We start from the raw sequence: 55,872 nt of genomic DNA on the forward strand, positions 1-55,872 counted from the left end.
GGCGAGGCCGGTCCGCAGGGCAAGCCGGGAGCGCAGGGCCCCGCCGGTCCGCAGGGCCCGCGCGGCGAGCCAGGGCCTCCGGGCCAACTGCCCTCGATCGAACAGGTGATGCCGTGGCTGGAACAGCTCTTCGACGCCTGGGACGAGCGCCGCCGCCAGCGCGAGCGGGAGGCAGCCGAGCGCGAGGCCCTCGAAGCCGCCGTGCAGGAGACCGACGACGCATTCGCCGATGACGACAGCGACGAGGCCGAGGACGGCGATCACAAGAGGAAGAAAAAGAAGAAGAAGCACGGCCACAAGGACTAGCGGCCGGCAATTGCCCGTTCGTTGCACCGCGTCAGGAGGCGCGGCGTGATCACGAAACGCGAGGTGAATCGTCCTTGCGCGGCACTATGCCCATGCGCTCGAACTGCCAGCGCATGGCGCGATACCAGAGATAGCCGACGGCGGCCCCGCACAGCGCCAGGATCGCGACACCAGCGCCGCTGAACGAGCCGCTCCACCACATCATCCACGCGGTCCATAGCAGCGTGAAAACGATGGCACCCGCTTTCAGCGGAAGAAGGGGGCGGCTCATGGTCGTGCTCCCGGTTATCAAAACCCCGGCAAACATCATCGCACGTTGAAGCCGCTCCGAGCGTGAGCCAGATCACGCAGCGGTCGTTTGCGATCGTCAGCCGAAGCGAAGTCGGGAACGCTCCTTGGCCTTCTCGGCCTCGACCTCGCGATCGCGCGCGGGCGCGTGGGTGTGCAAGGAGGTCAGGAGGCGGCGCGCGGCCTCCGACACCTCCGCGACCGCACGCTCGAACGCCGCTTCATTGGCCTGCGACGGCTTGTTGAAGCCGGACAGCTTCCGCACGAACTGCAGCGCGCTGGCGTGGATCTCGTCTTCCGTCGCCGGCGGCTCGAAGTTGAACAGCGTCTTGATGTTGCGGCACATGCAGCCTCTCCCGTTGTTTCCCTGAAGACGATCGGCGGAGCCGAAATCCTACATCCTCCCGGAGGCTTCTGCTAAGCTTCGCGGCAACGCGGCCGCCGTCGAGAGCCGCATGGAGAGAAACATGAGGGCGTCCCGCGCGGCACTGTCGGCCATTCTGCTGTCCATCGCGATGCCGGCCATGGCCGCCGATTATCCGGTTCCCAAACAGGGCGACTGGATCGCGAGGGATTTCAAGTTCCACACCGGCGAGGTCATGCCGGAGTTGCGGCTCCACTACACCACCGTCGGCGAGCCGAGCGGCCAGCCCGTACTGGTGCTGCACGGATCGGGCGCATCGGCCGCGAACATGCTGACGCCCGCGTTCGCCGGCGAGCTGTTCGGCGCCGACCAGCCGCTCGATGCATCCAGATATTACATCATCATTCCCGATGGCATCGGCCATGGCCAATCGTCGAAACCCTCCGACGGAATGAAGACGAGCTTTCCGAAATACGACTACGACGACATGGTGGAGGCGCAGCATCTGCTGGTGACGCAAGGCCTCGGCATCAAGCATTTGCGTCTCGTCATCGGCAATTCGATGGGCGGCATGCACACCTGGCTGTGGGGTGAGAAATATCCGAAGGCGATGGACGCCCTGATCCCGATGGCATCGCAGCCGACCGAGATGGCGTCGCGCAACTGGATGCTGCGGCGGATCATGCTGGACACCATCCGCAACGACCCCGACTACAACGGCGGCAATTACACCAGCCAGCCGCGCATGATGAAATACGCCATCACCGCCTACGGGATCGCGAGCATCGGCGGAACGCGCGTATCAATCACAGGCGCCGACGGCGGCGAAAGCGGACAGGATCGTCGACGAGCGGCTCGCCTCGCCCGTGACCGCCGATGCGAACGACTTCGTCTATCAATGGGAAGCCTCGCACGATTACAACGCCGCCGCCGGCCTCGAGCAGATCGAAGCGCCGTTGCTGCTGATCAACTCGGCCGACGACGAACGCAACCCGCCCGAGACCGGCATCACGGAGGCCGCGATGAAGCGGGTCGGCAACGGGCGCCTGTACCTGATCCCCGCCAGCACGGAGACGCGCGGTCACGGCACCACGGGCAGTGCGAAATTTTACAGCGAGCAGATCCGCCAATTACTGCAGACCGCACCGCAGCGAACCATGTAGGGTCGCAGGCGCTCGCATATATCGCGGCGCATCATCGGCGACGCATATTATTTGAGCATGCAATGACCTGACGGCTCGGGCTTAATCGCGTCAACGATCCGAATCGACATGCGATGGAGGAGCGCATGCACAAGCTCGCGCTGTGTGTCTGGCTGGCCGCGATGACCGGTGCCGCCTTCGCATTCGACAACGGGCAATACGACAATGTCCCGCCCGACATCCGCGCTTGGTTCAAGAGCGTGATGGCGCCGAACGGCGTTCCCTGCTGCGATATATCGGATGGCCATCGCACCGAATACGACGTGCGCGACGGCACCTATTGGGTCCCGATCGAGGGACAATGGATGGCTGTGCCCGAGCGCGCGATCATTCGCGACCGAGGCAATCCGGTCGGCGAAGCCGTCGTGTGGTACGTCCATCACCGCGGCGCGATCATCATCAGCTGTTTCGTTCCGGCAGATGCGGTTTAGCCAAAATCGCGCGACGACGGCTGCCTATGAGCCGCGCGGGGAGCGCGCCACAAAACGGGGATAGCAGTCAGGCGGCGGAGTGGTATTCTTGGGCATCCAATCAGGGAGACTTTCGTGACCGATCTTTGCGCCGAAGATCTCGCCGCCATCTATCCGAAACCGACTCCCCGCGTGATCGCGAAAGCCCGCCCCGCGATCGATGTGCATGCGAAGAAATTCATCGAGATGTCGCCGTTCTGCGTGCTTGCGACATCGGGCGCGGACGGCAGCGTCGACGCCTCGCCGCGCGGCGGAAGCATCGGCTTCGTCCACGTCGCCGGCCCCAACCGGCTATTGATGCCCGACCGTTCGGGCAACAACCGGATCGACAGCTTCAGGAACGTCGTCGAGGGCTCGGGCTTCGTGCATCTGTTGTTTTTCGTGCCCGGTATCGACGAGACGCTGCGCGTCGGCGGACGAGGCACGTTGTCGGTCGATCCCGAACTGCTTGCGTCCATGGTGGAGTTCGGCAAGCCTCCACGCGCGGTGCTGAACGTCGCCGTCAGCGAAGTCTATTTCCATTGCGGCAAGGCGCTGATGCGCTCGAAGCTTTGGTCGCCGGAGAAAGTGCAGCGCTCGGTGATGCCGAGCATCAGCGAGGTGATCCACGACCAGACCAGTCTCGGCGAACCGGAAAGCCAGGACATCGTGGAAGCGCGCTACCAAACGCAGCTTTAGGCAGGCTTTCGTTATTGATGAGACCGTCATGCCCGGGCTTGCCCCGGGCATGCGCGTCTTCCTTGCCGTCGCGCTTGTGGCCGGGACAAGCCCGGCCACGACGAGTGGAGAGCGGAGGCGTCTTAGTGACCTTCGCCCTCGAGGCCGCCGACGTGCTTCTGGGTGTAGAGTTCGAGGCCGATGCGGCCGATCAGGTCGAGCTGGGTTTCGAGGAAGTCGATGTGGTGCTCCTCGTCGCTCATCAGCTTCTCGAACAGGTCACGCGTGACGTAGTCCTTCACGCTGTGGCAGTAGGTCGCCGCTTCCTGGTAGAGCGCCCGGGCGCTCATCTCGGCCGCGAGATCGCATTCGATGATCTCCTTGACGTTCTGGCCGATGCGCAGGGGATCGAGCACCTGCATGTTCGGGAAGCCGTCGAAGAACAGGATGCGGGCGGTGAGCTTGTCGGCGTGCTCCATCTCCTCGATGGATTCCTTGCGCCAGACCTTGGCCATCTCCAGTAGGCCCCAATTGTCGAGGAAGCGGTAGTGCAGCCAGTACTGATTGATCGCAGTCAGTTCGTGACGCAGTGACTTGTTGAGATAATCGATGACTTTTGCGTCGCCCTGCATGATTCACTCCAGCTCTAGCAGTCCAAATCGGCCTAAAGCCGAATTTAGAACGCTTCTAAAACAGTTTGGGAACGAGGGCAACCGGCTACGGAGGCGCAACCGGGGATAATCTCAAACCGGGGTGTGGTGAGGTTTCAGCAGGCCGCGAGCGCGAAGTCGGCAGGCTCAGCCGCCTCGTCGTTGGCCGCAACCGTGTGGGTGTGCGGGCAACCTGCGCAGCAGGACTTGGCACAGGGGCCGAGCGCTTCGTCGATGATGGTCTTGATCGTCCGTGCACAGCGGCCGCATTCGGCACTGCAACCGAGGCACCCATAGACCTGCTTCGCGTGACGCACGGCGTCGTCGGACTCGGCGACGGCAGCGCGGACGTCGTCATCGCTCAGCACGTTACAGGAACAGACGATCATGGAAAGCGGCAAGCCCTTCGGTGATGCGTCATCATCGATATTTAACGGGCCGTCCGGATGCAAAAGGAAAAACCCATGTTTGAAGCTATTCCAAACTGGGCGGAACCAGCTTGGAACGGCTCTAAAATAGAGGTTTTTGCTCAATCGGGATTGCGGCGTAGCTAGTCGCCACCCCCGCCTCCTCCACCGTCGCCGCCTCCGCAATCCGCCCCACCACCGCTATCGCTCGCGGAGCAGTTGCTGTCGGAAGAGCTTCCGGAACTGTCGCTGGAAAACCAGCTCCCGAGCGAAAGGCCGTCAGCCGTCCCGGTATAGCCGTCACCGCCGCCGCCATCGCCGCCGGCCGCCGCACGCGGGCGCCGGCCGCGGGTCTGGAGACGGGCGAACCAGCCGTAGCCAAGCGCGAGGGCGATCGTGGCCGCAATCAGCGCACCGGTCATTGGGCTGCCCATTGTCGTCTTCCTCTTGGACTTGAGACACCTACCAATTGGTCGCACCCCTCCTGGGTGTCGTTCATTGATCGTTCAAGTGAAGTATGGAACCTTGATCCCCAAAGAGTTCCTCTGTGTCCGTGTGAAAGGTTGAGGCAAATGAAGAAATCGCTCCTGGCAGCTGCGGCTGCCGCCGTTCTGGCCCTCTCGGCCGCGGGGCCCGCCCAGGCGCAGCGCGGCGTCGCTGCAGGCGTGGCCGCCGGGATCATCGGCGGCGCCATCGTCGGCGGCGCACTGGCATCTCCGTATTACTACGGACCAGGCCCCGGCCCGGGCTACTATTATGGCGGCGGCCCCGGCTACTACCCGCCCCACTACTACGCGCCGGGTCCGGGCTATGTCGCCGACGGCTACTACGGCGGCGGCTGTGTCTGGCAGCGGCAGCGCTTCTGGGACGGCTACGCCTGGCGTGTGCGCCGCGTTCGGGTCTGTGGATAAGGCGCCGAAAGCCGGTTCACTCCGTACGCGCCGTTCATCTTGGGGCCTGAAAAAGACCGCTTTTTCTCGTCACAGCTCCGTGTGCGTTTACCGTGGATTGACCAATTGCGCGCTTCCTAGCTGCACGGTCAATTCCAACACAGTGTGCGTGAACCTTTGAAACCCGGGCGTATCTGACAAGGTGCGTCCATCTCTCAGGAGAGCCAAGAGCATGAAGAAGACTATTGTTGCCGCCCTCACGGTTGCGACGATCGCCGGTTCGCTGGTGACCGCCACTCCGCCCGCCAAAGCCGGTGACGGCGTCGGCGCCGGCATCGCGGCTGGCCTGATCGGCGGCGCGATCGTCGGCGGCGCTATCGCGTCGAGCCGTCCGGCCTATGGTGGCCCGGTCTACGTGGCCGAACCCGCCCCGCCGCCCCCGCCCTGCTACTGGCAGCGCCAGCGCTATTGGGACGGTTACGGCTGGGTCGTCCGCCCGGTTCGCGTCTGCTACTGATCTGATCGCACGGCGCATGCGCGCCGCGATCGAGGCCCGGCCGAGACCATCGGCCGGGCTTTTTGTTTGCCGGTCATTCGAGGGGCCGCCTAGGAGCCCTGCTCCCTGGCCTTCGCCAAGGCGTCCCTGACGAACAAGGGTTCGGCGATCTCCAGCGGAGGCATCGGCTTTCCTGACGCGAGAGCGGCTCGATCTAGCGCGCCGCCTGGATCGAACGCAGCACCTCTTCGCTCGGCCAGCAATCGACCTTCAGGCCTGCCGATTTCTGGTAGGCGCCGAGCGCCGCGCGCGTCTGCATGCCGGCCTTGCCGTCGATCTTGTCCTTGTAGAGCCCGACGCGCGTGAGGCCGCGCTGCATGGTTTCCACGTCCTTCGTGCGCAATTGCTTGGAGGCGGACCAGGGCGTCGCGAACGGCAGCGGGCTCGTCATGCGGTCGCTGAGATGACCGACGAACAGCACGTAGAGGTCGGAGAAATTGTACTCCTTGATGACGAAGTAGTTCTTCGTGGTCAGGAACGACGGGCCGTAGATGCCTTCCGGCTGCAGCAGCGAAGCGGGCTGGGCCTGTTCGGCCGCGCTGAGTTTCTGTCCACGCACCGGCACGAAACCATCACGCAGCCACTGGCCGATCGGCTTGGTGACCTCGGGCACGCCGCTGGTGCAATCGACCTTGGCGGGCGCCTGCACCTCGTAAGCCCAGCGCACGCCGCTCTGCCAGCCCTTGTTGACGAGCTGCTGCGCGGCCGATGCCAGCGCATCCGGCACCGAATGCCAGATGTCGATCCGGCCATCGCCGTCGAAATCGACTCCATGCTTGTAGTATTCGGACGGCAGGAATTGCGTGAGCCCGGTGGCGCCCGCCCAGGACGAACGCATGTCCTTGCGCGTCACTACGCCCTCTCCGAGAATCTTGAGCGAGAGGATGAACTCGTTGCGATAGGTGTCCTTGCGCCGACCCACATAGGCCTGCGTCGCCAGCACACGCACCAGGTCGTAAGGCAGCGTGTAGCGGCCATAGTCGGTCTCGCGGCCCCAGATCGCGAGCATGACGGTCGCCGGCACGCCCGACCGCTTCTCGATCTCGCTGAGCGCAGGGCGATATTTTTGCAGCAGGCGCTGCCCCTCGCCCGCGAGCCGCGCGATCGAGGCTTCCTTGACGTAGTCGGCGGGCACCTGCACGAACTCGGCCTGCGACGGCGCGCCGGTCGCGGGCCGCCCGGGCAGGATGAGGTCGGGCAGCTTGTAGTCGGGCTCGAGCCCGCGGGTCTGTTCATCGAACGTCGCGCGCGACACGCCGGCGGCCTGTGCCTCCGGCCAGAGCGAAGCGATGAACTGCGTGAACGCCGCGTCGGCAGCGCGGGCGGACGACCAGCCGCAGGTGACCGCGATCACCGCAGCGATGAGCGCCCGCCGCATCATGCCGGGATCACCGCGTCAGCTTCTTGTACTTGACGCGATGCGGAATGATGCTGTCCTGGCCGAGGCGGCGCATCTTGTCCTTTTCGTAGTCCTGGAAGTTGCCTTCGAACCATTCGACATGGCTGTCGCCTTCGAAGGCGAGGATGTGGGTCGCGATGCGGTCGAGGAACCAGCGATCATGGCTGATGATGACGGCGCAGCCCGCGAAGTCCTCCAGCGCCTCTTCGAGCGCGCGCAGCGTGTCGACATCGAGGTCGTTGGTCGGTTCGTCGAGCAACAGCACGTTGGCGCCGGACTTCAGCATCTTGGCGAGATGAACGCGGTTGCGTTCACCGCCCGAGAGCGCCCCGACCTTCTTCTGCTGGTCGGCGCCCTTGAAGTTGAACGACGAGCAATAGCCGCGCGAGTTCACTTCCTTCTTGCCGAGCAGGATCAGCTCGTTGCCGCCGGAGATCTCCTCCCACACCGTCTTCTTGCCGTCGAGCGCGTCACGCGACTGGTCGACGTAGCCGAGATGCACGGTCTCGCCGACCGTGATGGTGCCCTTGTCCGGCGTTTCCTGCTTGGTGATCATCTTGAACAGCGTGGTCTTGCCGGCGCCGTTGGCACCGATCACGCCGACGATGCCGCCGGGCGGCAGCTTGAAGGTGAGGTCGTCGATCAGCAGGCGATCGCCATAGCCTTTGCTGAGGGTCTCGAAATCGACCACGTTTGCGCCGAGCCGCTCGGCGACGGGAATGATGATCTGCGCGGTCTGGGTCTGCTTCTCGCTCGCCTGCTTGAGCAGTTCCTCGTAGCGCTGGTAGCGCGCCTTGGACTTGGCCTGCCGCGCCTTCGGCGAGGAGGCGACCCATTCCTGCTCGCGGGCCAGCGTCTTCTGGTGCGCAGCGTCCTCGCGGCCTTCCTGCTCCAGCCGCTTCTGCTTCTGCATCAGCCAGGACGAGTAGTTGCCTTCGTAGGGAATGCCGCGGCCGCGATCGAGCTCGAGAATCCAGCTCGTGACGTTGTCGAGGAAGTAGCGGTCGTGGGTGACGATCAGGATCGCGCCGGGGTAGTTGCGCAAATGGCCTTCCAGCCACGACACCGACTCGGCATCGAGATGGTTGGTCGGTTCGTCCAGCAGCAGCAGTTCCGGCTGGTCGAGCAGGAGGCGGCACAGCGCGACGCGGCGGCGCTCACCACCAGACAGCTTCGTCACGTCGGCGTCGTCGGACGGGCAGCGCAGCGCGTCCATGGCCTGGTCGACCTTGCTGTCGAGATCCCAGAGGCCCTGGGCCTCGATCTCGTCCTGCAGCTTGGTCATCTCGTCGGCGGTCTCGTCCGAATAATTGACCGCGAGTTCGTTGTAGCGGTCGAGGATCGCCTTCTGCTTGGCGACGCCCTGCATCACGTTCTCGCGGACGCTGAGCTTCGGATCTAGATGCGGTTCCTGCTCGAGATAGCCGACGCGGGCCCCCTCGGCGACCCAGGCCTCGCCCGAATATTCCTTGTCGAGCCCGGCCATGATCTTGAGCAGGGTCGACTTGCCCGAGCCGTTGACGCCGAGAACGCCGATCTTGGCGTCCGGATAGAACGACAAGTGAATGTTATCGAGCACCTTGCGGGTCGGGTAGCTCTTGGTCAGGCCCTGCATGAAATAGATGAACTGGCGCGCCATCGGTCCCGTGAAACCTTCGATTTGAGGACATTTGCTTGCCGCCGATGTAGCGATCCCGCCCCAAAAGGGCAATGTTTTCTGTCCGTTCACCACGGTTGGATACGGGTCGGACACCATGTGGCCGCCAATCCGTACAATTGAAACCATCTTTTAATAAATCCGGCCAAAGCTCGCTGATGCGCTGAAAAAAGCGCCGCCCGCACAGAACGGACGGGAGAACAGCGAGGCCGCATCATGGCTCTGATCGAGACCACTTCCATCGCCGTTCCGGCGGAAGCCGGACACGCCTCAGGGTTGGGCACGGACATCAAGCGCTTCTGGAAGCGCTTCTTCGCGACCGCCTTCAGCCCCTACAGGCCCGAGCTGCACTACATGCGCGGCCCCGGCCCGGCCTGGCGCGCCAAGCACGGCATGAACACGCCGCTCCGGCTGAAGCGCCAAGACATCTGAAGACGTCTGAAGGACATCTGAAAGGCGTCTGAAAGACATTCGAGCCCTGCCGCAGTTTTGAGGATCCAAGCCGCTTGCGCACGGCCCTGATTGCGCGCAACCATGGCCCGGTTCCGTCGACGGCGCGCCTCGCACGGCGCCGTCACCTCTCGCCATGGATGAACGCTGATGACGCGGCTGCGCTGTGCAATCCTCGACGACTATTTCAACCTCGCCCTCGACGTCGCCGACTGGCAGAAACTGTTCGACCGGGTCGACGTCACCGTGTTCAGCCAACCCTTCGCCTCGGAGCAGGCCGCGGCGAGCGCGCTTGCCGATGTCGACATCATCTGCGCGATGCGCGAGCGTACCGCCTTTCCGAAAAGCCTGTTCGAAGCCTTGCCCAAGCTCAAGCTGCTGCTGACCTCGGGCATGCGCAACGCCGCGATCGACATGGAGGCCGCGAAGGCACGCGGGGTGATCGTCGGCGGCACGCAATATTCCCGCGATCCGACCGCCCCGCTCGCCATGGGCCTGATCCTGGAACTGACCCGCGGCATCGGCCGCGAGAACGCGCGGATGCATGCGGGCGAGCCCTGGCAGACCTTCGCCGGTGTGGAGATCGAGGGCCGGACGCTCGGCATCGTCGGGCTCGGCAAGCTCGGCAGCAAGATGGCAGACATCGCGAAGGCGTTCGGCATGAACGTGATCGCCTGGAGCCCGAACCTGACGCCGGAGAAGTGCAGGGAGGTCGGCGTCGGCTATGCCAGCAAGGAAGAGCTGTTCGCCAAGGCCGACATCGTCACCATCCATGTGGTGCTGAGCGACCGCTCGCGCGGCCTGGTCGGCGCGGCTGATCTCGCCCGGATGAAGCCGACGGCCTTCCTGGTCAACACCGCGCGCGGACCGATCATCGACGAGGCCGCGCTGCTGGAGACGTTGCGGGCGAAGAAGATCGCGGGTGCCGGCCTCGACGTGTTCTCGGTCGAGCCGCTGCCGACGGACCACCCCTTCCGCAAGCTCGACAATCTCGTTCTGACGCCGCATCTCGGCTACGCGACCGAGGACGGGCTGCGCATCCACTACGGCCAGATGGTCGATGCCATCGACGCCTGGACCAAGGGCCACGAGATACCGCGAAAGCTGGCCTGAAACGAAAAAGGGCGTGCCGACGGCACGCCCTTCGATCCGAATTGTCTCGCAGCGCCTAGCGCACGGTGACCGGAGCCGGCAGCGGCGGAACGACCGTCGGCTGCGTGCCGGGGACCGGACCGGCCTGGGCCGCCATCGGAGCCTGCGCGGCACCGGGGGCCGGCGCGGCAGAGGCGGTCGCCGTTCCCGCCGGCGGGCTGCCACCGGGCATCACCACCACGCGGGTGCCGACCTTGACGCGGTCGAACAGGTCGGAGACGTCGTCGTTCAGCATGCCGATGCAGCCGGAGGAGACGAACTTGCCGATCGTCGAAGGCTGGTTCGTGCCGTGGATACGATAGACGGTCGAACCGAGATACATCGCGCGGGCGCCGAGCGGATTGCCCTCACCGCCGGCCATGAAGCGGGGCAGATAGGGCTGACGCTCGATCATCTCGGCCGGCGGATGCCAATCCGGCCATTCGGCCTTGCGGGTGATCTTCTGCACGCCGGTCCAGGTGAAGCCGTCGCGGCCGACGCGGACGCCGTAGCGGATCGCACGGCCGTTGCCGAGGACGTAATAGAGATAGGTGTTCGGCGTATCGACCACGATGGTGCCGGCGGGCTCCTTGGTCTGGAAGGAGACTTCCTGGCGGCGCAGGTTCTGCGGCAACTGCGCGGGAGCGGCATCGGGCTGCTCCTCGGGCGGCAGCGAAGCGACCGTCATCGGCCGGCCGTTGGCACCGACAGGCGCCTGAGCCGTTCCGGGCGCGGCAGCGCCACCGACGGCCTCCGGCGGGCGCAGACCATCACCGGTGGCCTGCTGCGCCGGACGGTCGCCATAGATCACCGCGGGCGGACCGGCGGGGCGGCCATAGCGGGGATCGTCGGGCGACATCACGGGACCCTGCGGCTGCGCGGCGGAGTACGCCGGCGTGCCGGCAGGACGGCCGTAGCGCGGATCATCCGGCGACATCACCGGTCCCTGCGACGGGGCAGCCGTGTAGACCGGCGCACCGGCCGGGCGGCCATAGCGCGGATCGTCCGGCGACATGATCGGACCGCCGGGGCCGGGCGGCGGCAGCGCGGCGGAATTCTGCGGCGCGTCGTCCTCGTCATCCAGCGAGTCGAAATTCGGCGTGCGGTCACCCGCGCGATATTCGGTAGGCGCGCCGTAGACCGGCGCCTGCTGGACCTGGTAGCTCTGCTGGGCCTGTGCGATCGAGGTTCCCGCCGCAGCGACTGTCGCGGCAGCGCATATCGTCAGAAAGTGTTTGATCATCATCGCTCTTGTAGTGTCCCCGGGCCCGATCCGGCCGTTAAGGGCACATGACCGAAGATAGCGGCACATTCAAGACATAACCGGTTCATCGGCGCCTGATTTGGCGATTTGTGATCCAGCGGTGCCACCGTTGCCCCGTTGCATCACGGGACCAAAATCGCATCACCCCGCAATTTACCGGAGTCGCCCGCTCTCTTTTAGGGGAACGGCACGGAATCGTTGCGGTATGTTCGAATCAGCCTGATTCGCCTCTGCTTTGCCCTTTCATCCCGCGTGGCGAACGCGGCATTCAGTACCGTCACCGCGTTCAGATGGCTCAAGGGCCCTGGCTCCACCGCCGGGGCGGAAATTCGTCAGCTTCCGATGCTTCCCGGCCTCCGCTTCGTGCTTGCCGCGATCCTGCTCTCGACCTCCATCCTGGTGTTCGGCCTGGGAGCGGCAGCGCTCCTGCGGGCGACCCACGAGCAGTACGTCAACAATCCCTCCTGGCGGACCGGCCCCCAGGAGCGCGTGTTCGCGCAGGCGTCCGAACCGGCCCAGCCTGTGCTGGCCGCGCTGCAGGTCGAGCCGGCGGTGACGGCCCCCGAGCCGTCGTTGCGGGATCAGGTGCCGACGGTCGGACTGCCGGTGAACGAGCCTGAACAGAGCGCCGCGCCGGCCGCCGAGGCCGACGTGCAGCCGGAACCGAAGGTCGCCGACGCCGCGTCGACGACCGAAACCCCCGCTGCCGAACCGGCCCGCATGGAGTCTGCCCAGCCGACTCCGACCGACACGCTCACGCCCGCCGATACGACGGCAGCAATTCCCGCGGATAAGCCCACCGCGACGGCGAGCGAGCCAGCGCCCGCCGGGACGACCGCCGTTGCGGCGCAGCCGGCAGCCGAAACGACCGGGACCAAAACCGCCGCGCTGAACGATCCCGCGACGACGGGCTCGAAGGACCAGCCTGCGAAAACCAAAGCCGACAGCAGCGCGTCTGACGGCAAGGCGGCCAAGCAACGTGCGCAGCGCGCGAAGAAACGGCACCGCGTCGTGCGCCATGCGCCGCCGCCACAGATGCAGCAGAGCTACAATTACAACCCGTTCCTTCAGCCGCAGCCCTCGGCCGCAACGACCGCGCGGCGATAGGCTCAGGCCGGCCCGGTCGCGATCGCCGGGCCGCCGGCCTGGCCCCATTCCGACCACGAGCCGTCATAGAGCGCGGTGTCGGTGACACCGAGCCGATAGAGCGCGAGCGTGAGCACGCCGGCAGAGACGCCGGAGCCGCAACTCGTCACGATCGGCGCATCCAGCTTGACGCCGGCGCCGGTGAAGGCGGCACGCAGGTCATCGAGCGGCTTCATCGTGCCGGTCGCGGCGTCGAACAGCAGATTGTAGGGCACGTTGCGGGCGCCGGGGATGTGACCCGAGCGGATGCCGGGCCGCGGCTCCGGCGCACGGCCCTCGAAACGCTCGGCCGCGCGCGCGTCGATCACCTGCTCGGCGCGGCTTTCGACGTTGGCGATCAGCTGCTGCATGCTGCGCACGCGCCTGGGATCGTAGCTCGCCTTGAAGGTCGCCGGCTTCGGCTTCGCTTCGCCGCTCTCGGTCGCACGGCCCTCGGCGCGCCACTTCTTCAGGCCGCCGTTGAGGATGCGCACATTGCCGTGGCCGTAGGACAGGAACATCCACCACGCGCGCGGCGCGGCGACCCAGCCGCCGGCATCGTAGATCACGACGGTGTCGGCATTGGAGATGCCGAGGGCGCCGACGTCGCGGCCGAACTGCTCGGCGCTCGGAAACATGTGCGGCAGCGGGTCGGAATGATCCGACACCGCGTCGACGTCGAAGAACACGGCCCCCGGCAGATGCGCGGCGAGATAGTCGTCCTTCGGCAGCGGCAGCACGCCCGGCAGCTTGAAGCTGGCGTCGAGAATCCTGACGTTGGCGTCGTTGATATGGGCGGCGAGCCATTCGGTCGAGACGAGGGGATCGGTGGGGGCTTCAGTCATTGCTGTACTCTCCGGCGGCATCCGCGGTCGTCATGCCCGGACTTGTCCCGGGCATCCACGTCTTTCGACGCGCGGATGAGAACGTGGATGGCCGGGACACGCCCGGCCATGACGGAATGTGTGGCGCAAGCGTCGCTCACCTCATCCCTTCTTCTTCGGCTCCCACTGCTCCGTCGGGCCACCGGCATCGCGCCAGGCGGCGTAGCCGCCGGCGATGTGGGCGACGGGCTTGAGGCCCATGTCCTTCGCAGTCTTGGCCGCGAGCGCGGAGCGCAGGCCGCCGGCGCAATGGAAGACGAACTTCTTGTCCTCCTGGAAGATCGGCTTGGCGTAGGGGCTCTGCGGATCGATCCAGAATTCGAGCATGCCGCGCGTACAGGAGAAGGCGCCGGGAATGCGTCCGTCACGCTCGATCTCGCGGGGATCGCGGATGTCGACGATGACGACGTCGCCGTTCCTGGAGATCTCGATGGCGTCCTTGGCCGACAGCGTCTCGATCTCGGCATTGGCCTCGTCGATCAGCGCCTTGATGCCGCGGGTGATGGTCTGGGGCATGGTGCGTCTCCCTCAATTCATTCGTAGCCGTCGTTGCGGCATCTGCCGGCCGCACACTCGATCCAACCTCTCCCGCTTGCGGGGGAAGTTAAGGCGCGAAGCGACACGGCTGGGGCTCTCTCCTCCCGGGGAGCGCCGCCCGTCGCGATACCCCCTCCTCCGCAAGCGACAGAGGGAAAGTGAGCACACCGACGCTGCCGATAGTGCCCGGCCTCGTCGCGTCAGTGCGCCAATTCCTTCATCGCACCCTCGAGCCCCTCGATGGTGATCGGGAACATGCGGTTGGCGAAGATGCGGCGGATGATGGTGGTCGATTCCGAGTAGTCCCAGTGCTTCTGCTGGACCGGATTCAGCCACACCGAATGCGGATAGGTGCGAATGATGCGGTCGAGCCAGACCGAGCCGGGCTCCTCGTTGACGTGCTCGACCGAGCCGCCCGGCACCATGATCTCGTAGGGCGACATCGAGGCATCGCCGACGAACACGACCTTGTAGTCGTGCGGGTATTTGTGCAGCACGTCCCAGGTCGGCGTGCGGTCGGTGAAGCGGCGCTTGTTCTGCTTCCACACGCCTTCATAGAGGCAGTTGTGGAAGTAGAAATACTCCATGTGCTTGAATTCGCTCTTCGCCGCCGAGAACAGCTCCTCGACCTGCTCGATATGCGCGTCCATCGAGCCGCCGATGTCGAAGAACACCAGGAGCTTCACCGCATTGCGCCGCTCGGGACGCATGTGAACGTCGAGATAGCCGTGATTGGCGGTCTCGCGGATCGTGGTGTCGAGATCGAGCTCGTCCGGCGCGCCGGTGCGCGCGAATTTGCGCAGGCGGCGCAGCGCCACCTTGATGTTGCGGATGCCGAGCTCGACATTGCCGTCGAGGTCCTTGAACTCGCGCTTGTCCCACACCTTCACGGCGCGGTTGTTGCGGTTCTTCTCCTGGCCGATGCGGACACCTTCGGGATTGTAGCCGTAGGCGCCGAACGGCGAGGTGCCGGCGGTGCCGATCCACTTCGAGCCACCCTGATGTCGCCCCTTCTGCTCTTCCAGGCGCTTCTTCAGGGTCTCCATGAGCTTGTCCCAGCCCATGGCCTCGATCTGCTTCTTCTCCTCCTCGGTGAGGTATTTCTCGGCCAGCTTCTTCAGCCACTCCTCGGGGATCTCCGCCTTCTCCATGGCCTCCAGCAGGCTCTCGAGCCCCTTGAACACCGTGCCGAAGACGCGGTCGAACTTGTCGAGATTGCGCTCGTCCTTCACCAGCGAGGCGCGGGACAAATAGTAGAAATTCTCGACCGTGTAGTCCGCGAGGTCGGCGTCGAGCGCCTCCATCAGCGTGAGGTATTCGCGCAGCGTCACAGGGACCTGCGCATCGCGCAGAGAGGTGAAAAATTGCAGGAACATGGGTGACAGATTGCCCGTCGGATGGCCGGCGTCAAGGGGCGGAGGCCTCCGCTCCGCGCTGGACCGGCAGGCTTTTTGGTCTAGAATTGACGGGATCAAGGGGTCGTCTTGGGGGCGTTTGTCATGGGAATTCTCGCAGCACTCATCATCGGTGCGATTGCCGGCTGGCTCGCGGGCAAGATTGTCCACGGGGCGGGATTTGGGCTGATCGGCAATATCGTCGTCGGCATCATCGGCGCGCTCGTCGCCAGCTGGGTGCTGCCCCAGCTGCACATCGAGCTGGCCACCGGCACCGTCGGCGCCATCGTGGACGCCACGATCGGCGCGGTGATTGTGCTCGTCATCCTTTCGCTGATAAGACGGGTCTGAAGGCCTGACCGAACCAGGAACAGCCGCCCGGGCGACCGTTCCCATGTCGTGACCGGAGCGATGCCTCGGCCAGCGACCAACAAGGACGTGCAATGAAATTTACCGGCACCAAGGACTATGTTGCGACCGACGATCTCAAGGTCGCCGTCAACGCCTCGATCGTGCTGGAGCGCCCGCTCCTGGTTAAGGGTGAGCCCGGCACCGGCAAGACGGTGCTCGCCGAGGAAGTGGCGAAGGCGCTGAACGCACCGCTTCTGACCTGGCACATCAAGTCCACCACCAAGGCGCAGCAGGGCCTCTACGAATACGACGCGGTGTCGCGCCTGCGCGACAGCCAGCTCGGCGATGCACGGGTCTCCGACATCAAGAACTACATCAAGCGCGGCAAGCTGTGGGAAGCCTTCGCCGCCGAACAGCGCCCGGTGCTGCTGATCGACGAGATCGACAAGGCCGACATCGAGTTTCCGAACGACCTGCTGCTCGAGCTCGACCGCATGGAATTCCATGTCTACGAGACCGGCGAGACCATCAAGGCGAAGCAGCGCCCGATCATGATGATCACGTCCAACAACGAGAAGGAGCTGCCGGACGCGTTCCTGCGTCGCTGCTTCTTCCACTACATCAAGTTCCCCGACGCCGACACGATGGAGCGGATCGTCGACGTCCACTTCCCCGGCATCAAGAAGCGCCTGGTGGAAGAGGCCCTGCGCATCTTCTTCGAAGTGCGCGAGGTGCCCGGCCTGAAGAAGAAACCCTCGACGTCGGAGCTGCTCGACTGGCTCAAGCTGCTGCTCAACGAGGACATGAGCGCCGAGCAACTCCGCGAACGCGACCCGCGCAAGCTGATCCCGCCGCTGCACGGCGCGCTGCTCAAGAACGAGCAGGACGTGCACCTGTTCGAGCGGCTGGCGTTCCTGAGCCGGCGGGAAGTGTGAGGCGATAGCCGCGCCCCTCGGTGCCGTCCTTGCGAACACCGGGACGCACACCGCGTGAACGAGCGACAGGACTTCGCCGCTCCTGCCGTCCGCCAAACGTCTCGTCGGAGTAATGCGTCCTGGCGGTCGCCAGGGCCGCAAGGTGGGCAAAGGCGCAATGCGCCGTGCCCACCATGCCAATCGCGGACGACGCAAGAGATGGTGGGCCTTCGCTTTGCCCACCCTGCGATGACGAGCGTGCTGCAAACAGCCTCATTGCGAAGCAAAAAGCGGCGGCGCCGCTCTTCGACACGCATCATCGCAGAGACAGCCACGTATCCTCGCGACGCGAGAAACTGACGGGCGGCGCTCCCCCCGTGGTTTCGCAGCTACAGGACGCCCCTCACGCCACCGCGGCGTCCGGAATCCTTGCGGCTTCCATCGGCGCCTTGCCGCGGATGAGATCCGAGGCGCGGTCCGCGATCATCATCGTCGACGCATTGAGGTTCGCCGAAATCATGCGCGGCATCACCGAGGCATCGATCACGCGCAGGCCTTCCAGCCCATGGACGCGGAGTTGGTCGTCGACCACCGCCCAGGTCGAGTCCGCCGGACCCATGCGGCAGGTGCAGCCGGGGTGGAAGGTAGTGGTGCCGCGCTCGGTCGCGGCGTGCAGGAATTCGTCGTCGGTGTTGACGTTGGGGCCCGGGAAATCCTCGTAGGCGTAGTAGGGCGACAGCGGCGCGGATTTCAGAAGGTTGCGCGCGAGCTTCATGCCGCCGACGATGACGCGGCGGTCGAGTTCGGCGTCGAGGTAATTGGTCTGGATGATCGGCGGCGCGAACGGATCGGACGAGCGGATGCGGACATAGCCGCGGCTCTCGGGGCGCTGCTGCCAGGAGGCCACCGTCATGCCGGGCTCGTCCTCGAGCTGGCCCTGCACGCCCTCCTTGTAGGAAGCCGGCGTGAAGGTGAGCTGGAGATCCGAGGAATCGGCGCTCTCGCCGGAATGCCAGAAGCAATAGACCATGGTCGGCGACAGCGAGAGCAGGCCGCGGCGCGCGGTCGCCCATTTCAGCGCCTCGATCCACAGCGAGAGGCCGCGGCGCAGCTCGTTGATGGTCCTGATGTCCTTGACGCGCGCCACCGTTCGCGGGGCGTAATGGTCCTGCAGGCCTTCGCCGACCGGCAGGGCATGACGCACCTGGATGCCGTGAGCACTCAGCAGATCGGGCGAGCCCACACCAGAGAGCTGGAGCAGCTGCGGCGAATTATAGGTGCCGCCGGAGAGGATCACTTCCTTGTTGGCGCGCACTTCGACCGGCGTGCCGCCACGGCCGCCCTTGGTGTAGCGCACGCCGACGGCGCGCTTGCCGTCGAAGATGATCTCGGTGGCGTGCGCATGCGTGTGCACATGCACGTTGGGCCGCTTCATCGCGGGCTTGAGGAATGCGGTCGAGCCGGAGACGCGCAGGCCCTTGTCGATCGTGCGCTGGCAGTAGGACACGCCCTCCTGCGTCTTGCCGTTGTAATCGGGATTGCGGGGAATGCCGAGCGAGACCGCGCCTTCCATGAAGGCTTCGCAAAGCGGATCGCGCCAGTCCATGGTGGTGACGGTGAGGTTGCCGTCACGGCCGCGGAACGTGTTGTCGCCCTCGCCGACCCGCTTCTCCAGCCGCTTGAAGTAAGGCAGCACGTCGGCATAGCCCCAGCCGCGATTGCCCATCTGCGCCCAGGTGTCGAAGTCCATCCGCTGGCCACGGTTGTAGATGTGGCCGTTGATCGAGGACGAGCCGCCGAGCGTCTTGCCGCGCGGCGCATAGATGCTCCGGCCGCCGGTGAAGGGCCCCGGCTCCTGCTGGTAGCCCCAGTTGATGCTCTTCATGTGGAAGGTCTTGATGAAGCCCGCCGGCAAATGGATGTAGGGATGCCAGTCGTTCGGACCGGCTTCCAGCACGCAGACGCTGACGTTCGGATCTTCGCTCAGCCGGCTGGTGAGAACGCAACCCGCCGAGCCCGCGCCGACGATCACATAATCGAATCTGTCCATGGTGCCCGCCAGAAGCCGCTCAGCGCGGCTTGTCGTTGAGTTGGTAGTTCAAATGCGTCTTCACCGTCGGCCATTCGGCGGCGGTGATGCTGTAGACCACGGTGTCGCGCAACGTGCCGTTCGGCGCGACCTGATGGCTGCGCAGGATGCCGTCCTGCTTGGCGCCCAGGCGCTCGATGGCGCGGCGGCTCTGGTGGTTGAAGAAATGCGTGCGGAACTCGACCGCGATGCAGTCCAGTGCTTCGAAGGCATGGGTGAGCAGCAGCAGCTTGCACTGCGTGTTGAGCGGGCCGCGCTGCGCGCTCTTGCCGTACCAGGTCGAACCGATCTCGACGCGGCGGTTGGCGGCATCGATGTTCATGTAGGTGGTCATGCCGACGATCCTGCCGCCGGCGTCGAACACCGTGAACGGCAGCATCGAGCCCGCCGCCTGAAGCCCGAGGCGGCGATCGATCTCCTTGGCCACGTTCTCCGGAGTCGGGATCGCGGTGTACCAGATCTTGTAGATCTCGCCGTCCTTCACGGCCTCCACCAGCCCTTCGCGATGCTGTTGCGACAGCGGCTCGAGACGCGCGTGCTCGCCACGCAGGGTGATGGGATCGGGCCAGGGCATTGATGGTCTCTCCTTAGGTCATGCGGACGAAGCAATCCGGGCCGCCGACCCCTCATCCTGAGGAGCGCGGGATGCGCGTCTCGACGGATGAAGGCCCCGCCCGTGGCCTCGCCCCTCGAGACGCGCGCTTGAAGCGCGCTGCTCAGGGTGAGGGTCCGAGAGTTGCCTCGCCTCCCGCACGGCGATGGCTTGGCTCACTTATTCAAAAAGTTCAACGGCAAACCGCCGCGCGGCCAGTCCATGGCGACCAGTTCGCCCTTGCCCGACAGCGTGATGTAGGCGGTCTTCAGCCCGGGGCCGCCGAAGGCGATGTTGGTGGTGACGCGGTCTCCGGTCGGCACCTGCTCGACCAGGGTGCCGTCGGGCGCGATCACCGAGATGCAACCCGAGACGAGCGTGGCGACGCAGACATTGCCGTTGGCCTCCACCGCGAGCGAATCGAACATCTGGTAGCCGCCGAGGCCGCAGATCGGCTTGCCGCGTTCGCCGCGATAGATCACGTCGCGCGGCTTGAGCGTGCCGGGCGCGGAGAGCTCGTAGGCCCAGAGCCGCCCCGTCGGCGTCTCCGCGATGTAGACGGTATTTTCGTCCGGCGACAGGCCGATGCCGTTCGCCGGCAGCACCCCGTGTACGACCTCGACGATCTCGGTCATGCCGGGCTTGAGGTAATACATCGCGCCGACATCCATCTCGCGCGCGCGGCGCTTGCCGAGATCAGAGAACCAGAGGCCGCCCTGCTTGTCGAAGACGAGATCGTTCGGCCCGCGCAGATCGTGCTCGCCGCACTTCGTCACCACGGTCTCGACCTTGCCCGATTGCAGGTCGACGCGCTGGATCGAGCCGCCGAGATAATCCTCCGGCTGCGGGCCGGGCATGATCATGTTGCGGGTCGGGATCCAGGAGAAGCCACCATTGTTGCAGATGTAGATCTTGCCGTCGGGCCCGAGGGCCGCGCCGTTCGGACCGCCCGGCACCTTCGCGACGATCTCCTTGCGGCCGTCGGGATACACGCGGGTCAGGCGCTGGCCGCGGATTTCCACCAGCACCACCGAACCGTCCGGCATCACGACCGGCCCTTCGGGAAATTCGAGGTCGGTGGCGAGAACGCGGACGTTGGACATTTGGGACCTCCCGGCTGCTTGTTATGGCTGGCACGGGATGTCCGGCATCGGCCCCGCACGCAGGCTTTGCATGCGGTTATGGCAAAGTCACCGAAGCTTGCCAAGCAAGCGCGCGCAATGCTGCGTTGCGCTCGAAATGAACGCCGCGCGAACGCGTGCATTCTCGTGCGGCGAGCCTGCTGCGCGCGTCGCGCGATCCCGGCCCTCGCGGAGCCGGAACATGCTCTACTCCCGCACCGGTATCCAGATTTCGAAGCCGCCATTGCCGGTCATGGGATCGAACTTCTCGTCGTAGCGCTCGAAGTTCGGCGCGTCGGCCGCCTTCAGGCCCGAAGCCGGCAGCCAGTGATTCCAGATCGTGTTGACCGTGCGGCGGATCGAGGCGACGTGGTCCGCATGGGTGAACACCGCGTAGCGCTGCTCGGGGATGCGGATGCGGCTGAAGCCGTTCGGCAGGTCGGAGAAATCGGCGACCTCCACGCCGGCGATGTAGTCGAAATTCCCGGCATCGTCGCCGTTGCAGCAGACGCCGTAGGCGACTTGATTTTTGCCCTGGCCGGCGCGTGCGGGAATGCCGGCCACCTCCTGGTGGAAGCGGTGCCAGAGTCCGGGAATGATCGCGCCGTTCTCGCAGGAGATGCGTTCGCCGAGGCCGGCGACGAGAAAGGCCTTGGCGGTTTCGAAACGGGGCGGCGCGAGGTTGTCGAGCATTTTGGATTCCATGAGAATCGGCTCCTGAAGCTTGAGCGTGTTGACGCACGTCGCCGCCCTCACCGCTTCGGGCGTGGTGCCGAACTGGTCGCGGAACGCGCGGGTGAATGCTTCGTGCGAGCCGTAGTCCGCCTCCAGCGCGACGCCGAGAATGTCCGGCGCGCCCTTCGCGAGGCTGCGGGCAGCCTCCGTCAGCCGACGCGCGCGCACGTAGCGCATCACCGGAAGCCCGGTGGCGGCGGCGAACGCGCGCACCATGTGGAACCGCGACACGCCGCCGATCGCGGCGATCTCGTCGAGCGTCAACGGCTCGGCCAGATGGCTCTCGATGAACCAGAGCGCGCGGTGGGCGGGGTTCATGACGTCCTGGATCCTCGTTCGAAGCGGGGCGATGATGCGCACACCACGCCGCCGCGCGCTTGATCGGGATTGCTCCGGCGCAGCGCTATGTGGCGGCGCGGCGCATCGGGACCGCTCCGATATTCATTTCGGTGCGTCCTTGGGCGGCGGCGCATCCTGCTTCTTCTTCAGGTCCTCGGACAGCTTCGCCTGCGTAGCCTGGACATCGCCGAGCGTCTTCTGCAGGCCGGCGACCACCGTCTTGAGCGCGTCGATCTGACGATTTGCCGCATCGAGCTTCTGCTGGTGGTCGAGCGTGAGCTTGGAGATGGTCTTCTGGAGGAAATCGACGTTGCTCTGCAGGCAACTCGTGCGCCGCTCCATCGTCTTCTCGACCGTGCAGATCTCGATGCCGGGCACGTCCTGCGCGCGGAGCGGCGCGGTTGCCAGCGTGCCGAGCAGCAGGATCGCGAAACATACGCCGGAGCTTCGAAACGACATTCAGGTTCCTCATCAAATCGATCACGGCAATGTGCGCGGTTTGCGCACAGGCGGTCGAGGCTACCACACTCGTACCGCATTCTGGCGTTGAGCTTGCGGATGCTCCCTGGACGGGGGGCGATGATCAGGACGCGGAGAATGGGCGCTCTGCTTCCGGCTTTGATTAGGGGAGATTTCTGGAATGGCAACGCGCGAAAGACGTCTGGCGGAATTCGACAGTGCCGGAGAGCCACCCATCGGCCTGCCGCTCGAAGTGCTGTGCGAGGACCACAGCGGAACGTATCAGCTGCCGTTCGCCTGTCGCTATGTCGAGGGCCGCTGGCAGAACGTCGAAGCGGGAATCGTACTCGAGGCAACCGTCATCGGATGGCGTCTGCCGCGCGTGAAGCAGAGCGGCCTCGCCTGAAGGCGGGTGCCTGTCTCAAAATGCGACGGAGTTCGCGCCTCTCTTAACCTTCGGAACACGGTCCGAACGAATCGCGTCCGAATCAGCCGTGAGGCTCCGTACGCACCTGTTCACGGCTAGATGTCGGCATCGTCCCTCGCGCGCGCACCATATCTGTGAGACGCGCGAGAGGACGGTGATCCAAGGCCGGCGAAGAGAGTTAATGCGGCGGCCCCGCGACCTGCCCGCTCATTTCCAGGGGGTCACCGGCGGCACGTTCTCGACCGCGGGCGGCATGTCGACCGTCTTGAAGTCGGCCGGACTGACGATCTCCATGTATTCCATGTCGGGCGAGTAATCGTAGAGGTAGTGCACGATGCCCGGGCGCTGGTGCACGACGTCGCCGGCCTGCACCAGCGTCGGCTTGTCCTCGTACATGAAGCGCGCCCAGCCCTTCATCATGATCACGATCTGGAATTCGCAATCGTGGCGGTGCCAGCCCGTGCCGTCCACGGGCGGACAATCCGGGTTGGCCTTGACCAGATGGCAGATCACCTGCCCGCCGGTCGCATCGGCAATGCCGAGGTCACGATAGAGGAAGAAGTCGCGCAGGCCCCCGCCCTTGTAGCCGGTGTCGGCGGGTTTGACGTGGGAGAATTTCTTGACGTCCGTATGCTGGTTCATGACGGCCTCCACTGGTGGCTTCGTGCATGCGCTCCGCGCGGCGTCCAAATTGTCGGCAGCGTCCGTCCGTCGCGTTCGCAGCCTATTGTGCTATGCGAAAATCGCGCCAGCGGCGCTGCAATATCGCGAGGGATTGCATGGCTTGCGGCGAAGCCGCTGGCGGCCCGCGCGAATTCCGGCGCGCGCGGACATTCGCACATCGTGGCACGGGCGACGCCGACCGCCATCGTGACGCGGTGCATGGCGGGAAGTTGAGCAGGAGATGCCCGCGCCGCTCGCCACCGAAACGGGCAGCGCCGCGCGGCGCCTGCCTAATATTCGACCTCGAGCTCTTCGATCTCGGCCGGCTCTTCCAGCGCGGCCGCGATCCATTCCCTCATCTCGGGCATCGCCATGATGGTATCGGCATAGGCCTTCAGCCGAGGCTCGAGCTTGACGTCATAAGTCACGAAGCGCGTCACCACGGGGGCATACATCGCATCCGCCATGCTGCGCTTATCGCCGAACAGGAACGGGCCCCCCGATTTTTCCAGGCAGTCGCGCCAGATGGACCAGACGCGGTCGATGTCGGCCTGCGCGCGCGACCAGATCTTGAAGCCGGGGAAATGCCCTTTCAGGTTCACCGGCAGCGAGGCGCGCAGCGTGGTGAAGCCGGAATGGATCTCACCGCAGATCGAGCGGCAATGTGCGCGCTGGACCCGATCGGACGGCAACAGGCCCGCCTCCGGCATCACCTCGTTGAGGTATTCGGCAATCGCCAGCGTGTCCCAGACGACGGCCCCCTCGTGCCGCAGGCAGGGCACCAGGATCGACGAGGACAGCAGGAGAATTTCGGCCCGCGCGGACGCATCGTCCGGCGCGGTGACGATCTCCTCGAAGTCCAGCCCTGAAAACTTCGTCAGCAGCCAGCCACGCAGCGACCAGGACGAGTAGTTCTTGCTGCTGATGGTCAGTGTCGCTTTCGCCATATGGCCCTTCCGTCACGCTGAGACCGACATCCCCGCGCGGCCGACGGGCTTGCCCATTGCCCGCGCATCCCGCGTGTTCATGTCCGCTTGAGGAGCAAGCGATGTGCCAGTTTTCCGGGCGATCGGAGCCGGCTTGGCTTCGATATTGCATGACAGCATGGGAAAGATGGGCACGTCCGTATGATGTCGATGTTGTATCAGGCGTTTCAGAACCACATGGACCTGACCGCGCCGTGGCGCGCGGGCGCCTCCTCGGCGCTCAAATTCCTCAATCTGGTCCCGCAGGGCATGTCGGATCAGGTCGTCGGCCGGCTCTCGGCCGCGCTGGAGCTGATCTCGCGCTCCACCCTCACCTATGACCGTCCGGCCTACGGCATCGACAGCGTGATGGTCGGCAATCGCGAGGTCGCGGTCACCGAAGAGATCGCCTACGCCACGCCGTTCGGCTCGCTCCTGCATTTCAGGAAGCACGACGTGCCCGAGCAGCCGCGCATGCTGCTGGTGGCGCCGATGTCCGGCCATTTCGCCACGCTGCTCCGGGGCACCGTGAAGACGCTGCTCCAGGACCACGACGTCTACATCACCGACTGGCACAATCCGCGCGACATCCCCCGCAGCGACGGCCGCTTCGGGCTCGACGACTACACCGAGCATCTCATCGATTTCCTCGGACAGTTGGGGCCGCGCCCGCACATGGTCGCGATCTGCCAGCCGTCGGTGTCGGCGCTCGCGGCCGCCGCGATCATGTGCGAGGGCAACCATCCGTCGCGGCCGGCGACGCTGACGCTGATGGCGGGGCCGATCGACACGCGCATCCAGCCGACCAAGGTCAACGAATTCGCCAAGAGCAAGCCGATCGAATGGTTCGAGCGAAACCTGATCAATTACGTGCCGGTACAGTGCCGCGGCGCGCTGCGTCAGGTTTACCCGGGCTTCGTGCAGCTCACCGCCTTCGTGTCGATGAACCTGGAACGGCACATCAAACAGCATCTCGATCTCGCCAACCACATCGCCAAGGGCGAGAAGGAGAAGGCCGCGACGATCAAGACGTTCTACGACGAATATTTCGCGGTGATGGATCTGCCCGCCGAATTCTACATCGAGACCGTGCGTGACGTGTTTCAGGAGCACCTCTTGCCGCAAGGCAAGCTCATGCATCGGGGACGTCCGGTGAACACCAGGGCCGTGAGCCGCATGGGGCTGATGACCGTCGAGGGCGAGAAGGACGACATCTGCTCGATCGGCCAGACGCTGGCCGCCCAGGACCTCTGCACCGGCGTGCGCGCCTATCGGCGGGTCCACCACATGCAGGCGGGCGTCGGCCATTACGGCGTCTTCTCGGGCAAGCGCTGGAACAACGAAATCTATCCGCTGCTGCGGGATTTCGTGCACGTGAATTCCTGAGGCCGCGTCCCCTCCTCCTCACCTTCGGTTCAGACATCTGGAGCAACGGCCATTCGGATCGCGTCGTCCGGGCGACGACGCGGCACCGGATCGATTCGCCCGCAGCCTGACGTATCGTGCAGCTCAAAGGCACGCTTCCGCGACAAGCCATTCGTCCGCGGATCAGTCAAAATTGCCCCTCGACTGAAACGCGCGGAGACTGTAGCTCAAGCGGCGGCGGGCTCGTCGGCGGAAGGGCCGTCGATGGTCCGTGGCTGACGTCTTTGGTATGAGACCATGAAACTCGGGAGGCTTCTGACATTCGCGATGGCCGCGCAGGTCGTCGTGACCGCCATAATGCTCGTGGGGTCCTATGCTCTGACCGGCACGACGATACCGCAGAGCTTCGGCCTGGTTCAGCTTCTCGCCGTTCTGGCAAGCGGCATCGTTGCGGTCCTGATCGCCCGTCTTTGCGCGCGAACGATCGAGACGGCCCAGTCGAAACGCGCCGCTGCACAACTGGCCGACCTGACGCAGGCCAGCGCGCAGATGGCCCAGGCCGTCATCAAGACCGCGCTCGACGCCTTCATTCAAACCGACGCAAGCGGTGTCATCCTGGAATGGAGCTTCCAGGCCGAAGCCCTGACCGGATGGACCCGGGCGGAGGCACTGGGCAAGGACGTCGTGGACCTCCTCGTCGCCGGGTCGCTGCGCGACGGCTTCAGGCAACGCATGGCACGGCTCCTGCCGGAATTGTCCGATACGCCCATCGGAATCCGCTTCGAAGCGAGCCTGCTTCACAGGAATGGCGACGAGATCCTGATCGAGGCGTCGAGCACGGCGCAGCGCATCCGCGAGCGCCATGTCGTCAACACCTTCGTCAAGGACGTCACCCAGAAGCGCGCCGCCGAGGAGCAGCTCGTCCAGGCCCAGAAGATGGAGGCGGTCGGCCAGCTCACCGGCGGCATCGCGCACGAATTCAACAACATGCTCACCGTGATCACGGGCACGATCGAGATTCTCGCCGATGCCGTGAAGGACAACCCGCCGCTCGCGACCATCACCAAGCTGATCAGCGAGGCGGCCGACCGCGGCGCGATGTTGACATCGAGCCTGCTCTCCTTCGCGCGAAAGCAGGCGCTGCAACCCGCCGAGATCGACGTCAACGAGCTGCTCCGCGAAGTCGCCAGGCTGCTGCTCGCGACATTCGACAAGAAGATCGAGATCGCGACGAAACTCGATGGCGGCATCTGGCTCGCCTTCGTCGACAGGGGGCAGTTGAGCTCGGCCCTGCTCAACCTCGCCATCAACGCCCGTGACGCGATGCCAGAGGGCGGTAAGCTCACGCTGACGACCCGCAACGTGGTGTTCGGCGTCCGCGACGCGATCGCAGTCGGTGCCGGATATGCCGGCGACTACGTCAAGATCGAGATCGCCGACACCGGTACGGGCATTCCGCAGGCCATTCTCGAACGGATCTTCGATCCCTTCTTCTCGACGAAGGAAGTCGGCAAGGGCACCGGGCTCGGGCTCAGCATGGTGTTCGGTTTCGTCAAGCAGTCCGGCGGCGGTATCAAGGTCGATTCCGCGGAAGGCCGGGGCACGACATTCGCGATCTATCTGCCCAAGGCCAATGCGAGCGCGCTTCGTCCGACCGGCTATGACGATCGAAAGGTCGTGGGCGGCCACGAGACCATCCTGTGCGTCGAGGACGACCGCGATGTCCGCCGATACGTCACGGTCCAGCTGGAGAGCCTCGGCTACAAGGTGGTTGCCGCCGCCAACGCGGCCGAAGCGCTCGCCATCGCGGCGAAGGGCACGCCGTTCGACCTGCTCTTCACCGATATCGTGATGGCCGGCGGGTTGAACGGACAGGAGCTCGCCGAGCAAATGGTGGCCGCGCGGCCCGCCCTGCGCATCCTGTTCACGTCGGGATACGCCTACGACTCCCTCCACGCGCAGGGGCGTACGGGTCAGGGCACACCGCTCCTGACGAAACCCTACCGCAAGGCCGAGCTCGCGCGCATGCTGCGCCGCTGCCTCGACACCGCCGTGGATTCCGTCGGCGATCCCATCCCCACACCCTACTCGGTCGAGGCCGAGGTCGAGCACTTCCTGCGCAACCAGGCGCCGGAGCAGAACTAGTCCAGGCCGGAGCCGGCAACAGCCACCCCGGGTGCGCTCGCGGATGGACAACCTGCAGCGCCTGCGCAAAACTCGCCGCGGTCGGACATCCCATTGGAGGCAAACCATGACGGCGCTGGAGAAAGGCATCACCGCGAACGGTGCGGGCTATGGCGGCAAGAGCTGGAATATTCTGGGCCAGGTCTATTTTCCCAAGGCCATCACCGATTCCACTTTTGCGTTCGAGACCAACAGCGAGCCCGGCCAGTTCGTGCCGGTACACGTCCACCCGACCCAGGAGGAGTTCATCCTGGTGCAGGAGGGCGTGCTCGATCTCAAGCTCGACGGCAAGTGGGTCAAGGCGCATGCCGGCGATCTCGTGCGCATGCCACGCGGCATCCCGCACGGCTATTTCAACAAGTCGGACAAGCCGTGCCGCGCCCTGTTCTGGGTCTCGCCGATGCAGAAGCTGGAAGCGTTGTTCAACCAGCTCCACAATCTGACCGATCCCGCCGAAGTCGTGCGCATCTCGGCCCTGCACGAAGTCGACTTCCTGCCGCCCGAAGCCAACGACTAGGCCGGCACCTGTTCGTCGATTGTGCCGCAGCCGGCCGGACGGCAGCGTCCGGCTAGTTGGTGATGTGCGCCTCGGCCACCGCGTGATTGAACATCGCGTTCAGGGCCGCCGTGATGTCGGCGGGCGTGTTCGCGGTGTAGAAGAAGCCCGGCGAGGCGCAGTTTTGCAGGCTCGTCGGAATGTTCGCGATGTTCGAGTTGGCGTAGTCGTCCTCGTCGTTGGCAAAGGACGCGTTGACCGGGCTGATCGGCTGGTACGGAATGTACAGCACGGAAATGATGACGCCGCGGCTCTTCAGCGGTGCGCAGGACGCGGTCGGGTCGATCACCGTCGCATGGTTGCTGCCGGACCAGGAGCCGTTGGGAACGCCTTTTATCTGCGGATCCTGCGCACCGTCCGTGACCAGGAAGACGTAAGGCAACGTGCTGTTCCACGCGCTGCCGTCACCGACGCTCGTGATCAGGGTGTTCACGCTCGACAGCGCCGTGTCGATATGCGTTCCTCCCGAGCCGAGACTCGAATTCATGTTGGTGTCGAGCAACGTCGCGAGGTTTGCCGCGGCATAGTTGATGGTCGTGGGGTTGGTCGTCGAACCGTTGATCGTGCTGGTCAGCGGAAAGTACGCGTAGAGATACTGGATGAACGGGTAGAGGCCGATGCGGAACTGGTTCGCGACCTTCGCGGTGTTGTTCGCGGTGGTAAACAACTGGTTGACGGCATAGCCGACGGCGTCCAATCGCAGCTGGATGCAGGCATCCGTACCGTCCGTCGGACAGTTCGCCACCGTCGCCAGGTTCGAATAGAGCGAATTCGGCAGGCCGGAAACGATCGACGAGGGCAGTTGAACGCCCATCGGGTTTGAGGACTTCTTGGTGAGAAGCCCCTGATAGCCGCTCTGGGTCACGCGCGAGATCGCATAACCGAGGCAGTAATTGTTGGTGGGATATCCCTGTGTCCCCGTATCCGTGCAGGCGCTGTTCTGCGGCGAGAAATGGCACGCGAGTGTGCAGCCCGTCGGATATTGCCGATAGTTGTCCGGATTGACCGCCTGCATGCGCTGGGCTTCGGCGGTGGTCGAAGGCAGGCCCATCGAGCCCGACACGTCCAGCGTCAGATAGAAATCGAGATAGAGCGGCAGGGTGGTCGTCGACGACGAAGTGCCGGTCACGGCCAAGGTCTGGTAGCCGAGGATCTGCAGGAACGTCACCGGCACGTTCGCGCTGTACTGGACGCTGGACGTCAGCTTGGACCCGGTCTTGGTGACGGTCGCGGTGACGCCCAGATTGCTGTAGCTGCCGACGAATGTGGCTGCATTTCCACTGAAGATATTCGTTGCTTCGGTAACGCCGCTGGCGACCGATCCGTTGGACGACATCGACATCGCCGCCTTGTAGCCGGCCGAGTTGACGGAGATCGAGGCGACGCTGGCGGAATCCGCCGCGCCCTGCAGCTTGGCCTTCACGCGTGACGCCATGCTGTAATCGATGGCGCATCCGACTCCCGTGATGAGCGGCACGAGCGCGATCGCGAACATGACCGCGACATTGGCATTGACGTCGCGCTTCATGCGCCACAAGAGCCGCCCGAGAGGACGGACCATTCCGAGAATTGCCATTGCCAAACCCCCGTTCGACTGTTCGCTTCTCGTTGCGGAAGCGGTGAAGAATTGATTGAGAAGAGTTGCGTGACGGTGAGACGAAACTGACACCAGGACCGACGCACGGTGGTGGAGACGAGGACTTTCGCGTCGGTGGGCTCGCGCCGCCCTAATGGGGCGGCGTATTGTCGCAGATGCGAAGCTACTGAAACGTAAAGGAATTTTGTCAGGTTCCTGTAAGCTTCGGCCTTTCGCCCGGTCCCCGAGGGAGATTCCGGGGAAGGCCCGACAGGCCTCGCCATCGGCCACGAAGGCGCCTCGCCAGGCTGCGGCTTTGTTGCTTACGATCCCGGACGCCGCCGAATCGACAGGCCCGGGAGCGCGCGATGAGACGAAGATGCCATGCCGCCATGACGGCGCTTGCCATTGCCCTGGCGACACCGGCGATGGGACAGCAGGCGGCGCCGACTGCCAGACAGTCGGATGCGCTCGCTGCCTACGATCGCGCACTCGGCGATTTCAAATCCATCCTCGCGGAGAGGCGCAGCCAGATCGAGGCGAAGCGGCCATTGCCGAACCTGCCGGGACAGGCGCTGTACCTGGCGCGCGTCGCGGTGATCAGCAGCTACAAGGATCTCACGGACGCCGTTCCATCCCGAATCGGAAAGCCCAACAAGTTCGAAATTCCCCCGGTCTATTTCGATGTCGGCATCGAGCCTCTGGTCGACGAATATGCGAGGCTGTTCGAGATCATGGAGGCGCCGCCCGACGGCGCGCAGGCGTCGGCGACACCGTTCAAGGACGTCGTAGACCTCGCGGTTGCGATCGCGCGCGCCAAGGGTCTCGCGCCGGTTCATGCCGAAGCGGCGGGCCGGATCAGCCTGGGACTGTTCTTCGCGGAGACGAACGGCAAGCAGAATGTCGGCAATGCGCGCTCGAACACCTATATGGGGAGCCTGCAGACGGGCCCGTCGGAAGACCGCAACGGCCGCCGGAAATGGGAGGCCATCAAGCCGGCGATCGCCGCGGCCGATCCGCAAGTGAATGCGCGCGATGACAAGGAGGAGGCGCGGGCCCGCGGCACGGATCATCGCTTCAACCACTGGACCGGCGTCAGGGACGGCCTCATGAACGCCCATGCGGAACTGTTCGCTGAGATCCCAGCGATCGTGAAGACGCTGCCCGATCCGATCGACCAGATGAAGCTGTTCGAGCTGATCCAGATCATTCCCACGCCGACGCGATCCGCGCTCAAATCGGGTGACCTGCTGGGCTACAGGGTGTCCAGCCCCACCATCATGAAGCATCTGCGCAACAACAGCATCTTCGCCTTCGGTCAGGCCGACAGGGCCAGGACCTCGGCGAGCTTCCGTGACATTCTCGGCGCGATGTGGCTGTTCAACCGGAAGTTCGAGCGCGCGATGGCCAAATACGAAGAGATCAAGCCGCGCTGAGCGGCGTTCGCGGCCCCGAAATCGCCGCGCGCCGTTTGGCGCGCTGGGCGTTCATGCGCGCGTCACGCGACGAGGCTAGGTCTTAGGAACGAAGGCGTCACTCCGTCCGGATCGGCGTGTCCTTCAGCCCGTTATTGTCATACGCCTTGCGCAAGGCGCCGTTGCTCGTCGCATCGCTCATGAACTTCGAGACGAACGCCAGCGCCTGCTGATGGCCGAGCGGCACCGCGACGGCCGTGACCGTCTTCTTGAAGGTCTCGTCGAGCACGCGCGTGCCTGGAATCTTCTCCGCCATCTTGTTGAGCTGGTCGCGCGAGAGCGCGAAGGCGTCGACCCCGCCGTTTTTCAGCAGGCCGAAGATCTCATCATACGTCTGATAGCCGGTGACCTTGGCATTCTTCAGATGCGCGACGGCGCCACGCATGGTGGTCGTGTTGTTGACGGCGGCGACCTTCACGCCGGGCTGGTCGAGCGCGGCGAAACTGGTGACCGTCGAGCCGGACTTGACGATGTAGGTGGCGTCGGCGACCTCGTAAATCGGGCCGAACATCATTCGGGTCTCGCGTTCGGGATCCTTGGGCAGGAAAGTGACATCCCAGGTGCCTTTCCCGGCAGCGTCGGTGATCTGCCCGGAATTCTGGTGCACGACATATTCCACGGGAACGCCGAGTTGCGCGGCCATTTCCTTGCCGAGGTCGACGGGGACGCCGGCATAGCCGGCCTCGGTCTTGGTCGACCAGAACGCGCCACCGGCCGGACTGATGGCGATCGCGACCCGCAATTTACCGGTCGGCGCGATCTCGTCCTTCAAACCATCGGCTAGCGCGGGCATGGCAACCGTCGCGGCGAGAACGAGGCCCGCAAAGGCCGACCGAAGTGACGCTGGCATGTCATGTTCTCCTCGCACATCCTCTTGTTTTCATTTCCATCCGCCTTGCAGCCGGCGCACGGCCTTTGGCGCGATTGTGGTCAATCATGCGCGCCATGAAAAGCGATTTGTCATAACGATGCCATCAAAGGCCTCGCTCCGGTTTGCGGTGCGAGACCGATAACCGTCATTCGTATGGTGTTCCACGACCGCTTTTTTGTTGGTAGCCTGTCGTACCGACGGACAGCAATCGGGGGCCATCGAATGACGCGCGTGCATCTCACCTGCCCCGCCAAACGCGACGGGCAGTGGCGGCATATCGGCCGGCTCTCGGCGGCGATCGTGGCCGTGGTCGCCCTCGCCGGCTGCGAGGACAAGAACGCCTTCGTGGCACCGCCGCCGCCCAAGGTCGATGTCGCCACGCCTCTGCAGCGTTCGGTCACGCGCTATGTCGAAGCCACCGGCAATACCGCACCGATCAAGAACGTCGATCTCGTCGCGCGGGTCCAGGGCTTCCTGCAGTCGATCGACTACCAGGACGGCACCTTCGTCAAGCAGGGCACCCAGCTCTTCACGATCGAGCCCGAAACCTACAAGCTCAAGCTCGAGCAGGCCCAGGCGGCCGAGGCCGGCGCGCAGGCTTCGCTCCGGCAGGCGGAAGCCGACTTCAGGCGGCAGACCGATCTGGTGCAGCGCCAGGCGGTGTCGCAGGCCACGCTCGACACCTCGACGTCCACCCGCGACAACGCGCAGGCCAATCTCCAGCAGGCCCAGGCCAACACCAGGCTGGCCGAAGTCAATTACGGCTACACCAGGGTGACCGCGCCGTTCGACGGCGTCGTCAGCGCCCACATGGTCTCGGTCGGCGAACTCGTCGGCGTTTCCTCCCCGACCCAGCTTGCGACCATCGTCGCGATGGACCCGATCTACGTGAACTTCACCGTCAACGAGCGGGATGTCCTGCGCATCCGCGCCGAGGCGATCCGCCGGGGTCTCACCGCCGCAGACCTGAAGCAATTCCCGATCGAGGTCGGCCTCCAGACCGAGACCGGCTATCCGCATCAGGGCAAGCTCGACTACGTCGCGCCCACCATCAACCAGTCGACCGGCACGCTCGCGGTGCGCGGGCTGGTGCCGAACGACAGGCGGGTGCTGCTGCCCGGCTATTTCGTCCGCGTCCGCGTGCCCTTCGACGAGGACAAGTCGGCGCTGCTCGTGCCCGATACCGCGCTCGGCAGCGACCAGGGCGGCCGCTATCTCCTGGTGGTCAACGGCGACAACACCGTCGAGCAGCGCAAGGTGCAGATCGGCCCCGTGGACAACGGCCTGCGCGTGATCGAAAGCGGCCTGAAGCCGGAGGACCGGGTGGTGATCGCGGGGCTCCTGCGGGTCATCCCGGGCCAGAAGATCGACCCGCAGCAATCCAAGATCGAGCAGCCGCAGGCATCCGCCAAGTAGTCTGCCATAGAGCCTACCACGCAGGAGCAGCCGGTCATGATCTCCAAATTCTTCATCGAGCGGCCGGTCCTCTCGAACGTCATCGCGCTGCTGATGATCTTGATCGGCGGCGTCGCGCTGTTCAACCTCGCGATCGCGCAATATCCGGACGTGGTGCCGCCGACCGTGCAGGTCACGACGCGCTATCCCGGCGCCAGCGCCAAGACCGTGATCGACACCGTCGCGCTGCCGATCGAGCAGCAGGTCAACGGCGTCGAGGACATGCTCTACATGCAGTCCTACAGCGGCGCCGACGGCACCTATACGCTGACCGTGACCTTCAAGATCGGCACCGATCTCAACTTCGCGCAGGTGCTGGTGCAGAACCGCGTCTCCAGCGCCCTGTCGCAACTGCCGCAGGCCGTGCAGAGCCAGGGCGTCACCGTGCAGAAGCGGTCGACCTCGATCCTCCTGTTCGTGACGCTGACCTCGCCCGACGGGCAGTACGACAGCCTCTACCTGAGCAACTACGCCACCATCAACATCCGCGACGAGCTCTCACGCCTGCCCGGCGTCGGCAATGTCACCGTGTTCGGGGCCGGCCAGTATTCCATGCGGGTATGGCTCGATCCGAACAAGCTCCAGGCCTTCGGACTGGTGCCGCAGGACGTCATCCAGGCCATCCAGCAACAGAGCCAGCAGGTCTCGGCCGGTCAGGTCGGCGCGCCGCCGACGCCGCCGGGACAGGCATTCCAGTACACGCTCAACGTCAACGGACGGCTCGAGGACACTAGCCAGTTCGAGAACATCATCGTCAAGACCGGCACCAGCGGCGACGTCACGCGCGTGCGCGATGTCGGCTCGGTGGAGTTGGGAGCGCAGACCTACAGCCAGATCTTCGCGCTGAACAAGCAGCCCTCCACCGGCATCGGCGTATTCCAGTCGCCAGGCGCGAACGCGCTCCAGGTCGAGCAGGCCGTCGAGAAGAAGATGAAGGAGCTCGCCAAGGCGTTCCCGCAAGGCATCAAATACGACACGCCGTTCGACACCACGAAGTTCGTGGAAGCCTCGGTGCACGAGGTCTATACGACGCTGATCGAGGCCGGCGTCCTGGTGCTGGTCGTGATCCTGGTGTTCCTGCAGGACTGGCGCGCGATGCTGGTGCCGGCGACAACCGTGCCGGTGACCATCATCGGCGCGTTCGCCGCGATGGCCGCGCTCGGCTTCACCATCAACATGTCGACGCTGTTCGCGATCGTGCTGGCGATCGGCATCGTCGTCGACGACGCCATCGTGGTGGTCGAAGGCGCTGCCCACAATATCGAGCAGGGCATGAACGGCCACGACGCCGCGATCAAGGCGATGGACCAGCTGTTCGCGCCGATCGTCGGCATCACGCTGGTGCTGATCTCGGTGTTCCTGCCCGCCTCCTTCCTCGCGGGGCTCACGGGCCGCATCTACTCGCAGTTCGCGCTGGTGATCGCGGCGACCGCGCTGCTCAGCGCCATCAACGCGGCGACGCTAAAGCCGACGCAATGCGCGCTCTGGCTGCGGCCGACGGTGCCGCCCGAGCAGCGCAACTTCTTCTACCGGGGCTTCAACGCCGTCTACAATCGCGTCGAGCGAGGCTATACGCGCCTGATCGGCACCCTGGTCCGGCACAGCACTGCCTCGGTCGCGATTGCACTGGTCCTGATCGCGATCGGCGGCTACGGCCTGTCGCGCGTGCCGACCGGATTCCTTCCGATCGAGGATCAGGGCTACCTGATCGCCGCCGTGCAACTGCCCGACGGCGCCTCGCTCGAACGGACCCAGAAGGTGCTCGACAAGGCGAGCGAGCTGATCAGCGGGACGCCCGGCGTGCAGCAGGTCATCACGATCGCCGGCATCTCCGCGCTCGACAACAGCGCGAGCCTCGCCAATGCCGGCGTCGCCTATATCGTGCTGAAGGACTGGGCCGCCCGCGGCAAGGGCGAGGACCTGCGCTCGCTGGTGTACGGGCTGAACGACAAGGTCGCGACCATCATGGAGGCACGGACGCTGGTGCTGCCGCCGCCGCCGATCCAGGGCATCGGCAACGCGGCCGGCTTCTCGATGCAGGTGGAGCTGCGCGACGGCAACAGCGACTTCGCCAAACTGCAGGCGATCACCAGCGCGATGGTCACCAATGCGCAGAGCCAGAGCGCGCTGCAGCGCGTCTCGTCCTCGTTCCGCTCGTCGGTGCCGCAATTCGACGTCGAGATCGACCGCATCAAGACGCAGACGCTGCACGTCACGACCGACCAGGTGTTCGCGGCGCTGTCGACCTATCTCGGCTCGTCCTACGTCAACCAGTTCAACAAGTTCGGCCGCGTGTTCCAGGTCTATGCGCAGGCCGACTCGTCGTTCCGCGTCACCGAGCGCGACATCGCCAACATGATGGTGCGCAACCAGAACGGCGACATGATCCCGATCGGTACGGTCGCCACGATCACGCCCGCCACCGGGCCCTCGCTGATCAGCCTGTACAACCTCTACCCCTCGTCGACGATCGTCGGCCTGCCGGCGCAGGGCTACTCATCCGGCCAGTCGCTGCAACTGATGGAGCAGATCGGAGACAAGACGCTGCCGCCGGGCACGGGCTATGAATGGACCGCGATGTCCTATCAGGAGAAGGCGGTCTCCAACCAGATCTACTGGGTGTTCGGGCTGGCCATGCTGCTGGTCTACTTCGTGCTCGCCGGCCAGTACGAAAGCTGGTACGCGCCGATCTCGGTGATCCTCGCGGTGCCGCTGTCGCTGATCGGACCGATGCTGATCCTCAACGCGCTCAAGATCGACAACAACCTCTACTGCCAGATCGGCCTCATCCTGCTGATCGCGCTGTCGGCCAAGAACGCCATCCTGATCGTCGAGGTCGGGCTGGAGCTGCACGGCCGCGACGGCAAACCGGTCCTGGAATCCGCGATCGAGGCGGCGCGATCCCGCTTCCGTCCCATCCTGATGACGTCGTTCGCCTTCATCCTCGGCGTCGTGCCGCTGGTGATCGCGACCGGCGCCGGCGCCAGCGCCCGCAAGTCGATCGGCATCACCGTGTTCTCCGGCATGCTGGCCTCGACCTGCCTCGCGGTGCTGTTCGTGCCGGCCTTCTTCGTAGTGGTTCAGCGCTTCGAGAACTGGCTCGCCTCGCGCAAGGAGACGACCCCGGCGGCCAAGCCGGCCGCGGAGGTGAAACACTGAGACCCGTCGACTTCGTCGGCGCGGCTCCAGGCCCATTGCAGCCTCTCCCGCAACCGTGAGAGGGGCGCGCACGGCCTCACGCCGTCTCCGCCGACGTCCGCCGGGCCTCGCCGCTCGAGACCAGCAGCACCGACACCTTCGACTGCCGCAGCACGGCGTCGGCGACACCGCCAAAGGACAGGTGGTCGCCCTGGATGCGGTCGACGCCCATGACCACGAGATCGACGTCGGTGGTGTCGATCTCGCGGAGGATCGCGGCCTCCGGCGTCCGGTTCACGCGCAGCGTCGCGGTGATGTCGACCTCGTAGCGGGCGGCGAGATCGCTGGTGTCCTTGAGGATACCCGCTTCCCGGCTCAACCCGCGCGACGCGCCACGCTGCGCGCCCTTGTCCCGCGTTGTCGCCACATAGATCACCCGAAGCGAGCCTGATCCGGCCTGCGCCAGCGCCACCGCGACCTCGGCGCCGCGCCTGGAGACGCCGCTGCCGGAGACCGGGACGAGGATGTTGAGCGCGTCGGGCATCGGCTGCTCGAGGTGCCTGCCCTTCGCCGCCACGACCGCGAGCGGCCCCTCGAACCTGGCCGCGATGTCCTCGATCTTGCCGTCGAAGCGATCCCCGCCCTTGGCGACCTTGTCGACACCGATCACGAGGAGATCGAACCCCTTGCGCGCCTCGTCGGCAATGGTCTCGCCGAGCTCCGCGCGTCTCGCCCGGGTGACGACATCGACGCTGCCGGCATCGTCGCCGTGGGCGGACACCATTTCGGCCGCCTTCTTCACCACGGCTTCGTGCGCCTCCTCCCCGTCGCGCTCCTTCTCCTGCTCCTTGGCGCGCTTTCCGATATGCAGCACGGTGATCGGGAGACCGCGCATGCCCGCGATCAATCCGGCGAGATGCGAGGCAAAGGTGGCGTTGACGCTCTCGTCGACCGCCAGCAGCGGACGTTCGAGATTGGCGACGAAACCGCGCGCCTCGAACTCCTCCCGTTCAAGGCGCGCCTTTTCCTCCCGGTTCATCGGCAGCTTTGCGAGCGCTGCGCGCAGCATCGGCGGCATCGCCATGGTGGTCACGATCGCCATGGTCACGATCATCGTGAACAGGTTCTGGCTGAGCACGCCGATGGACAGACCGATGGTCGCGATGATGACTTCGGTCGAGCCGCGCGCATTCATGCCGCTGGCGAGCGCCAGCGACTCCCGATAGCTCAGCCCGCCCGCGGTGCCGCCGACGAAGGCGCCGCCGAACTTGCCGACGCTCGCGATGACGACCAGCAGGCCCGTCAGCATCAGCAGTCCGGGGTCGCGGAGAACCGAGAGATCGGCGCTGAGGCCCGCAAGGCCGAAGAACACCGGCATGAAGAAACTCGAGATCAGCCCGCGCAGCTGCTCGTCGATCTGCCGTGTCAGGATCGGAGATTCCCCGACCAGGATGCCGGCGACGAAAGCCCCCAGCACGGTATGCACGCCGATCAGATGCGTGATCAGCGCCATCGTGCCCATCAGCAGCAGGATCACGGTGATGACCGGCGCGGTGCTGACGAGGTTGTCGTTGGCCCAGCGAATGAGCTGGAACACCAGCCGGCGGCCGATGGTGAAGCTGACGAGGAGGAAGGCGAGCGTGCCCAGCACGGCTTTCGCCACCGAGGCGATGTCGAGCGTGCCTTGCGAGGCGAGGCTGAAGATGACCGCGATGATGATCCAGCCGATGGTGTCGTCGATGACGGCCGTGGCGACGATGATCTGCCCGACATCGCGGCGCATGAAATTCATCTCGCGCACGACCACGGCGACGATCTTCACCGAGGAGATCGACAGCGCCGTGCCCATGAACAGCGAGGCGACCAGACGCTGCTGCGGATTGGGCAGCAGCGCATCGGGCAGGAATTCACCGAGCGCGAAGCCGCAGGCGAAGGGCACGAGGATGCCGGCGATCGAGATCGCGATCGCCGCTCTGCCGACCTTCCTGACCAGCTTGAGGTCGGTCTCCATGCCGGTGAGCAACAGCAGCAGCAGGATGCCGAACTGGGCGATGCCGTCGATCATCGCCTTCTGCTCCGGCGACTTGGGGAAGATCGCGTGCTGCGCCTCCGGCCAGATCCAGCCGAACAGCGATGGTCCGAGCAGGATGCCCGCGAGCAATTCGCCGATCACCGAAGGCTGGCCGATGCGCTGCATGATCTCGCCGAGACCGCGGCCGACGGCGATCAGCAGCACGATCTGCGCCACCAGCAGGAATTCGGACGGGCCCGCCGATTTGCCGCCCTCGGCGCTGGCCGCAATGGTGGTGAGGACAAGCGCCGCGGGGACAAGGCCGACCGGTCGGAGCAGGCTCCACAGCATGCAGGCGTCTTTCCCCCTTCATCCGCCCGAACAAGGTGTCCGGACGTCATGGATAGAACCCGCGGGAGGCGGAGCGAGTTCCCGCCGCTGCCGACGAGGTTAAGAGGGCGGCAACAAAATCGGCGAAAACAACCCCATGCACAGTAGACCGCCATTGACCGGGCGAGGTCTTTTGGTCGCCCGGCGACCTTTGACACGTCGGGCAAAACACCGGCAGGATGGCATGGTGGGCAGGCTCCATCGGACCCGCTCCGCCCTTGCCGACATCCCCGTCATTGCGAGCGCAGCGTAGCAATCCAATCTCCCTCCGCGGGAGCGATCTGGCTCGCTTCGTCGCGGAGCCTGGCACCCGGCCCGCTGGAGACGGGGCCGCGTGGCGCGCCGCATCGACGAGTGGAAAGGCAGGCGCACGCATTTCTTCCGTCATTGCGTGGCGGCGCGATGCTGGCACGCAATGACGGTGGAGAAAGTTCAGGCCTGGCACTGGCTCGTGCCCCGGACGCAGCGCCGCGCCGCTTCGGCGGTGCGCTGCAGAGCCGGGGCCCATGCGACACGGGAATTTGCGGTCAGTGGGTCCCGGCTCTGCGCCGCAGCGTTGCGCGCTGCAGCGCGTCCGGGACACGAGAGCGCGGTCAGGCCGATTGTGCGGCCGGCGTCCTGATCTCACGCGGCAGGATGATCGCAGCGGCGATCGCCAGCAGGCAGAGGCCGGCGAAGGCGTGCAGCATGGTGACGAAGCCGCCCTGCTCGTAGAGCCATGCGACCAGACCGACGGAGGCGCCCGCCGCGGTGAAACCGACGAAGTAGCGCACCGCATAGGCGCGCGAGCGCCACTCCTCGGTCGTGTACTTGCCGACCATGGCATCGTTGACCGTGACTTGCCCGAACGCACCCATGACGATGCCGATGGAAACGACGATCAGCGGCAGGTTGTTCAGGCTCGCGGCCAGATACAGGAACGGCGCCAGCATGAAGGACAGCGGCAGCGCCACCGTCTTGAGCGAATAGCGGTCGAGCAGCCGCCCGATCGTGTACTGGGTCATCGCGCCGAACACGTAGACGCAGGCCGCGATGACGCCGAGCAGCGCCGGGCTCTTGGTGAGATCGGCGAGCCGCTCGGCGAACAGCTTCGGCAGCGCGACGGTGACGGCATTGAAGGTGGTCGAGATCGCGATCACGACGATCAGCAGCGACAGCACCACGCGCCACATGTCCTGCTTCGCGACCCGGGACTGCGCCGCCGCCTGCTTCGAGCCCTTGCGATCCTCGTGCACGACCATCATGGCGAAAGCGATTCCGATCAGGATGGTGACGATGCCGGGAACGATGAAGGCGAGACGCCAGCCGAAATACTGGCCGATCACGCCGGTGACGAGCGCGGACGAGGCCACGCCGAGATTTCCCCAGACGCCGTTCAGCCCCATCTCGCGGCCGAGCTTGTCGGCGTAGGACACGATCATCGCCGTGCCGACGGGGTGGTAGATCGAGGCGAAGATGCCGATGGCGAGCAGCGCCGCGCCGAGCTGCGCCGGGGTCTGCACGAAGCCGACCGAGATCATGGACAGGCCAATGCCGATGAAGAAGATCAGCATCATGTGGCGGCGGCTCCAGCGATCCCCGAGCCAGCCGGTGAGCAGGGAGCCCGCCCCGAACGCGACGAAACCCGGCGTCGCATAGGGCAGAAGTTCCGAATAGGCCATGCCCAGCGCCGGCCCCATGATGATCACGGCGGCGGCGAAAATCAGCATCGAATAATGATCGATGAAGTGGCCTGCGTTGACGAAGCTGATCACCCGGCTGGGGCTGTTCATACGAATCCTCACTTGCTCCGAAATGGGTTATATGTCGGAGCGATTACGGGATGCTGCCAATGACTGTCGTAGAAACGCCAATCCGGGAGGTCCGGGGCAACCACCGCTCGACCGCGGGCGTGCACCTGGTCGCGCGCGACTATCCCAAGGGATTGCGGCTCGATGCGCACATGCACCGCGAGGCCCAGCTCCTCTATGCGGCGAGGGGCACGATGCAGGTGACGACGCCCGGGGGGCGCTGGCTCGTGCCGCCGGACCGCGCGGTCTGGGTGCCGGCGGGGCTCGAGCACGCCATCGACGTGCTCGCCGACATCGAGATGCGCACGCTGTATTTCGACCTGCCGTGGCTGAAGCGCCAGCAGCGCCATGAGGGCCTGGCCCGCGAATTCGTGGTGCGGGTGTCGCCGCTCCTGCACCAGGCGATCCTCGCGCTGTTCGACCCCCGCAACGCGTCCGAGCGGACCGAACTGCTGATCCGCCTGGTCATGCTGGAATTGCATCAGGCCGAGGATTCCGCGACCTTCGTGCCGTTGCCGCGCGAGCTGCGCTGCCGCCGCGCCGCGATGATCGTGCTCGACGATCCCACCGGCCTGCACGACATCGACTCGCTGGCGCGCGAGGTCGGAACCTCCGCGCGGACGCTGTCGCGGCTGTTCTCGTCGGAGACCCAGCTGAGCTTCAAGAGCTGGTGCCAGCGCGCCCGCATCGCGGCCGCGATCCAGAAATTGTCGACCGACGCCAACGTCTCGGTGAAGCAGCTCGCGACCCAGCTCGGCTATGCCAGCGTGCCGGCGTTCTCGGCGGCGTTCCGGCAGGTGACGGGACGGACGCCGACGGAGTTTGCGGGGAAGGGCTGAGGTCTGTCGCCCGTTAACCCTGCTCCTGGTGTCGTCGCCCGCGACAGCAGGCGATCCAGCATTCCAACAGCGCCGATGGATTGACGGACAGGCCGCGGCGTAGTGGATGCCCCGCCTGCGCGCGGCATGACGACGTTCGTGAAGAAGCATAGCCGTCGCAAGCGCGGGGCATGCCAGCCTTGTTGGCACGCATGGCCCAGCTAAAGTTGCCAAATTCCTGCGCTTGATTGTGATCGGCTTCCGCCCAAATCCCGTGTAAGCTTCCCGCAGCGCACAAACCGGAATTGATAAGTCCAGATGGCCAACGCGTTTTTTTCCGACCTGCTCGCCACGATCTCAGAGCGCGGCCGCACGCTGCTTCGCCGCGGTGATTCCGCCGACGTCAAACGGGACGCCGAGGGATTGGCCGAGCTCTGCGATGCGCTGCTCTCGGGCCGGGGCGAAGCCTCCGGCACGGCGATGGCACGCGAGGTGCTCGATCTCTACAGGGATCTGGATGCGGCAGGACGCCGCGCCTTTTTCGCTGCGCTGGTGCGCGATTTCGGTCCCGACCGGGAACGTCTGGCGCAGGCGATCGAGAAATGGCGCGCCAAGCCGAGTGACGAGGATGCGAGTTCCCTGCACTTCGCCTCCGAGCCGCGGCGGCAGGAACTGATCCGCCGGCTCAACCGCGCGCCCGGCGGCACCGGCGATCTCGTCAGCATGCGCGCGGACCTGCTCGGCATGATGAACGGGCACACCGATCTCGCCGCGCTCGACCGCGACGTGTCGCATCTTCTCTCTTCGTGGTTCAACAGGGGGTTTCTCGTGCTGCGCAGGATCGACTGGTCGACCCCGGCCAACATCCTCGAAAAGATCATCCGCTACGAGGCCGTGCACGAGATCAGCGACTGGGACGACCTGCGCCGCCGCATCGATCCGGTCGACCGGCGATGCTATGCCTTCTTCCATCCCGCGATGGTCGACGAGCCCCTGATCTTCGTCGAGGTGGCGCTGACCGAGACGATCCCCGGCGCGATCGCGCCGCTGCTCGCGGTCGATCGCCAGCATTTGCCGATCGAACGCGCGCGCACCGCCGTGTTCTATTCGATCTCCAACACCCAGCGCGGCCTCGGCGGCATCTCCTTCGGCAGCTTCCTGATCAAGCAGGTGGTCGAGGAGCTCCGCCGCGAAACGCCCAAGCTCGACACCTTCGTGACGCTGTCGCCGGTGCCGGGCTTCATGCAATGGGTGAAGCAGGACAAGGACCTGCCGCTGTCGGACGAGGACCGCGAGGTGCTGAAGCGCCTCGACGAGCCGAAATGGTTCGAGAACGCGGAAGCGACCGCGCAGCTCCGCGGCGTGATCGAGCCGCTCGCGGCGCATTATTTCCTGAAGGCGCGGACGCCGAAGGGACGGCTGATCGACTCGGTCGCGCGCTTTCACCTCGGCAACGGCGCGCGGCTCGAGCGCATCAACTGGCTCGGCGATCTCTCGCCGAAGGGCGTGCGCGAATCCGCCAGCGTGATGGTCAACTATCTCTACCGCCTCGACGACATCGAGAAGAACCACGAAGCCTATGCCAATGACGGCGAGGTCGTGGCCTCGAGCGCAGTGAAGAAGCTGATCAAGGGCGAAGGACGGCGGCTGCTGGACATGCGGTTGTCATAGCGGCTCGCGCGGTCGTCGTTCCGGACAGGCGAAGCGCGGATCCGGGACCCGTCACCACAGGATCGGGTTTGACGATCGCTCGGGGTCGCCGGCGCGGCTCATGTCCGCTGCGTGGGGTTATGGGTCCCGGCCTGCGCCGGGACCACATCAATTTGCTGGACGCCCCGCCCTACTCAGCCAGCGCCTTCATCTCCTTGTAGAGATCGGATTTGCCCTCGAAGCCGATGCCGGGCAGGTCCGGCATGGTGATGTGGCCGTTCTCGACGCGGACGCCGTCCGGGAAGCCGCCATAGGGCTGGAACAGGTCGGGATAGCTCTCGTTGCCGCCGAGACCGAGGCCGGCCGCGATGTTGAGCGACATCTGGTGACCGCCATGCGGGATGCAGCGGCTGGGCGACCAGCCGTAGGTCTTCAGCACCTCGAGCGTGCGCTGGTATTCGCACAGGCCGTAGGACAGCGCGCAATCGAATTGCAGCCAGTCGCGATCCGGACGCATGCCGCCATAGCGGATCAGGTTGCGCGCGTCCTGATGGCTGAACAGGTTTTCGCCGGTCGCCATCGGACCGGGATAGAATTCGGCGAGCGCGGCCTGCAGCGCGTAGTCGAGGGGATCGCCGACTTCCTCGTACCAGAACAGGGGATAGTCGCGCAGCATCTTGGCATAGGCGATGCCGGTTTCCAGATCGAAGCGGCCGTTGGCGTCGACCGCGAGCTGCGCGTCCTTGCCGATCTCCTTCAGCACGGCCTCGATGCGCATGCGGTCGTCCTCGATCGGCGCGCCGCCGATCTTCATCTTGACGACGTTGTAGCCGCGATCGAGATAGCCGCGCATCTCGCCGCGCAGCATCGAGAGATCCTTGCCGGGATAGTAATAGCCGCCGGCGGCATAGACGAAGACGCGCGGATTGGCGGTCACGCCGTGACGCTCGGCGAGCAGGCGGAACAGCGGCTTGCCGGCGATCTTCGCCACCGCGTCCCACACCGCCATGTCGATGGTGCCGACCGCGACCGAGCGCTCGCCATGACCGCCCGGCTTCTCGTTGGTCATCATCGCGCCCCAGACCTTGTCGGGGTCGAGATTGTCGCCGGCGCCGTTCAGCAGCGATTTCGGATCGGCCTCGAGGATGCGCGAGGCGAAACGCTCGCGGATCAGGCCGCCCTGCCCGTAGCGGCCGTTGGAATTGAAGCCGTAGCCGACCACGCGCCTGCCGTCGCGCACGACGTCGGTGACGACCGCAACGAGGCTCGTCGTCATCTTGGTGAAGTCGATATAGGCGTTGCGGATCGGCGACGAGATCGGCTTGGTGATCTCGCGGACGTCGACGATGCGGACCGACATGCGGGTGGCCTTTCAGTTCGCTGGCGTCATTCCGGGATGGTCCAAAGGACCAGACCCGGAATCTCGAGCTTTCGGGTTCTCGCTTCGCGAGCCCCGGAATGACGGCTTTGCCGTCACTTCTTGTCCCTGAAATACGGCTCGACCGGCCCGTGCACCTTGATGGTCAGCGGGTTGCCGTAGCGGTCCTTGGCGTTGCCGGCGGTGACGCGGACCCAGCCCTCGCTGACGCAATATTCCTCGACATTGGTCTTCTCGACGCCCTTGAAGCGGATGCCGACGTCGCGCGCCAGGATGTCCGCGTTGTAGTAGGGGCTGTTCGGATCGACCGACAGACGGTCCGGGAATTCGTCGCTCATGCTTGTCTCGCTCACAACAGGGTTTCGATTTGCTGCCGCAATCCTTCCGGTTTGGCGGTCGGCGCGTAACGCGCGATCACCTTGCCGGCACGGTCCACCAGGAATTTGGTGAAATTCCACTTGATGGAGGAGCCGAGCAGTCCGGATTGCTGATGTTTCAGATACTCATACAGGGGGTGCGCGTTGGCGCCGTTGACGTCGACCTTCGCGAACAACGGGAAGGTGACGTCGTAATGGGTCGAGCAGAACTCCTGGATCTCGCTCGCCTGCCCCGGCTCCTGGCCGCCGAACTGGTTGCAGGGAAAGCCGAGCACCGAGAAGCCGCGCGGCGACAGGTCGCGATGCAGCTCCTCGAGGCCGCGATATTGCGGCGTGAAGCCGCATTTGCTCGCGGTGTTGACGATGAGGAGCACCTGCCCTTCGAAGCGGCGCATCGGCACTTCCTCGCCGAGCAGCGAGTTGGCCTTGAATTCGTAGATGACCGACATCGCTAACCCACGGGATCGATCGGTGACGGCGGCACGCCGCCCGCCTCGATCGCCTCGCCCGCGAGCAGGCAGAGGTCCTCGCGGTAGCGTGCGGCGACGATGTGCACGCCGACGGGCGCCTTCCCTACCAGGCCGGTGGAGACCACGAGGCCCGGCAGGCCCATGAAGGGGATGGCGATCTGCGGCAACTGCGCCTCCCAGACCCGCTTGAAGGATTCATCGTCCTTGCGGTCCAGATGATCGGGGAACGGCAGTTCGCCGGAGACCGGCGTCAGCAGCACGGGGTATTTCTCGAAGAACAGCATCCAGTCGCGGGTCAGCGTGGCGCGTCGCGTCAGCGCCTTGGCGTAGTTCGCCTGGTCCATCGGCGTGACCCTGGCGCGGTTGCCGCGCAGGCAGGCCAGCGCGCCGGGATCGCCCTCGCGCTCCGCCATCTCGAGCTGCGCCTCATAGCCGTCGCCGAGCCAGAGCTTGATCTGCCACTCGACCGCCTCGCGCATCGGCGGGGTGTTCTCGCTCACGTCCACGGTCCAGCCGGCGCGCTCCAGCCGCTTGCCGGCATCGCTCACCGCCGCCTTCACCTCCGGCGTGGTCGCAAGGCCGTCCGGGTTGAGGCAGAGCGCGGCGCGCTTCGGCCTCGCGGGGCCTTCCAGCGGCGCCGGCACCCACCAGGGATCGCGCACGTCGCGCGCCGACATGGCCGCGAGCGAAATCCTGAGATCGTTGACGGTGCGCGCCAGCGGTCCCGACACCGCCATGATCTGCGGCCCGATCGGCCGCTCCGGCAGCGCCGGGTTGAAGGCGGGGATGCGACCCAGCGTCGGGCGCAGGCCATGCACGCCGCAGGCATAGGCGGGATAGCGGATCGAACCGGCGATGTCGGTGCCGTGGGCGATATGGCCGATGCCGGCCGCCACCGCCGAGCCGGCGCCGCCCGAGGAGCCGCCCGGCGTCAGCGAGGCGTCGCGCGGGTTCCTGGTGTCGCCATGGACGAGGTTGGTCGTGAACCAGCGATAGGAGAACGCCGGGCAGTTGGTGCGGCCGAGCAGGATGGCGCCGGCCTTGCGGAAATTGGCAACGACCGGATTGTCCTCGCGCGCGATCAGGTCGCGCTGCAGCTTGAGCCCGTTGGTGGTGGCGAAGCCTTCCTGGTCGACATTGGCCTTGATGGTGACGGGGACGCCGGCCAGCACGCCGGGGTCCTCGCCCCTGGCGATGGCGGCATCGACGGCGTCTGCCTGCTTGAACACGTCGTCCGGCCGGTGGTCGATCACGGCGTTGAGGCGGGGATTGACGGCGTCCAGCCGGGCGAGACCGGCCGTGGCGGCCTCCCTGGCGGATACTTTCGTGGATTTGACGAGGGCTGCGAGGTCGGCGGCCGAGAGGCGCCAGAGATCTTGCATGGCTTGCTCCGTATGACCGGCGTCTTTTAGCCCCGGGAACGCGGCAAAGCCATGCGGATTTCAGAGCCGAAGGAGATGGAATGGCCCCGCCGCGCTCGCAAATGGCGGGGAGGAAGCGGGACGTCCACGGAGGTAAGGCGATGCCCCTAATGCCGCGTCGCGGACTGGTCCGGGATGTCCAGCAGGGCCTCGGTGAAGGGGAATTCGAGCACGATCTCCCCGTCGACGTCGGTCACCTCGATGACGGCTTCCAGAAGGGCCCGTTGGGTGCCTTCCGACTTCACCACTTCGAGGATCATCTGGCGGGCGACCTCCCAGGCCCGATCGGGATTGCGGAGATCCTCGCCGTCGGGATCCACGATCAACTCGTCGCCGATACGGGTGTTGAAGAAATATCTGGGCATCACCGGAATCCAGTTGGGTCGCGTGTACCGGATTGAAAGCTGCACTGCACTCACAACTGCTTTATCAGGACAGTGGTCACGACCGAATGCGCCCAGCGCAAGGCAGCGTCACGCGAAGCGCGTCCGGTCATCATTTTCGCGTCGCAACATGGGCTTCCTCGCCAAGATTTCACTGGCGAACTTTTCTACTCGCAGTAACTTACTCCCTGGGCGGACACGTCCGATTTCGCGAATATGGAGAGCCAAGATGGCCTGGAAAACCCCCAAGATCGTCGAAGTGCCCTGTGGCATGGAAATCAACATGTATGTGAGCGCCACCCGCAAGTAAGCGGCCGGCGAATACGCGTTCCGCGCAGGTGGGTCTTCCGGTCACAATAGGTTTCCGGATGACGGATTTCGTGTCGACCGGAGATCCACCGCGCAACGTTCCTCCAGGAGACGGAACATGCTTCGCGTCGTCGTCCTGGGCGCCGCAGCGGGCGGCGGGGTGCCGCAATGGAATTGCGGCTGCGAGGGCTGCCGGGCAGCCCGTGCGAGCGGCCAAGAGCTTCAACGAACCCAGGCCTCGGTCGCCTTCAGCGGCGACGGCGAGCATTGGTTCCTGATCAACGCCTCCCCCGATCTTCGGCAGCAGTTGAACGCGACGCCGCAACTGCATCCCAAGGCCGGCGCGCTGCGCCACACGCCGATCGCCGGGGTGATCCTGACCAACGGCGAAGTGGATGCGGTGGCGGGCCTGCTCTCGATGCGCGAGGGGTCGCCCTTCACGATCTACGCGCACGAGAAGGTGCTGGCGATCCTGAACGGCAACAGCATCTTCAACGTGCTGAACGAGAAGAACGTGCGCCGCCAGCCGATCGGCGTCGGCGAGCCGTTCGAGCCGCGGTTGCCCGATGGCGCGCGCTCCGGACTCGAGGTGCTGCCCTTCGCGGTGCCCGGCAAGTCGGCCTGGTATCTGGAAGGCAGGACTCATCCCGGCGGCGACACCGGCGACGGCGACACGCTCGGCCTGAAGATCACCGACAAGTCGACAGGCCGGAGCTTCTATCTCGTCGCCGCCTGCGCCGAGGTGACCGACGCGCTCAAGGCCGAGATCGACGGCGCGGCACTGGTGTTCTTCGACGGCACGGTGTGGCGCGACGACGAGATGATCAGGGCCGGGCTCGGCCACAAGACCGGCAAGAGCATGGGACATGTCGCGATGTCAGGGGACGACGGCGCGATCGCGCGGCTCGCCGGCCTCGCTATCGACAGGAAGATATTTCTGCATATCAATAATTCGAACCCGGCGCTGCTGCCCGGCTCGATCGAGCGCAAGGCCGCCGAGGACGCGGGCTGGCAGATACCCGCCGACGGAACGGAGATCGAGCTGTGAACGCCGCATCACTGACGGGAATGACCGCGCTCTCGATCGGCAGGGACATCCGGCTCAACTCCGCCGAGGACCTGGAGGCGACGCTGCGCCATATCGGCGCGACCCGCTATCACAGCCTGCATCCGTTCCATAAGCTGCTGCACGGCGGCAAGCTGAACAAGGGCCAGGTGCAGGCGTGGGCGCTGAACCGCTACTATTACCAGAGCACGATCCCGATCAAGGACGCGGTGGTGATCTCGCGTTTCCGCGACCGCGCCACGCGGCTGGAATGGCGCCACCGCATCGAGGACCATGACGGCGACGTCGGCAGCGAGGGCGGCATCGAGCGCTGGCTCAAGCTCACCGAAGGCCTCGGGCTCGACACGGCCTATGTGGAATCGACCGAAGGCATCCTGCCGGCGACGCGCTTCGCTGTGGAGGCCTATGTCCATTACTGCCGCGAGAAGAGCCCGCTGGAGGCGATCGCCTCCTCGCTCACCGAACTGTTCGCGCCGAACCTGCACGAGGAGCGGATCTCGGGGATGCTGGAGCATTACGACTTCGTCAATCCCGACATCATGAGCTACTTCAAGCGGCGGCTGGCGCAGGCGCCCCGCGATGCCGGCTTTGCGCTCGACTACGTCAAGGCGCATGCGAAGACGCCGGAGGAGCGCGCCTCCGTCTGCAACGCGCTGATCTTCAAGACCAACGTGCTGTGGGTGCAGCTCGATGCGCTCCAGCACGCCTATGTCGAAGGCCACATTCCGCCGGGCGCTTTCGTGCCCAAAGACAACTAGAACGGCGAGCCGAGGGACGAGCCATGGCCGGGCCGCGGAACATCAGCGTCAGCGAGGCGAGCCGCCCCGTGCTGCCGCGGCATGCCAAGCTGAAATATGACGAGACGCGACAAGTCTGGGTGATCCTGGCGCCGGAACGGGTGCTGGCGCCGGACGAGATCGCGGTCGAGGTGCTGCAGCTCTGCAACGGCGAGCGCAATGTCGGCGACGTCGCCGACCAGCTCGCGGCGAAATATGCCGCGCCGCGCGAGGCAATCCTCGCCGACGTCATCGGCATGCTGCAGGATCTCGCCGACAAGGGCTTCCTCACGGAGGCCCGGGAGAAGACGCCATGAGCGATCTGCTCGGCAATCCCGTCATCCCGCCCGACGCCAGCGACAGCCTCGCCGTGCTGGAGAAGCAGCGCTCGACGGCCGAGACGTTCGGCATTCCGCTCGCTGTGCTGCTCGAAATCACCCACCGCTGCCCGCTGCAATGCCCCTACTGCTCGAACCCGGTCGAGCTCGACCGCGCGGGCCGCGAACTGACCACCGAGGAGTGGAAGAAGGTGCTGAGCGAGCTCGCCGAGATCGGCGTGCTGCAGGTGCATTTCTCCGGTGGCGAGCCGACGGCGCGCAAGGACCTCGTCGAGCTGGTCAAGCACGCCAGCGACGTCGGCCTCTACACCAACCTTATCACCTCGGCCGTGCTGCTGACGCGCGACAGGCTGAGCGATCTCGCCGATGCCGGGCTCTGCCACGTGCAGATCAGTTTCCAGGGCATCGAGGAAAGCCTCTCCGATCGCGTCGCCGGCTACAAGGGCGCCCATCGCAAAAAGCTCGACGTCGCCAAATGGACGCGCGAACTCGACCTGCCGCTGACGGTGAACGCGGTGATGCACCGGCAGAACCTGCATCAGCTTCCCGACATCATCCAGATGGCGGTCGATCTCGACGCCGACCGGCTCGAGGTCGCCAATGTGCAATATTACGGCTGGGCGCTGAAGAACCGCGCCGCGCTGATGCCGACGGTCGCGCAGCTCGACGCCTGCACGCGCGTCGTCGAGGACGCGCGCGAGCGGCTGAAGGGCACGCTCGCGATCGACTACGTCGTGCCCGACTATTACGCGCTGCGGCCGAAGAAATGCATGGGCGGCTGGGGCCGGCAGTTCTTCAACATCTCGCCCGCGGGCAAGGTGCTGCCCTGCCACGCCGCCGAGAGCATCACCGGGCTCGACTTCGAATCCGTGCGCTCGAACCATTCGATCGCCTGGATCTGGCAGAACTCCGATGCGTTCAACCGCTATCGCGGCACCGGCTGGATGAAGGAGCCGTGCAAGTCCTGCGAATTCCGCGAGATCGACTTCGGCGGCTGCCGCTGCCAGGCGTTCGCGCTGACGGGCGATGCCGCCAACACCGATCCGGCCTGCGCGCTGTCGCCGCTGCACGAGACCATCTTCAAGCAGGCCGAGCGCGAGGCGGAGGGAGAAACCAGCCGCTTCCTCTACCGCAACTTCGCCGGCGGCACTCTGGAATCCGAGAATGGTGCCTGACGCCGACGCGGCCGCATCCGCCAAACGTGCCGATCCCTTCGCTCCGCTGACCTCCGAAATGCTCGACGTCGGGGACGGCCACGAGCTCCATGTCGAGAGCGTCGGCCGCGCCGGCGGCATTCCCGCCATCTATCTGCATGGCGGCCCCGGCAGCGGCTGCCAGCCCGATCATCGCCGGCTGTTCGATCCCGAGCGTTTCCACGCCGTGCTGTTCGACCAGCGCGGCTGCGGGCGCAGCCGCCCGAAAGGATCGCGCGAGCACAACACGACGCAGCACCTGATCGCGGACATGGAGAAGATCCGCGCAAGGTTCGGCTTCGATCGCTGGATCGTGGTCGGCGGCTCCTGGGGCGCGACGCTGGCGCTGGCGTACGCGCAGGCGCATCCCGAACATGTCTCGGGCATCGCGTTGCGCGCGACCTTTCTCGGCACGCGGGCCGAAGTCGAGACGGCCTTCACATCGCGCCTGGCGCAATTCTATCCGGCGCTCCACCAGGATTTCCTGAGCGTGCTACCGGAGGAGGAGCGCGCGCGGCCGGTGGAGGCCTACTACCGGCGCATCCTCGACGCCGACCCGGCCGTGCACGGCGGCGCCGCCCGGGCCTGGCACGATGTCGAGCGCACCTTGTCCGAGCACAAGCCGGCGAAGACGCGGCTCGACCTCGCCTCGCTCAACGTGTGGCGCACCCTGCCCGCGACGCCCTTCATGGAGGCGCATTATTTCGCCCACGACAGCTTCATGACCGAACACCAGCTGTTGCGGAATGCCGGCCGGCTCGCCGGCATTCCCGGCATCATCGTGCAGGGCCGCTACGACCTGTTGTGCCCGCCCGAGACGTCGCAGGCGCTCGCGAAGGCCTGGCCGGATTCCGAGATCCGCATCGTGGAAGAAGCCGGACATTCGCTCTATGATGCCGGCGTGAGGGACGCCGTCATGAAATCGATCGCCGACATCGGATCGAAAGCCGCGCGCTAGACTTATTCCTCATCCCGAGGGGTGCTCCAAACGGAGCGCGTCTCGAAAGGCAAGACGCCGGGACGTAGCTGGGGGCCTTCATGGTTCGAGCCGCCGCGTTGCGCGGCTCTTCATCGTGAAGAGCTGGAATGCGCAAGGGAAGGACAACAAGAAAATGCCGCTCGCCGGAACAGGCATGCTGATGACGTCGATGAATATCGACGCAGCCGACGAAGCCGACTTCAACCGCTGGTACGATCGCGAACACCTGGAAGAGCGCGTCGCCATCGACGGCTTCCTCGAAGCGCGACGCTATGTCGCGTACGCTGCCGATCCCAAATATCTCTCGCTGTACTCGACCACGACGCTCGACGTGCTCGACAGTCCCGCCTACCGAGCGCGGCTCGCCAATCAGACCGAATGGTCGCGGCGCAGCATGGCGCATTTCAAGAACATGCTGCGCGTGGTCGCGCGCATCACCATCAGCAAGGGCACCGGCCGCGGCGCCGCGCTCGGCGTGGTGCGGTTGCGGCCCGCGCCCGACAACGCCGCACCGTGGCGTGATGCACTGCAAGAAAAGCTGGCGCCGGAAAAGCGCGACGGCATCATCTCCATGCATTTGCTCGAGAGCGAGCCGGAATTGTCCGGCGCAACGGCGGATATTCCGGCGGTGCGCAACGAAGGCGCGCGCGACTGGTTCGTGCTGATCGACGGCACGCATGTCGGTGCGGTCTCCGCCGTCATCGCCGAGCGCTTCACCGGGCCTGCTGCATCACCCTTCCCGCTGCCTGTTTCCGTCGGCACCTACAGCCTGATGTGGGACCTCGCGAAGAGCGACATCGCGCACGACTGACGCGGCCATCCGCAATGCAACATGCTGCACCGCCGCATCGCACGCGGCCGTTAATGCTGTGCGCGCGCGGCTCCCATGAAAGGCGGTGATCGCGAAAATTTGCCGTTGTACTTCGGAACGGTTCTAATAAGCTAACCCAATGACGTCATTCAGAAACCAGATCGACGCGCGTTAAGCGTCCGACAAGCTCAAGAAAAGGCCGCCGGGTCTTTGAGCCTGTGCGGACAGGGTAGGAATGAAACCGACCGATATTGCGGCCCCCGACTACTTTCACAAAGTGGTCGATTGCCAATGGGCCTGTCCCGCGCACACCCCGGTTCCCGAATACATCCGACTGATCGCACAAGGCCGCTACAGCGACGCCTACATGATCAATTGGAAATCGAACGTGTTTCCCGGAATCCTGGGACGCACCTGCGATCGTCCATGCGAGCCGGCGTGCCGGCGCGGACGCGTCGAGGAAAATCCGGTGGCGATCTGCCGCCTCAAGCGCGTCGCCGCCGATTTCAAGGACGACATCAGGCAGCGCCTGCCGCGCCCTTCGCCGAAGAACGGCAAGCGCATCGCACTGGTCGGCGGCGGTCCCGCATCGCTGACCGTGGCGCGCGACCTGGCGCCGCTCGGCTATCACTGCACCGTGTTCGATGCCGATCCGGAAGCCGGCGGCATGATGCGCACGCAGATCCCGAAATTCCGCCTGCCCAATTCGGTGATCGACGAGGAGACGGGCTACATCCTCAATCTCGGCGTCGAGTTCAAGGGTGGCCACCGCATCGACAGCATGAAGTCGCTGCTCGCGGAGAAGTTCGACGCGATCTTCGTCGGCTCCGGCGCGCCGCGCGGCCGTGAGCTCGACATTCCCGGCCGCAAGGAGGCCGCGGGCAACATCCACATCGGCATCGAGTGGCTGGCCTCGGTCTCGTTCGGCCACACCGACAAGATCGGCAAGCGCGTGATCGTGCTCGGCGGCGGCAACACCGCGATGGACTGCTGCCGTACCGCGCGCCGCCTCGGCGGCGAAGACGTCAAGGTGGTTGTGCGTTCCGGCTTCGAGGAGATGAAGGCCTCGCCCTGGGAGAAGGAAGACGCGCTTCACGAGGACATTCCGATCCTCAATTTCCTCGTCCCCGTCGCCTTCGTCCACGACGCCGGCAAGCTCACCGGCATCACCTTCCAGAAGGTGAAGGCCGAGTATGACGCCAAGGGCCGTCGCAACCTCGTTCCGTCCGGCGAGCCCGACCAGACCATCGAATGCGACGACGTCCTGGTCGCTGTCGGTCAGGAGAACGCGTTTCCATGGATCGAGCAGGATTGCGGCATCGAATTCGACAAATGGCACATGCCCAAAGTCGATACGAAGACGTTCGTATCGACCAATCCGAAGGTGTTCTTCGGCGGCGACGCCGCATTCGGGCCGAAGAACATCATCTGGGCGGTCGCGCACGGCCACGACGCCGCGCTGTCGATCCACAAGATGCTCTCGGGCGAGGACATCAGCGAGCGTCCGCTGCCGGAGGTGCACGTCTCCTCGCAGAAGATGGGCATCCACGAATGGAGCTATGACAACGACATCTCCAACGACAAGCGCTTCAAGGTGCCGCATCGCGACAAGGTGATCGCGCTGAAGGACATCCGCGCCGAGGTCGAGCTCGGCTACGACGTCAAGCTGGCGCTGGGCGAAGCCGAGCGCTGCCTGAACTGCGACGTGCAGACCGTGTTCTCGACGTCGCTCTGCATCGAATGCGATGCCTGCGTCGACATCTGCCCGATGGATTGCATCACCTTCACGAACAACGGGGAGGAAAGCGATCTGCGCGAGCGCCTGAAGGCGCCCTCGCCGCATCCGGACCAGGATCTCTACGTCTCCAGCGACCTCAAGACCGGTCGCGTGATGGTGAAGGACGAGGACGTCTGCCTGCATTGCGGGCTGTGCGCCGAGCGTTGTCCCACCGGCGCGTGGGACATGCAGAAATATTTCATCGAAATGACGCACGCAGGATCATCATGTCCGACAAAAAGCCGCTCAGCAGCGTAAACGACTTCGTCGTCCGCTTCGCCAACGTCAACGGCTCGGGGTCGGCCAGCGCCAACGAAATGTTCGCGCGCGCGATCCTGCGCCACGGCGTCCCGGTGTCCCCGCGCAACATCTTCCCCTCCAACATCCAGGGCCTGCCGACCTGGTATGAGGTACGGGTCACGGAAGACGGCCACCTCGGCGCCCGTGGCGGCGTCGACATGATGGTGGCGATGAACCCGCAGACCTGGGACAAGGATGTCGCCGGCATCGAGCCGGGCGGCTATCTCTTCTACGATTCCACCAAGCCGATGCCGTCGACGAAATTCCGCGACGACATCACCGTGATCGGCGTGCCTCTCACCGCCATCACCAACTCGACCTACACCGATCCGCGCCAGCGCCAGCTGTTCAAGAACATCATCTATCTGGGCAGCCTCTCGGCGCTACTCGACATGGACCCGAAGCTGATCGAGCAGTTGATCGGCGAGCAGTACAAGGGCAAGGAGAAGCTCCTGTCCTCGAACGTCCATGCGCTGCATCTCGGCCGCGACTGGGCGCTGCAGAACTTGAAATGCCCGATCGGGCTGCGCATCAGGAAGTCCGACAAGGTCGGCGACCGCATCTTCATCGAGGGCAACAGCGCTGCCGCGCTCGGCGCCGTCTATGGCGGCGCGACGGTGTGCGCCTGGTATCCGATCACGCCGTCCTCGTCGGTCGCGGAAGCCTTCACCAGCCATTGCAAGAAGTACCGGCACGACCCGGAGACGGGGAAGGCGAAATACGCGATCG

54 protein-coding genes and 2 pseudogenes (1 of these 56 only partly in view) are annotated in these 55,872 nt (G+C 65.3%); 29 read left to right on the forward strand and 27 right to left on the reverse strand.

Annotated elements, in window-relative coordinates; genetic code table 11:
• Positions 1–306: pseudogene (locus tag QM712_RS19415) on the forward strand (collagen-like protein); the annotation flags it as partial.
• Between the two features lie 49 nt (positions 307–355).
• Here QM712_RS19415 and QM712_RS19420 read toward each other — a convergent pair.
• Positions 356–577, reverse strand: a complete 222-nt coding sequence (locus tag QM712_RS19420; RefSeq protein WP_415024748.1) for a hypothetical protein — start codon at positions 575–577, stop codon at positions 356–358.
• Between the two features lie 96 nt (positions 578–673).
• Positions 674–940 carry a DUF2277 domain-containing protein gene (locus QM712_RS19425; protein WP_092297789.1) on the reverse strand — a complete coding sequence of 89 codons (267 nt, stop codon included), beginning with the start codon at positions 938–940 and terminating at the stop codon, positions 674–676.
• 121 nt (positions 941–1,061) lie between these two features.
• Here QM712_RS19425 and QM712_RS19430 point away from each other — a divergent pair.
• From QM712_RS19430 to QM712_RS19440, 3 genes and pseudogenes are all read left to right on the forward strand, one after another.
• Positions 1,062–2,121 (forward strand): annotated as a pseudogene (locus tag QM712_RS19430) (alpha/beta fold hydrolase).
• Between the two features lie 125 nt (positions 2,122–2,246).
• The gene (locus QM712_RS19435) at positions 2,247–2,591 is read left to right on the forward strand and encodes a hypothetical protein (RefSeq protein ID WP_415024749.1); all 345 of its coding nucleotides are present in this window, start codon (positions 2,247–2,249) and stop codon (positions 2,589–2,591) included.
• A gap of 114 nt (positions 2,592–2,705) precedes the next feature.
• Positions 2,706–3,308 (forward strand): pyridoxamine 5'-phosphate oxidase family protein, encoded by a 603-nt coding sequence (locus QM712_RS19440; RefSeq protein WP_415024750.1) that lies wholly within the window; start codon positions 2,706–2,708, stop codon positions 3,306–3,308.
• A gap of 122 nt (positions 3,309–3,430) precedes the next feature.
• Here the strand turns inward: QM712_RS19440 and bfr are convergent, their stop codons facing one another.
• The 3 genes from bfr to QM712_RS19455 form a co-directional block, all read right to left on the reverse strand.
• Positions 3,431–3,919, reverse strand: coding sequence for a bacterioferritin (gene bfr / locus QM712_RS19445; protein WP_415024751.1), 489 nt, complete (start codon positions 3,917–3,919; stop codon positions 3,431–3,433).
• A 134-nt stretch (positions 3,920–4,053) separates the two neighbouring features.
• A complete protein-coding gene (locus tag QM712_RS19450) occupies positions 4,054–4,326 on the reverse strand; it encodes a bacterioferritin-associated ferredoxin (protein ID WP_415024816.1) in 273 nt (90 codons plus the stop codon).
• A 161-nt stretch (positions 4,327–4,487) separates the two neighbouring features.
• Positions 4,488–4,778 (reverse strand): hypothetical protein, encoded by a 291-nt coding sequence (locus tag QM712_RS19455; RefSeq protein ID WP_415024752.1) that lies wholly within the window; start codon positions 4,776–4,778, stop codon positions 4,488–4,490.
• Between the two features lie 138 nt (positions 4,779–4,916).
• Here QM712_RS19455 and QM712_RS19460 point away from each other — a divergent pair, with 138 nt between their 5' ends.
• Positions 4,917–5,255, forward strand: coding sequence for a hypothetical protein (locus QM712_RS19460; protein ID WP_415024753.1), 339 nt, complete (start codon positions 4,917–4,919; stop codon positions 5,253–5,255).
• A gap of 211 nt (positions 5,256–5,466) precedes the next feature.
• Entirely contained in the window at positions 5,467–5,751 is a 285-nt protein-coding gene (locus QM712_RS19465) for a hypothetical protein (protein WP_415024754.1), read from the forward strand.
• 193 nt (positions 5,752–5,944) lie between these two features.
• On the opposite strand, the gene QM712_RS19470 is transcribed toward QM712_RS19465, so the two are convergent.
• Positions 5,945–7,171, reverse strand: a complete 1,227-nt coding sequence (locus QM712_RS19470) for a lytic murein transglycosylase (protein ID WP_415024755.1) — start codon at positions 7,169–7,171, stop codon at positions 5,945–5,947.
• Between the two features lie 7 nt (positions 7,172–7,178).
• Complete coding sequence (gene ettA / locus QM712_RS19475) at positions 7,179–8,828, reverse strand: energy-dependent translational throttle protein EttA (protein ID WP_415024756.1); 1,650 nt, start codon at positions 8,826–8,828, stop codon at positions 7,179–7,181.
• A 234-nt stretch (positions 8,829–9,062) separates the two neighbouring features.
• On the opposite strand from ettA, the gene QM712_RS19480 reads away from it, so the two are divergent.
• Positions 9,063–9,278, forward strand: a complete 216-nt coding sequence (locus tag QM712_RS19480; RefSeq protein WP_415024757.1) for a hypothetical protein — start codon at positions 9,063–9,065, stop codon at positions 9,276–9,278.
• A 168-nt stretch (positions 9,279–9,446) separates the two neighbouring features.
• A complete protein-coding gene (locus QM712_RS19485; protein WP_415024758.1) occupies positions 9,447–10,409 on the forward strand; it encodes a D-2-hydroxyacid dehydrogenase family protein in 963 nt (320 codons plus the stop codon).
• Positions 10,410–10,464: 55 nt separating this feature from the next.
• Here the strand turns inward: QM712_RS19485 and QM712_RS19490 are convergent, their stop codons facing one another.
• Positions 10,465–11,670, reverse strand: a complete 1,206-nt coding sequence (locus tag QM712_RS19490; protein ID WP_415024759.1) for a L,D-transpeptidase family protein — start codon at positions 11,668–11,670, stop codon at positions 10,465–10,467.
• 273 nt (positions 11,671–11,943) lie between these two features.
• Here QM712_RS19490 and QM712_RS19495 point away from each other — a divergent pair, with 273 nt between their 5' ends.
• Positions 11,944–12,798, forward strand: coding sequence for a hypothetical protein (locus tag QM712_RS19495; protein WP_415024760.1), 855 nt, complete (start codon positions 11,944–11,946; stop codon positions 12,796–12,798).
• 2 nt (positions 12,799–12,800) lie between these two features.
• On the opposite strand, the gene sseA is transcribed toward QM712_RS19495, so the two are convergent.
• From sseA to QM712_RS19510, 3 genes are all read right to left on the reverse strand, one after another.
• Complete coding sequence (gene sseA, locus QM712_RS19500; RefSeq protein ID WP_415024761.1) at positions 12,801–13,661, reverse strand: 3-mercaptopyruvate sulfurtransferase; 861 nt, start codon at positions 13,659–13,661, stop codon at positions 12,801–12,803.
• 141 nt (positions 13,662–13,802) lie between these two features.
• Complete coding sequence (locus QM712_RS19505) at positions 13,803–14,216, reverse strand: rhodanese-like domain-containing protein (RefSeq protein WP_415024762.1); 414 nt, start codon at positions 14,214–14,216, stop codon at positions 13,803–13,805.
• 221 nt (positions 14,217–14,437) lie between these two features.
• Positions 14,438–15,613 carry a vWA domain-containing protein gene (locus QM712_RS19510; protein WP_415024763.1) on the reverse strand — a complete coding sequence of 392 codons (1,176 nt, stop codon included), beginning with the start codon at positions 15,611–15,613 and terminating at the stop codon, positions 14,438–14,440.
• Positions 15,614–15,736: 123 nt separating this feature from the next.
• On the opposite strand from QM712_RS19510, the gene QM712_RS19515 reads away from it, so the two are divergent.
• Together QM712_RS19515 and QM712_RS19520 are read left to right on the forward strand one after the other, a co-directional pair.
• Positions 15,737–15,982, forward strand: a complete 246-nt coding sequence (locus QM712_RS19515; protein WP_415024764.1) for a GlsB/YeaQ/YmgE family stress response membrane protein — start codon at positions 15,737–15,739, stop codon at positions 15,980–15,982.
• A gap of 92 nt (positions 15,983–16,074) precedes the next feature.
• Positions 16,075–16,917 carry an AAA family ATPase gene (locus tag QM712_RS19520; protein ID WP_415024765.1) on the forward strand — a complete coding sequence of 281 codons (843 nt, stop codon included), beginning with the start codon at positions 16,075–16,077 and terminating at the stop codon, positions 16,915–16,917.
• Between the two features lie 382 nt (positions 16,918–17,299).
• Here the strand turns inward: QM712_RS19520 and QM712_RS19525 are convergent, their stop codons facing one another.
• The 5 genes from QM712_RS19525 to QM712_RS19545 form a co-directional block, all read right to left on the reverse strand.
• Complete coding sequence (locus QM712_RS19525) at positions 17,300–18,946, reverse strand: GMC family oxidoreductase (RefSeq protein WP_415024766.1); 1,647 nt, start codon at positions 18,944–18,946, stop codon at positions 17,300–17,302.
• 19 nt (positions 18,947–18,965) lie between these two features.
• Entirely contained in the window at positions 18,966–19,559 is a 594-nt protein-coding gene (locus QM712_RS19530) for a GNAT family N-acetyltransferase (RefSeq protein WP_415024767.1), read from the reverse strand.
• 194 nt (positions 19,560–19,753) lie between these two features.
• Positions 19,754–20,680 carry an SMP-30/gluconolactonase/LRE family protein gene (locus tag QM712_RS19535; protein ID WP_415024768.1) on the reverse strand — a complete coding sequence of 309 codons (927 nt, stop codon included), beginning with the start codon at positions 20,678–20,680 and terminating at the stop codon, positions 19,754–19,756.
• Between the two features lie 225 nt (positions 20,681–20,905).
• Positions 20,906–21,751: a GyrI-like domain-containing protein gene (locus QM712_RS19540; protein WP_415024769.1), complete on the reverse strand. Its 846-nt coding sequence runs from the start codon at positions 21,749–21,751 to the stop codon at positions 20,906–20,908.
• A gap of 123 nt (positions 21,752–21,874) precedes the next feature.
• The gene (locus QM712_RS19545; protein WP_415024770.1) at positions 21,875–22,231 is read right to left on the reverse strand and encodes a hypothetical protein; all 357 of its coding nucleotides are present in this window, start codon (positions 22,229–22,231) and stop codon (positions 21,875–21,877) included.
• Positions 22,232–22,412: 181 nt separating this feature from the next.
• Between QM712_RS19545 and QM712_RS19550 the strand changes: the two genes are divergently transcribed.
• Complete coding sequence (locus QM712_RS19550) at positions 22,413–22,637, forward strand: hypothetical protein (RefSeq protein ID WP_415024771.1); 225 nt, start codon at positions 22,413–22,415, stop codon at positions 22,635–22,637.
• A 228-nt stretch (positions 22,638–22,865) separates the two neighbouring features.
• Here the strand turns inward: QM712_RS19550 and QM712_RS19555 are convergent, their stop codons facing one another.
• Together QM712_RS19555 and QM712_RS19560 are read right to left on the reverse strand one after the other, a co-directional pair.
• A complete protein-coding gene (locus QM712_RS19555) occupies positions 22,866–23,300 on the reverse strand; it encodes a cupin domain-containing protein (RefSeq protein WP_415024772.1) in 435 nt (144 codons plus the stop codon).
• A gap of 311 nt (positions 23,301–23,611) precedes the next feature.
• Positions 23,612–24,268, reverse strand: a complete 657-nt coding sequence (locus QM712_RS19560) for a glutathione S-transferase family protein (RefSeq protein WP_415024773.1) — start codon at positions 24,266–24,268, stop codon at positions 23,612–23,614.
• Positions 24,269–24,448: 180 nt separating this feature from the next.
• Here QM712_RS19560 and QM712_RS19565 point away from each other — a divergent pair, with 180 nt between their 5' ends.
• The 3 genes from QM712_RS19565 (at position 24,449) to QM712_RS19575 (ending at position 28,352) form a co-directional block, all read left to right on the forward strand.
• The gene (locus QM712_RS19565) at positions 24,449–25,672 is read left to right on the forward strand and encodes a polyhydroxyalkanoate depolymerase (RefSeq protein WP_415024774.1); all 1,224 of its coding nucleotides are present in this window, start codon (positions 24,449–24,451) and stop codon (positions 25,670–25,672) included.
• Between the two features lie 276 nt (positions 25,673–25,948).
• Positions 25,949–27,796 carry an ATP-binding protein gene (locus QM712_RS19570; RefSeq protein ID WP_415024775.1) on the forward strand — a complete coding sequence of 616 codons (1,848 nt, stop codon included), beginning with the start codon at positions 25,949–25,951 and terminating at the stop codon, positions 27,794–27,796.
• A 106-nt stretch (positions 27,797–27,902) separates the two neighbouring features.
• Complete coding sequence (locus QM712_RS19575) at positions 27,903–28,352, forward strand: cupin domain-containing protein (protein ID WP_415024776.1); 450 nt, start codon at positions 27,903–27,905, stop codon at positions 28,350–28,352.
• Positions 28,353–28,404: 52 nt separating this feature from the next.
• Here QM712_RS19575 and QM712_RS19580 read toward each other — a convergent pair whose 3' ends face one another.
• Entirely contained in the window at positions 28,405–29,967 is a 1,563-nt protein-coding gene (locus QM712_RS19580) for a TadE/TadG family type IV pilus assembly protein (RefSeq protein WP_415024777.1), read from the reverse strand.
• Between the two features lie 368 nt (positions 29,968–30,335).
• On the opposite strand from QM712_RS19580, the gene QM712_RS19585 reads away from it, so the two are divergent.
• The gene (locus tag QM712_RS19585) at positions 30,336–31,403 is read left to right on the forward strand and encodes a hypothetical protein (protein WP_415024778.1); all 1,068 of its coding nucleotides are present in this window, start codon (positions 30,336–30,338) and stop codon (positions 31,401–31,403) included.
• Between the two features lie 97 nt (positions 31,404–31,500).
• Here the strand turns inward: QM712_RS19585 and QM712_RS19590 are convergent, their stop codons facing one another.
• Positions 31,501–32,292: an ABC transporter substrate-binding protein gene (locus QM712_RS19590; RefSeq protein WP_415024779.1), complete on the reverse strand. Its 792-nt coding sequence runs from the start codon at positions 32,290–32,292 to the stop codon at positions 31,501–31,503.
• A gap of 243 nt (positions 32,293–32,535) precedes the next feature.
• Here QM712_RS19590 and QM712_RS19595 point away from each other — a divergent pair, with 243 nt between their 5' ends.
• Entirely contained in the window at positions 32,536–33,729 is a 1,194-nt protein-coding gene (locus tag QM712_RS19595) for an efflux RND transporter periplasmic adaptor subunit (protein ID WP_415024780.1), read from the forward strand.
• Between the two features lie 36 nt (positions 33,730–33,765).
• Positions 33,766–36,927: an efflux RND transporter permease subunit gene (locus QM712_RS19600; protein WP_415024781.1), complete on the forward strand. Its 3,162-nt coding sequence runs from the start codon at positions 33,766–33,768 to the stop codon at positions 36,925–36,927.
• Between the two features lie 76 nt (positions 36,928–37,003).
• Here QM712_RS19600 and QM712_RS19605 read toward each other — a convergent pair whose 3' ends face one another.
• Together QM712_RS19605 and QM712_RS19610 are read right to left on the reverse strand one after the other, a co-directional pair.
• The gene (locus tag QM712_RS19605; RefSeq protein WP_415024782.1) at positions 37,004–39,268 is read right to left on the reverse strand and encodes a cation:proton antiporter; all 2,265 of its coding nucleotides are present in this window, start codon (positions 39,266–39,268) and stop codon (positions 37,004–37,006) included.
• Positions 39,269–39,900: 632 nt separating this feature from the next.
• Positions 39,901–41,079 (reverse strand): MFS transporter, encoded by a 1,179-nt coding sequence (locus QM712_RS19610; protein ID WP_415024783.1) that lies wholly within the window; start codon positions 41,077–41,079, stop codon positions 39,901–39,903.
• Between the two features lie 59 nt (positions 41,080–41,138).
• Between QM712_RS19610 and QM712_RS19615 the strand changes: the two genes are divergently transcribed.
• Both QM712_RS19615 and QM712_RS19620 read left to right on the forward strand, forming a co-directional pair.
• Positions 41,139–41,936, forward strand: a complete 798-nt coding sequence (locus QM712_RS19615) for an AraC family transcriptional regulator (protein WP_415024784.1) — start codon at positions 41,139–41,141, stop codon at positions 41,934–41,936.
• Between the two features lie 297 nt (positions 41,937–42,233).
• On the forward strand, positions 42,234–43,586 hold the full coding sequence (locus QM712_RS19620; protein ID WP_415024785.1) for a malonyl-CoA decarboxylase: 1,353 nt from the start codon (positions 42,234–42,236) through the stop codon (positions 43,584–43,586).
• A gap of 169 nt (positions 43,587–43,755) precedes the next feature.
• Here the strand turns inward: QM712_RS19620 and tarD are convergent, their stop codons facing one another.
• The 5 genes from tarD to QM712_RS19645 form a co-directional block, all read right to left on the reverse strand.
• A complete protein-coding gene (gene tarD / locus QM712_RS19625; protein ID WP_415024786.1) occupies positions 43,756–44,925 on the reverse strand; it encodes a D(-)-tartrate dehydratase in 1,170 nt (389 codons plus the stop codon).
• A gap of 113 nt (positions 44,926–45,038) precedes the next feature.
• Entirely contained in the window at positions 45,039–45,281 is a 243-nt protein-coding gene (locus QM712_RS19630) for a DUF3297 family protein (protein WP_415024787.1), read from the reverse strand.
• Between the two features lie 11 nt (positions 45,282–45,292).
• Positions 45,293–45,769, reverse strand: a complete 477-nt coding sequence (locus QM712_RS19635) for a glutathione peroxidase (RefSeq protein ID WP_415024788.1) — start codon at positions 45,767–45,769, stop codon at positions 45,293–45,295.
• Positions 45,770–45,771: 2 nt separating this feature from the next.
• A complete protein-coding gene (locus QM712_RS19640) occupies positions 45,772–47,172 on the reverse strand; it encodes an amidase family protein (protein ID WP_415024789.1) in 1,401 nt (466 codons plus the stop codon).
• Positions 47,173–47,318: 146 nt separating this feature from the next.
• The gene (locus QM712_RS19645; RefSeq protein ID WP_084804614.1) at positions 47,319–47,576 is read right to left on the reverse strand and encodes a DUF6894 family protein; all 258 of its coding nucleotides are present in this window, start codon (positions 47,574–47,576) and stop codon (positions 47,319–47,321) included.
• 247 nt (positions 47,577–47,823) lie between these two features.
• Between QM712_RS19645 and pqqA the strand changes: the two genes are divergently transcribed.
• From pqqA to QM712_RS19690, 9 genes are all read left to right on the forward strand, one after another.
• Complete coding sequence (gene pqqA, locus QM712_RS19650; protein WP_045002119.1) at positions 47,824–47,904, forward strand: pyrroloquinoline quinone precursor peptide PqqA; 81 nt, start codon at positions 47,824–47,826, stop codon at positions 47,902–47,904.
• 117 nt (positions 47,905–48,021) lie between these two features.
• The gene (pqqB, locus tag QM712_RS19655; protein ID WP_415024790.1) at positions 48,022–48,951 is read left to right on the forward strand and encodes a pyrroloquinoline quinone biosynthesis protein PqqB; all 930 of its coding nucleotides are present in this window, start codon (positions 48,022–48,024) and stop codon (positions 48,949–48,951) included.
• 20 nt (positions 48,952–48,971) lie between these two features.
• Entirely contained in the window at positions 48,972–49,727 is a 756-nt protein-coding gene (pqqC, locus tag QM712_RS19660) for a pyrroloquinoline-quinone synthase PqqC (protein ID WP_415024817.1), read from the forward strand.
• A gap of 23 nt (positions 49,728–49,750) precedes the next feature.
• Entirely contained in the window at positions 49,751–50,062 is a 312-nt protein-coding gene (gene pqqD / locus QM712_RS19665; RefSeq protein WP_415024791.1) for a pyrroloquinoline quinone biosynthesis peptide chaperone PqqD, read from the forward strand.
• Complete coding sequence (pqqE, locus tag QM712_RS19670) at positions 50,059–51,258, forward strand: pyrroloquinoline quinone biosynthesis protein PqqE (RefSeq protein ID WP_415024792.1); 1,200 nt, start codon at positions 50,059–50,061, stop codon at positions 51,256–51,258. Before pqqD ends, pqqE begins: the two co-directional genes overlap by 4 nt.
• Positions 51,248–52,234 carry a prolyl aminopeptidase gene (pip, locus tag QM712_RS19675; protein ID WP_415024793.1) on the forward strand — a complete coding sequence of 329 codons (987 nt, stop codon included), beginning with the start codon at positions 51,248–51,250 and terminating at the stop codon, positions 52,232–52,234. The genes pqqE and pip overlap by 11 nt, the downstream gene beginning before the upstream one ends.
• A gap of 154 nt (positions 52,235–52,388) precedes the next feature.
• Entirely contained in the window at positions 52,389–53,066 is a 678-nt protein-coding gene (locus QM712_RS19680) for a hypothetical protein (RefSeq protein WP_415024794.1), read from the forward strand.
• 235 nt (positions 53,067–53,301) lie between these two features.
• A complete protein-coding gene (locus QM712_RS19685; protein WP_415024795.1) occupies positions 53,302–55,101 on the forward strand; it encodes an FAD-dependent oxidoreductase in 1,800 nt (599 codons plus the stop codon).
• Positions 55,071–55,872, forward strand: the 5' portion of a protein-coding gene (locus QM712_RS19690; protein ID WP_415024796.1) for a 2-oxoacid:acceptor oxidoreductase subunit alpha. It continues 1,046 nt past the right edge of the window; the window shows 802 of its 1,848 coding nt (coding positions 1–802); its start codon is at positions 55,071–55,073; the stop codon falls past the right edge of the window. The genes QM712_RS19685 and QM712_RS19690 overlap by 31 nt, the downstream gene beginning before the upstream one ends.

Origin of the sequence: Bradyrhizobium sp. (genome assembly GCF_047605465.1) — a bacterium.
Taxonomy (GTDB): Bacteria; Pseudomonadota; Alphaproteobacteria; order Rhizobiales; family Xanthobacteraceae; genus Bradyrhizobium.

What these genes read in the sequence shown, in the direction of transcription:
- QM712_RS19545 (WP_415024770.1), bottom strand. Translation starts at nt 22,231, where the DNA reads ATGTCGTTTCGAAGCTCCGGCGTATGTTTCGCGATCCTGCTGCTCGGC.
- QM712_RS19620 (WP_415024785.1), top strand. Translation starts at nt 42,234, where the DNA reads ATGGCCAACGCGTTTTTTTCCGACCTGCTCGCCACGATCTCAGAGCGC.
- QM712_RS19590 (WP_415024779.1), bottom strand. Translation starts at nt 32,292, where the DNA reads ATGCCAGCGTCACTTCGGTCGGCCTTTGCGGGCCTCGTTCTCGCCGCG.
- QM712_RS19685 (WP_415024795.1), top strand. Translation starts at nt 53,302, where the DNA reads ATGAAACCGACCGATATTGCGGCCCCCGACTACTTTCACAAAGTGGTC.
- QM712_RS19605 (WP_415024782.1), bottom strand. Translation starts at nt 39,268, where the DNA reads ATGCTGTGGAGCCTGCTCCGACCGGTCGGCCTTGTCCCCGCGGCGCTT.
- QM712_RS19570 (WP_415024775.1), top strand. Translation starts at nt 25,949, where the DNA reads ATGAAACTCGGGAGGCTTCTGACATTCGCGATGGCCGCGCAGGTCGTC.
- QM712_RS19645 (WP_084804614.1), bottom strand. Translation starts at nt 47,576, where the DNA reads ATGCCCAGATATTTCTTCAACACCCGTATCGGCGACGAGTTGATCGTG.
- QM712_RS19450 (WP_415024816.1), bottom strand. Translation starts at nt 4,326, where the DNA reads ATGATCGTCTGTTCCTGTAACGTGCTGAGCGATGACGACGTCCGCGCT.
- bfr (WP_415024751.1), bottom strand. Translation starts at nt 3,919, where the DNA reads ATGCAGGGCGACGCAAAAGTCATCGATTATCTCAACAAGTCACTGCGT.
- QM712_RS19680 (WP_415024794.1), top strand. Translation starts at nt 52,389, where the DNA reads ATGCCGCTCGCCGGAACAGGCATGCTGATGACGTCGATGAATATCGAC.
- QM712_RS19575 (WP_415024776.1), top strand. Translation starts at nt 27,903, where the DNA reads ATGACGGCGCTGGAGAAAGGCATCACCGCGAACGGTGCGGGCTATGGC.
- QM712_RS19580 (WP_415024777.1), bottom strand. Translation starts at nt 29,967, where the DNA reads ATGGCAATTCTCGGAATGGTCCGTCCTCTCGGGCGGCTCTTGTGGCGC.
- pqqA (WP_045002119.1), top strand. Translation starts at nt 47,824, where the DNA reads ATGGCCTGGAAAACCCCCAAGATCGTCGAAGTGCCCTGTGGCATGGAA.
- pqqE (WP_415024792.1), top strand. Translation starts at nt 50,059, where the DNA reads ATGAGCGATCTGCTCGGCAATCCCGTCATCCCGCCCGACGCCAGCGAC.
- QM712_RS19615 (WP_415024784.1), top strand. Translation starts at nt 41,139, where the DNA reads ATGACTGTCGTAGAAACGCCAATCCGGGAGGTCCGGGGCAACCACCGC.
- pqqD (WP_415024791.1), top strand. Translation starts at nt 49,751, where the DNA reads ATGGCCGGGCCGCGGAACATCAGCGTCAGCGAGGCGAGCCGCCCCGTG.
- QM712_RS19520 (WP_415024765.1), top strand. Translation starts at nt 16,075, where the DNA reads ATGAAATTTACCGGCACCAAGGACTATGTTGCGACCGACGATCTCAAG.
- QM712_RS19435 (WP_415024749.1), top strand. Translation starts at nt 2,247, where the DNA reads ATGCACAAGCTCGCGCTGTGTGTCTGGCTGGCCGCGATGACCGGTGCC.
- QM712_RS19460 (WP_415024753.1), top strand. Translation starts at nt 4,917, where the DNA reads ATGAAGAAATCGCTCCTGGCAGCTGCGGCTGCCGCCGTTCTGGCCCTC.
- QM712_RS19525 (WP_415024766.1), bottom strand. Translation starts at nt 18,946, where the DNA reads ATGGACAGATTCGATTATGTGATCGTCGGCGCGGGCTCGGCGGGTTGC.
- QM712_RS19515 (WP_415024764.1), top strand. Translation starts at nt 15,737, where the DNA reads ATGGGAATTCTCGCAGCACTCATCATCGGTGCGATTGCCGGCTGGCTC.
- sseA (WP_415024761.1), bottom strand. Translation starts at nt 13,661, where the DNA reads ATGACTGAAGCCCCCACCGATCCCCTCGTCTCGACCGAATGGCTCGCC.
- QM712_RS19635 (WP_415024788.1), bottom strand. Translation starts at nt 45,769, where the DNA reads ATGTCGGTCATCTACGAATTCAAGGCCAACTCGCTGCTCGGCGAGGAA.
- tarD (WP_415024786.1), bottom strand. Translation starts at nt 44,925, where the DNA reads ATGTCGGTCCGCATCGTCGACGTCCGCGAGATCACCAAGCCGATCTCG.
- QM712_RS19560 (WP_415024773.1), bottom strand. Translation starts at nt 24,268, where the DNA reads ATGGCGAAAGCGACACTGACCATCAGCAGCAAGAACTACTCGTCCTGG.
- QM712_RS19455 (WP_415024752.1), bottom strand. Translation starts at nt 4,778, where the DNA reads ATGGGCAGCCCAATGACCGGTGCGCTGATTGCGGCCACGATCGCCCTC.
- QM712_RS19640 (WP_415024789.1), bottom strand. Translation starts at nt 47,172, where the DNA reads ATGCAAGATCTCTGGCGCCTCTCGGCCGCCGACCTCGCAGCCCTCGTC.
- QM712_RS19470 (WP_415024755.1), bottom strand. Translation starts at nt 7,171, where the DNA reads ATGATGCGGCGGGCGCTCATCGCTGCGGTGATCGCGGTCACCTGCGGC.
- QM712_RS19535 (WP_415024768.1), bottom strand. Translation starts at nt 20,680, where the DNA reads ATGTCCAACGTCCGCGTTCTCGCCACCGACCTCGAATTTCCCGAAGGG.
- QM712_RS19550 (WP_415024771.1), top strand. Translation starts at nt 22,413, where the DNA reads ATGGCAACGCGCGAAAGACGTCTGGCGGAATTCGACAGTGCCGGAGAG.
- pqqB (WP_415024790.1), top strand. Translation starts at nt 48,022, where the DNA reads ATGCTTCGCGTCGTCGTCCTGGGCGCCGCAGCGGGCGGCGGGGTGCCG.
- QM712_RS19480 (WP_415024757.1), top strand. Translation starts at nt 9,063, where the DNA reads ATGGCTCTGATCGAGACCACTTCCATCGCCGTTCCGGCGGAAGCCGGA.
- QM712_RS19585 (WP_415024778.1), top strand. Translation starts at nt 30,336, where the DNA reads ATGAGACGAAGATGCCATGCCGCCATGACGGCGCTTGCCATTGCCCTG.
- QM712_RS19485 (WP_415024758.1), top strand. Translation starts at nt 9,447, where the DNA reads ATGACGCGGCTGCGCTGTGCAATCCTCGACGACTATTTCAACCTCGCC.
- QM712_RS19630 (WP_415024787.1), bottom strand. Translation starts at nt 45,281, where the DNA reads ATGAGCGACGAATTCCCGGACCGTCTGTCGGTCGATCCGAACAGCCCC.
- QM712_RS19490 (WP_415024759.1), bottom strand. Translation starts at nt 11,670, where the DNA reads ATGATCAAACACTTTCTGACGATATGCGCTGCCGCGACAGTCGCTGCG.
- QM712_RS19425 (WP_092297789.1), bottom strand. Translation starts at nt 940, where the DNA reads ATGTGCCGCAACATCAAGACGCTGTTCAACTTCGAGCCGCCGGCGACG.
- QM712_RS19555 (WP_415024772.1), bottom strand. Translation starts at nt 23,300, where the DNA reads ATGAACCAGCATACGGACGTCAAGAAATTCTCCCACGTCAAACCCGCC.
- QM712_RS19540 (WP_415024769.1), bottom strand. Translation starts at nt 21,751, where the DNA reads ATGAACCCCGCCCACCGCGCGCTCTGGTTCATCGAGAGCCATCTGGCC.
- QM712_RS19505 (WP_415024762.1), bottom strand. Translation starts at nt 14,216, where the DNA reads ATGCCCCAGACCATCACCCGCGGCATCAAGGCGCTGATCGACGAGGCC.
- QM712_RS19565 (WP_415024774.1), top strand. Translation starts at nt 24,449, where the DNA reads ATGATGTCGATGTTGTATCAGGCGTTTCAGAACCACATGGACCTGACC.
- QM712_RS19600 (WP_415024781.1), top strand. Translation starts at nt 33,766, where the DNA reads ATGATCTCCAAATTCTTCATCGAGCGGCCGGTCCTCTCGAACGTCATC.
- QM712_RS19465 (WP_415024754.1), top strand. Translation starts at nt 5,467, where the DNA reads ATGAAGAAGACTATTGTTGCCGCCCTCACGGTTGCGACGATCGCCGGT.
- pqqC (WP_415024817.1), top strand. Translation starts at nt 48,972, where the DNA reads ATGACCGCGCTCTCGATCGGCAGGGACATCCGGCTCAACTCCGCCGAG.
- QM712_RS19510 (WP_415024763.1), bottom strand. Translation starts at nt 15,613, where the DNA reads ATGTTCCTGCAATTTTTCACCTCTCTGCGCGATGCGCAGGTCCCTGTG.
- ettA (WP_415024756.1), bottom strand. Translation starts at nt 8,828, where the DNA reads ATGGCGCGCCAGTTCATCTATTTCATGCAGGGCCTGACCAAGAGCTAC.
- QM712_RS19530 (WP_415024767.1), bottom strand. Translation starts at nt 19,559, where the DNA reads ATGCCCTGGCCCGATCCCATCACCCTGCGTGGCGAGCACGCGCGTCTC.
- QM712_RS19420 (WP_415024748.1), bottom strand. Translation starts at nt 577, where the DNA reads ATGAGCCGCCCCCTTCTTCCGCTGAAAGCGGGTGCCATCGTTTTCACG.
- QM712_RS19595 (WP_415024780.1), top strand. Translation starts at nt 32,536, where the DNA reads ATGACGCGCGTGCATCTCACCTGCCCCGCCAAACGCGACGGGCAGTGG.
- QM712_RS19610 (WP_415024783.1), bottom strand. Translation starts at nt 41,079, where the DNA reads ATGAACAGCCCCAGCCGGGTGATCAGCTTCGTCAACGCAGGCCACTTC.
- pip (WP_415024793.1), top strand. Translation starts at nt 51,248, where the DNA reads ATGGTGCCTGACGCCGACGCGGCCGCATCCGCCAAACGTGCCGATCCC.